62 protein-coding genes (1 of these 62 only partly in view) are annotated in these 54984 nt (G+C 55.7%); 31 read left to right on the top strand and 31 right to left on the bottom strand.

Going from position 1 to position 54984, the window contains the following annotated elements; all coding sequences use genetic code 11:
* The 3 genes in view from KCG39_RS05650 to KCG39_RS05640 are tightly spaced (at most 12 nt apart) and all read left to right on the top strand, a layout consistent with a single transcriptional unit that may run on beyond the window.
* Window positions 1-430, top strand: the 3' portion of a protein-coding gene (locus tag KCG39_RS05650) for an L-2-amino-thiazoline-4-carboxylic acid hydrolase (protein WP_004120060.1). 101 nt of this gene lie to the left of the window's left edge; 430 of the gene's 531 nt are visible here — the last part of the coding sequence; its start codon lies beyond the left edge, outside the window; the stop codon is at window positions 428-430.
* Complete coding sequence (locus KCG39_RS05645) at window positions 427-1182, top strand: VOC family protein (protein WP_004120062.1); 756 nt, start codon at window positions 427-429, stop codon at window positions 1180-1182. Before KCG39_RS05650 ends, KCG39_RS05645 begins: the two co-directional genes overlap by 4 nt.
* Before the next feature lie 12 nt (window positions 1183-1194).
* Complete coding sequence (locus KCG39_RS05640) at window positions 1195-1983, top strand: pyrroline-5-carboxylate reductase family protein (protein ID WP_139530161.1); 789 nt, start codon at window positions 1195-1197, stop codon at window positions 1981-1983.
* Here the strand turns inward: KCG39_RS05640 and KCG39_RS05635 are convergent.
* Complete coding sequence (locus tag KCG39_RS05635; protein WP_004120065.1) at window positions 1980-2936, bottom strand: AraC family transcriptional regulator; 957 nt, start codon at window positions 2934-2936, stop codon at window positions 1980-1982. The two genes, KCG39_RS05640 and KCG39_RS05635, sit on opposite strands and share 4 nt — an antisense overlap.
* A gap of 108 nt (window positions 2937-3044) precedes the next feature.
* Here KCG39_RS05635 and KCG39_RS05630 point away from each other — a divergent pair, with 108 nt between their 5' ends.
* The gene (locus tag KCG39_RS05630) at window positions 3045-4244 is read left to right on the top strand and encodes an MFS transporter (protein ID WP_004120066.1); all 1200 of its coding nucleotides are present in this window, start codon (window positions 3045-3047) and stop codon (window positions 4242-4244) included.
* A 235-nt stretch (window positions 4245-4479) separates the two neighbouring features.
* On the opposite strand, the gene KCG39_RS05625 is transcribed toward KCG39_RS05630, so the two are convergent.
* Genes KCG39_RS05625 through celB form a run of 3 tightly spaced genes read right to left on the bottom strand, consistent with a single transcriptional unit; the run spans window position 4480 to window position 8218 of the window.
* A complete protein-coding gene (locus KCG39_RS05625; protein WP_142468298.1) occupies window positions 4480-5937 on the bottom strand; it encodes a leucyl aminopeptidase family protein in 1458 nt (485 codons plus the stop codon).
* 3 nt (window positions 5938-5940) lie between these two features.
* On the bottom strand, window positions 5941-6894 hold the full coding sequence (locus KCG39_RS05620) for a glycosylasparaginase (protein WP_004120069.1): 954 nt from the start codon (window positions 6892-6894) through the stop codon (window positions 5941-5943).
* 4 nt (window positions 6895-6898) lie between these two features.
* Window positions 6899-8218, bottom strand: a complete 1320-nt coding sequence (gene celB, locus KCG39_RS05615; protein WP_004120071.1) for a PTS cellobiose transporter subunit IIC — start codon at window positions 8216-8218, stop codon at window positions 6899-6901.
* Window positions 8219-8372: 154 nt separating this feature from the next.
* Here celB and KCG39_RS05610 point away from each other — a divergent pair, with 154 nt between their 5' ends.
* On the top strand, window positions 8373-9194 hold the full coding sequence (locus tag KCG39_RS05610) for a hypothetical protein (RefSeq protein WP_004120073.1): 822 nt from the start codon (window positions 8373-8375) through the stop codon (window positions 9192-9194).
* A 110-nt stretch (window positions 9195-9304) separates the two neighbouring features.
* Here the strand turns inward: KCG39_RS05610 and KCG39_RS05605 are convergent, their stop codons facing one another.
* Window positions 9305-9634 (bottom strand): NIPSNAP family protein, encoded by a 330-nt coding sequence (locus KCG39_RS05605; protein WP_004120075.1) that lies wholly within the window; start codon window positions 9632-9634, stop codon window positions 9305-9307.
* Between the two features lie 288 nt (window positions 9635-9922).
* On the opposite strand from KCG39_RS05605, the gene KCG39_RS05600 reads away from it, so the two are divergent.
* The 6 genes from KCG39_RS05600 to ompC all read left to right on the top strand — a co-directional run bounded on the left by KCG39_RS05600 (window position 9923) and on the right by ompC (window position 16242).
* Window positions 9923-10732, top strand: coding sequence for an ABC transporter ATP-binding protein (locus KCG39_RS05600; protein WP_004120077.1), 810 nt, complete (start codon window positions 9923-9925; stop codon window positions 10730-10732).
* 24 nt (window positions 10733-10756) lie between these two features.
* Window positions 10757-11713 carry an ABC transporter substrate-binding protein gene (locus KCG39_RS05595; protein WP_087828142.1) on the top strand — a complete coding sequence of 319 codons (957 nt, stop codon included), beginning with the start codon at window positions 10757-10759 and terminating at the stop codon, window positions 11711-11713.
* A complete protein-coding gene (locus KCG39_RS05590; RefSeq protein WP_004120081.1) occupies window positions 11710-12717 on the top strand; it encodes a FecCD family ABC transporter permease in 1008 nt (335 codons plus the stop codon). The genes KCG39_RS05595 and KCG39_RS05590 overlap by 4 nt, the downstream gene beginning before the upstream one ends.
* 431 nt (window positions 12718-13148) lie before the next feature.
* The gene (locus KCG39_RS05585) at window positions 13149-13655 is read left to right on the top strand and encodes a helix-turn-helix domain-containing protein (protein WP_049115219.1); all 507 of its coding nucleotides are present in this window, start codon (window positions 13149-13151) and stop codon (window positions 13653-13655) included.
* Between the two features lie 326 nt (window positions 13656-13981).
* The gene (locus KCG39_RS05580; RefSeq protein WP_142468297.1) at window positions 13982-14458 is read left to right on the top strand and encodes a WbuC family cupin fold metalloprotein; all 477 of its coding nucleotides are present in this window, start codon (window positions 13982-13984) and stop codon (window positions 14456-14458) included.
* 698 nt (window positions 14459-15156) lie between these two features.
* Window positions 15157-16242 carry a porin OmpC gene (gene ompC / locus KCG39_RS05575; RefSeq protein ID WP_004120086.1) on the top strand — a complete coding sequence of 362 codons (1086 nt, stop codon included), beginning with the start codon at window positions 15157-15159 and terminating at the stop codon, window positions 16240-16242.
* A 123-nt stretch (window positions 16243-16365) separates the two neighbouring features.
* On the opposite strand, the gene KCG39_RS05570 is transcribed toward ompC, so the two are convergent.
* The 13 genes from KCG39_RS05570 to KCG39_RS05510 form a co-directional block, all read right to left on the bottom strand.
* Window positions 16366-17628, bottom strand: coding sequence for a PTS galactitol transporter subunit IIC (locus tag KCG39_RS05570; RefSeq protein ID WP_004113196.1), 1263 nt, complete (start codon window positions 17626-17628; stop codon window positions 16366-16368).
* Between the two features lie 89 nt (window positions 17629-17717).
* Window positions 17718-18713, bottom strand: coding sequence for a 2-hydroxyacid dehydrogenase (locus tag KCG39_RS05565; protein ID WP_004120090.1), 996 nt, complete (start codon window positions 18711-18713; stop codon window positions 17718-17720).
* 16 nt (window positions 18714-18729) lie between these two features.
* Window positions 18730-19491 carry an SDR family NAD(P)-dependent oxidoreductase gene (locus KCG39_RS05560; RefSeq protein ID WP_004120092.1) on the bottom strand — a complete coding sequence of 254 codons (762 nt, stop codon included), beginning with the start codon at window positions 19489-19491 and terminating at the stop codon, window positions 18730-18732.
* Between the two features lie 11 nt (window positions 19492-19502).
* A complete protein-coding gene (locus KCG39_RS05555; protein WP_142468296.1) occupies window positions 19503-21041 on the bottom strand; it encodes an FGGY-family carbohydrate kinase in 1539 nt (512 codons plus the stop codon).
* A 20-nt stretch (window positions 21042-21061) separates the two neighbouring features.
* Window positions 21062-21613, bottom strand: coding sequence for a glycerol-3-phosphate responsive antiterminator (locus KCG39_RS05550; RefSeq protein ID WP_142468295.1), 552 nt, complete (start codon window positions 21611-21613; stop codon window positions 21062-21064).
* 14 nt (window positions 21614-21627) lie between these two features.
* Window positions 21628-22419 (bottom strand): class I fructose-bisphosphate aldolase, encoded by a 792-nt coding sequence (locus KCG39_RS05545; RefSeq protein WP_142468294.1) that lies wholly within the window; start codon window positions 22417-22419, stop codon window positions 21628-21630.
* A gap of 314 nt (window positions 22420-22733) precedes the next feature.
* Window positions 22734-22874, bottom strand: coding sequence for a hypothetical protein (locus KCG39_RS05540; RefSeq protein WP_004120108.1), 141 nt, complete (start codon window positions 22872-22874; stop codon window positions 22734-22736).
* Between the two features lie 242 nt (window positions 22875-23116).
* Window positions 23117-24037 (bottom strand): carbohydrate kinase family protein, encoded by a 921-nt coding sequence (locus KCG39_RS05535; protein ID WP_049115222.1) that lies wholly within the window; start codon window positions 24035-24037, stop codon window positions 23117-23119.
* Window positions 24037-25404, bottom strand: coding sequence for a hypothetical protein (locus tag KCG39_RS05530; RefSeq protein ID WP_049115224.1), 1368 nt, complete (start codon window positions 25402-25404; stop codon window positions 24037-24039). Before KCG39_RS05530 ends, KCG39_RS05535 begins: the two co-directional genes overlap by 1 nt.
* Window positions 25405-25480: 76 nt before the next feature.
* Window positions 25481-26500: an ABC transporter permease subunit gene (locus KCG39_RS05525; RefSeq protein ID WP_142468293.1), complete on the bottom strand. Its 1020-nt coding sequence runs from the start codon at window positions 26498-26500 to the stop codon at window positions 25481-25483.
* Window positions 26487-28019 carry a sugar ABC transporter ATP-binding protein gene (locus tag KCG39_RS05520; protein WP_142468292.1) on the bottom strand — a complete coding sequence of 511 codons (1533 nt, stop codon included), beginning with the start codon at window positions 28017-28019 and terminating at the stop codon, window positions 26487-26489. Before KCG39_RS05520 ends, KCG39_RS05525 begins: the two co-directional genes overlap by 14 nt.
* 66 nt (window positions 28020-28085) lie before the next feature.
* Entirely contained in the window at window positions 28086-29039 is a 954-nt protein-coding gene (locus KCG39_RS05515; RefSeq protein WP_004120119.1) for an ABC transporter substrate-binding protein, read from the bottom strand.
* 281 nt (window positions 29040-29320) lie between these two features.
* Window positions 29321-30340 carry a LacI family DNA-binding transcriptional regulator gene (locus KCG39_RS05510; protein ID WP_211811566.1) on the bottom strand — a complete coding sequence of 340 codons (1020 nt, stop codon included), beginning with the start codon at window positions 30338-30340 and terminating at the stop codon, window positions 29321-29323.
* Window positions 30341-30706: 366 nt separating this feature from the next.
* Between KCG39_RS05510 and KCG39_RS05505 the strand changes: the two genes are divergently transcribed.
* Together KCG39_RS05505 and KCG39_RS05500 are read left to right on the top strand one after the other, a co-directional pair.
* Complete coding sequence (locus tag KCG39_RS05505) at window positions 30707-31333, top strand: DUF1062 domain-containing protein (RefSeq protein ID WP_142468291.1); 627 nt, start codon at window positions 30707-30709, stop codon at window positions 31331-31333.
* 208 nt (window positions 31334-31541) lie between these two features.
* Window positions 31542-32144 (top strand): DJ-1/PfpI family protein, encoded by a 603-nt coding sequence (locus tag KCG39_RS05500; RefSeq protein ID WP_049115228.1) that lies wholly within the window; start codon window positions 31542-31544, stop codon window positions 32142-32144.
* Window positions 32145-32339: 195 nt separating this feature from the next.
* Here the strand turns inward: KCG39_RS05500 and KCG39_RS05495 are convergent, their stop codons facing one another.
* From KCG39_RS05495 to KCG39_RS05485, 3 genes are all read right to left on the bottom strand, one after another.
* The gene (locus KCG39_RS05495) at window positions 32340-32732 is read right to left on the bottom strand and encodes a VOC family protein (protein WP_004120137.1); all 393 of its coding nucleotides are present in this window, start codon (window positions 32730-32732) and stop codon (window positions 32340-32342) included.
* A gap of 134 nt (window positions 32733-32866) precedes the next feature.
* The gene (locus KCG39_RS05490; RefSeq protein ID WP_142468290.1) at window positions 32867-33439 is read right to left on the bottom strand and encodes a DUF1349 domain-containing protein; all 573 of its coding nucleotides are present in this window, start codon (window positions 33437-33439) and stop codon (window positions 32867-32869) included.
* Window positions 33439-34038, bottom strand: a complete 600-nt coding sequence (locus tag KCG39_RS05485; protein WP_142468289.1) for a dienelactone hydrolase family protein — start codon at window positions 34036-34038, stop codon at window positions 33439-33441. The genes KCG39_RS05490 and KCG39_RS05485 overlap by 1 nt, the downstream gene beginning before the upstream one ends.
* Before the next feature lie 207 nt (window positions 34039-34245).
* On the opposite strand from KCG39_RS05485, the gene KCG39_RS05480 reads away from it, so the two are divergent.
* The 5 genes from KCG39_RS05480 to KCG39_RS05460 all read left to right on the top strand — a co-directional run bounded on the left by KCG39_RS05480 (window position 34246) and on the right by KCG39_RS05460 (window position 38248).
* Complete coding sequence (locus KCG39_RS05480; protein ID WP_004120145.1) at window positions 34246-35154, top strand: LysR family transcriptional regulator; 909 nt, start codon at window positions 34246-34248, stop codon at window positions 35152-35154.
* Between the two features lie 98 nt (window positions 35155-35252).
* The gene (locus tag KCG39_RS05475; RefSeq protein ID WP_004120149.1) at window positions 35253-35849 is read left to right on the top strand and encodes an NAD(P)H-dependent oxidoreductase; all 597 of its coding nucleotides are present in this window, start codon (window positions 35253-35255) and stop codon (window positions 35847-35849) included.
* Between the two features lie 21 nt (window positions 35850-35870).
* Window positions 35871-36671, top strand: a complete 801-nt coding sequence (locus tag KCG39_RS05470; protein ID WP_142468288.1) for a carboxymuconolactone decarboxylase family protein — start codon at window positions 35871-35873, stop codon at window positions 36669-36671.
* Between the two features lie 4 nt (window positions 36672-36675).
* Window positions 36676-37110 (top strand): cyclophilin-like fold protein, encoded by a 435-nt coding sequence (locus KCG39_RS05465; RefSeq protein WP_049115236.1) that lies wholly within the window; start codon window positions 36676-36678, stop codon window positions 37108-37110.
* Between the two features lie 301 nt (window positions 37111-37411).
* Window positions 37412-38248 (top strand): alpha/beta fold hydrolase, encoded by an 837-nt coding sequence (locus tag KCG39_RS05460; protein WP_142468287.1) that lies wholly within the window; start codon window positions 37412-37414, stop codon window positions 38246-38248.
* Window positions 38249-38292: 44 nt separating this feature from the next.
* Here KCG39_RS05460 and KCG39_RS05455 read toward each other — a convergent pair whose 3' ends face one another.
* Complete coding sequence (locus tag KCG39_RS05455; protein ID WP_004120160.1) at window positions 38293-38517, bottom strand: HP1242/YdcH family protein; 225 nt, start codon at window positions 38515-38517, stop codon at window positions 38293-38295.
* A gap of 146 nt (window positions 38518-38663) precedes the next feature.
* On the opposite strand from KCG39_RS05455, the gene KCG39_RS05450 reads away from it, so the two are divergent.
* The gene (locus tag KCG39_RS05450; protein ID WP_004120163.1) at window positions 38664-39557 is read left to right on the top strand and encodes an oxidoreductase; all 894 of its coding nucleotides are present in this window, start codon (window positions 38664-38666) and stop codon (window positions 39555-39557) included.
* A gap of 36 nt (window positions 39558-39593) precedes the next feature.
* Here KCG39_RS05450 and KCG39_RS05445 read toward each other — a convergent pair whose 3' ends face one another.
* A complete protein-coding gene (locus KCG39_RS05445) occupies window positions 39594-39842 on the bottom strand; it encodes a hypothetical protein (protein WP_004120166.1) in 249 nt (82 codons plus the stop codon).
* Between the two features lie 360 nt (window positions 39843-40202).
* Between KCG39_RS05445 and KCG39_RS05440 the strand changes: the two genes are divergently transcribed.
* The 7 genes from KCG39_RS05440 to KCG39_RS05410 are packed head-to-tail and all read left to right on the top strand — an operon-like array spanning window position 40203 to window position 45507.
* A complete protein-coding gene (locus KCG39_RS05440; RefSeq protein ID WP_142468286.1) occupies window positions 40203-41174 on the top strand; it encodes a phosphotriesterase family protein in 972 nt (323 codons plus the stop codon).
* Window positions 41175-41183: 9 nt separating this feature from the next.
* Window positions 41184-41924 (top strand): creatininase family protein, encoded by a 741-nt coding sequence (locus KCG39_RS05435; RefSeq protein ID WP_004120173.1) that lies wholly within the window; start codon window positions 41184-41186, stop codon window positions 41922-41924.
* On the top strand, window positions 41917-42360 hold the full coding sequence (locus KCG39_RS05430) for a PTS sugar transporter subunit IIA (protein ID WP_049115240.1): 444 nt from the start codon (window positions 41917-41919) through the stop codon (window positions 42358-42360). The genes KCG39_RS05435 and KCG39_RS05430 overlap by 8 nt, the downstream gene beginning before the upstream one ends.
* Window positions 42361-42385: 25 nt before the next feature.
* Window positions 42386-42673: a PTS sugar transporter subunit IIB gene (locus tag KCG39_RS05425; protein WP_004120180.1), complete on the top strand. Its 288-nt coding sequence runs from the start codon at window positions 42386-42388 to the stop codon at window positions 42671-42673.
* Window positions 42670-43980, top strand: a complete 1311-nt coding sequence (locus tag KCG39_RS05420) for a PTS ascorbate transporter subunit IIC (protein WP_004120183.1) — start codon at window positions 42670-42672, stop codon at window positions 43978-43980. Before KCG39_RS05425 ends, KCG39_RS05420 begins: the two co-directional genes overlap by 4 nt.
* Window positions 43981-43996: 16 nt before the next feature.
* Entirely contained in the window at window positions 43997-44737 is a 741-nt protein-coding gene (locus KCG39_RS05415) for a sugar isomerase domain-containing protein (RefSeq protein WP_049115241.1), read from the top strand.
* Window positions 44738-44751: 14 nt separating this feature from the next.
* Window positions 44752-45507, top strand: coding sequence for a GntR family transcriptional regulator (locus KCG39_RS05410; protein ID WP_004120189.1), 756 nt, complete (start codon window positions 44752-44754; stop codon window positions 45505-45507).
* On the opposite strand, the gene KCG39_RS05405 is transcribed toward KCG39_RS05410, so the two are convergent.
* The 6 genes from KCG39_RS05405 to KCG39_RS05380 form a co-directional block, all read right to left on the bottom strand.
* Window positions 45504-45710 (bottom strand): helix-turn-helix domain-containing protein, encoded by a 207-nt coding sequence (locus KCG39_RS05405; protein WP_142468285.1) that lies wholly within the window; start codon window positions 45708-45710, stop codon window positions 45504-45506. The two genes, KCG39_RS05410 and KCG39_RS05405, sit on opposite strands and share 4 nt — an antisense overlap.
* Before the next feature lie 2 nt (window positions 45711-45712).
* Window positions 45713-46246, bottom strand: a complete 534-nt coding sequence (locus KCG39_RS05400; protein ID WP_004120198.1) for a DUF2975 domain-containing protein — start codon at window positions 46244-46246, stop codon at window positions 45713-45715.
* Between the two features lie 27 nt (window positions 46247-46273).
* Window positions 46274-46618, bottom strand: a complete 345-nt coding sequence (locus KCG39_RS05395; protein WP_004120199.1) for a hypothetical protein — start codon at window positions 46616-46618, stop codon at window positions 46274-46276.
* Window positions 46615-47718: a serine hydrolase domain-containing protein gene (locus tag KCG39_RS05390; RefSeq protein ID WP_004120200.1), complete on the bottom strand. Its 1104-nt coding sequence runs from the start codon at window positions 47716-47718 to the stop codon at window positions 46615-46617. Before KCG39_RS05390 ends, KCG39_RS05395 begins: the two co-directional genes overlap by 4 nt.
* 9 nt (window positions 47719-47727) lie before the next feature.
* Entirely contained in the window at window positions 47728-48534 is an 807-nt protein-coding gene (locus KCG39_RS05385) for a MipA/OmpV family protein (RefSeq protein ID WP_049115244.1), read from the bottom strand.
* Window positions 48535-48732: 198 nt separating this feature from the next.
* Complete coding sequence (locus tag KCG39_RS05380; protein WP_049115246.1) at window positions 48733-49788, bottom strand: SDR family oxidoreductase; 1056 nt, start codon at window positions 49786-49788, stop codon at window positions 48733-48735.
* 96 nt (window positions 49789-49884) lie between these two features.
* On the opposite strand from KCG39_RS05380, the gene KCG39_RS05375 reads away from it, so the two are divergent.
* Complete coding sequence (locus KCG39_RS05375; protein ID WP_004120203.1) at window positions 49885-50772, top strand: LysR family transcriptional regulator; 888 nt, start codon at window positions 49885-49887, stop codon at window positions 50770-50772.
* Window positions 50773-50846: 74 nt separating this feature from the next.
* Window positions 50847-51515, top strand: a complete 669-nt coding sequence (locus KCG39_RS05370) for a class I SAM-dependent methyltransferase (RefSeq protein WP_142468284.1) — start codon at window positions 50847-50849, stop codon at window positions 51513-51515.
* 113 nt (window positions 51516-51628) lie between these two features.
* Here KCG39_RS05370 and KCG39_RS05365 read toward each other — a convergent pair whose 3' ends face one another.
* Window positions 51629-51865, bottom strand: a complete 237-nt coding sequence (locus KCG39_RS05365) for a tautomerase family protein (RefSeq protein ID WP_139530143.1) — start codon at window positions 51863-51865, stop codon at window positions 51629-51631.
* A 61-nt stretch (window positions 51866-51926) separates the two neighbouring features.
* On the opposite strand from KCG39_RS05365, the gene KCG39_RS05360 reads away from it, so the two are divergent.
* From KCG39_RS05360 to map, 3 genes are all read left to right on the top strand, one after another.
* Window positions 51927-52394: a winged helix-turn-helix transcriptional regulator gene (locus KCG39_RS05360; protein WP_004120213.1), complete on the top strand. Its 468-nt coding sequence runs from the start codon at window positions 51927-51929 to the stop codon at window positions 52392-52394.
* Window positions 52395-52507: 113 nt separating this feature from the next.
* Window positions 52508-52726 carry a ParD-like family protein gene (locus KCG39_RS05355; RefSeq protein ID WP_004102160.1) on the top strand — a complete coding sequence of 73 codons (219 nt, stop codon included), beginning with the start codon at window positions 52508-52510 and terminating at the stop codon, window positions 52724-52726.
* The gene (gene map / locus KCG39_RS05350; RefSeq protein WP_049115250.1) at window positions 52707-53486 is read left to right on the top strand and encodes a type I methionyl aminopeptidase; all 780 of its coding nucleotides are present in this window, start codon (window positions 52707-52709) and stop codon (window positions 53484-53486) included. Before KCG39_RS05355 ends, map begins: the two co-directional genes overlap by 20 nt.
* Window positions 53487-53542: 56 nt before the next feature.
* On the opposite strand, the gene KCG39_RS05345 is transcribed toward map, so the two are convergent.
* Window positions 53543-54865, bottom strand: coding sequence for an NAD(P)/FAD-dependent oxidoreductase (locus KCG39_RS05345; protein WP_142468283.1), 1323 nt, complete (start codon window positions 54863-54865; stop codon window positions 53543-53545).
* Window positions 54866-54984: the final 119 nt, after the last annotated feature.

Genomic DNA, 54984 nt, shown 5'->3' with positions numbered 1-54984 from the left:
CGGTTATCTGTTGGACGAAAGCCGACAGCGCCAGATCGCCGATGATTTTGCTCGCGAGGCAATACGCCATTATGGCCGCGATCTCGGGCATAAGATCCGCGCACAAATGGAGAATGAACGGGATTTGCAGGAGTTTGCCGGGCTGTTTACCCGCGGTCTGGAATCTCAGGTTTATGAGATGGAACCCGTCAGCATCGGCCGGGCCGAGTTTATCGTGCTGTTTCACTACTGTCCTTATGTCAACTGCTGGCAGCAGCAGGGGCGAGGCGCCAGCGAAATTGCGATGCTGTGCGATATCTGCATGGAAGGCGATCATGCATTAACCGATGCGTTTTCGGGGCTGCATTTAGAGGTGCAGACCGCGCTGGCCCGCGGTGATGCCGCCTGTCGGCTGCGTTTTTATCAGGCAGAGGAGCGGGAGGGAGAATGACAACCTTAACGTGGGACCACGCGGTCCAGTTCGTTAATCAGCCTGAAGCGGCGATAGAGGCGCTGAGCGGACAAAAGCTCAAAGCGGTGGCCGGTGGGCGCCATCCAGGCTGGGGGACCCGGAATGCGCTGAGCTATTTCGGCCTGACCTATATCGAATTTCTGGCGATTGCCGATGGCGCAGAGCTGCTTTGCGCCGCAGAGACGTTTTTACTCTCCCGGGATGCCTCACGGCTGCTGCCGGAAAATGAAGCGCTGTATCGGGTGGCGCTGCGTAGCGACGATATTGCGCGCACGCATGCGGAGCTACATCAACAGGGACTGCGGGTTTCGCCGATCGTCGATGGCCAGCGCAACGATCCGCAGGGCAACGTTATCAGCTGGCGGATCTTCACCATTGACGGCGACTTTGAGGGCCTGGTCTATCCGTTCGTTCTGCAATGGGGGGAAGAGGATGACGTCCGGTTGAGCCGCCTGCAGGCCCAGGGTCTCGCTGCGCCGCATCCGCTGGGGGAGATAGAGCTGCAGCGCGCGGTTTTTGCGGTTCACAACCCCCGGACGGTACGCGACCGTTGGCAGCGGCTGTTTGGTTTTTCCCCGCATGGCGAACTCGGACTGGAGGTGGGCGGCCGTGAGTTTATCTTCCGCCATGGCGCGGCGAACCAGCTGACTGAACTGGTGTTTCGCGTTGCCGACCCGGCGCTGAAAGGCCGGCGCTTTCGCGTTGGCAACGGCGAATATCTCTTTGAATAAGGAGCAGGAACCATGGCAAAGGTCCATTTTATCGGCGCCGGACAGATGGCGGAGGCAATTATTCGCGCGTCATTAAGCAACGGCGCGCTGCATGCGGACGCGATCTCGCTGGAGGATATCGACAGCGCGCGCGTCGAGCATCTGTATACCCATTATCGGTTGTCGGGCAACGGGGACGCGAGCGAGGCTTCTTTGCTGGTGCTGGGGATCCGCCCGCAGGACGATCTGGCGGCGGTGGCGAGCCGCGTACGCGCGCAGCTTAACGGCTCGACGACGGTGGTCTCTCTGATTGCGGGAGTGACCCTGCAAAAGCTGGCCTCCCTGTTTGGCGAGGCCACGCCGATTGCCAGGGTGATCCCCAATACCCTGACCGATACCGGATTTGGCTATAGCGGCGTGACCTTAAACGCGCACGCCAGCGCGGCGGAAATCGAACCGTTTCTGTGCGGCTTCGGTAAGGTACTGTATCTGCCTGAACGGCTGATCGATATCTTTACCGGTTTTGCCGTCGCGGGCCCCAACTATATCTACTATTTTATCGAGTCCTTTACCGACGCCGGCGTGCTGGCGGGGCTGTCGCGACCCCAGGCAACGGAGGCGGTGCTGGAAAATCTGCTCGGCGCGGTCGAGATGCTGCGCCGAAGCCAGAAGCATCCGCGCCAGCTGTTGGATATCAATAATTCCCCGGCAGGAGTCGGGATCCACGGTCTGTACGAACTGAACAACAGCGATTTTGCCGCCGGGCTTCAGCGTAGCGTACTGGCGGCGGTCAGACGGACCCGTGAACTGGGACAGCGCTAAGCCTCTTGCTCCCGCGCCGGGTCGCGCAGCGCGCCCGGCGCTTTTCCGATAATGCGTTTAAAGGCGCGGCTGAAGGCGGCATGCGAACTGTAGCCCAGCCGGAAGGCCACTTTTTCCAGCGCCTGACCCTCATGGGAAATGTACTGTACCGCGAGGCGCATACGCAGCTCGGCCAGATAGCGGGCGGGCGTGGTGCCGGTGGCGGAGAGGAAGCGTTCAGCAAATACCGAACGCGAGATTCCCGCCTCGCGGGCCAGATCCTCGACTTTCCAGTTAATGCCGGGCTGCTGATGCATCACGTAAATGGCCTTGGCCAGCTTAGGATCGCGCAGCACCTGCACCCAGCCGGTGGCGTTGCCGCAGCCGCACTCCACCCAGCCGCGGACAATTAGCGCGGCGACCACATCCGCCAGCCGCGCCAGAATGCCGGCGTAGCCTGCCTGTCGAGTGAGGCTTTCTCGTTCCATCGCCGCCAGCATCGGCGGGATCTCCGGGCGGCTGGTCAGCAGGCTACTGACCAGCATCACCTCGGGCATCGCTTTGACCAGCGGCTGCATGCCGCCCAGTTCAAAGTCCATACAGGCGCTGAAGATAATGGCGCTGTCGTTTTTCGCGTCGTCGCACGCGTTTTTGACGCAGCTTACCGAGTCGCAGACCGGTTCGCTGGGCAGTCTGGACACGTTCACCACCGCCGCCTGGTCATCGGAGAGCAGCACGTGACCATCGCCGTTGGGAATAAACAACGCATCGCCGCTCTGCAGCATCAGGCGCTGGCCGCTGACCATACGCAGCAGTACCGGCCCCCGGCTGATAAAGTGGAACTGCGCTTTACCGGGCACGAAGCCGAACTCGACGCCGAACGGGCGGGAGGTTTCGATGCGCCGGTAGTTGACGCCGGACAGGCGCATGCCGCGCAGGAGTTCGCTGGTGAGATCGAGGGCGTGCTGAGTCATAACATCATTCCCGGACGAATTATCAATAATCAAGGAGTATGCATCATAGATCGTCCGAACAGAAGCGCTTAACCTTAACGAAATGTTAATTGTTCTGGAGAGATGTTTATGAGTTCCTGCATTGCAGCTGAAGAGAGCCAGGCTAACGCCAGGCCCGCGTGGCGCGCCGTCTATGCGCTGGCGCTGGGGGTGTTTGGCCTGATTGTCGCCGAGTTTCTTCCTGCCAGTTTGTTAACGCCGATGGCGGCAAGCCTGGGCGTTAGCGAAGGTATGGCGGGGCAGGCGGTGACCGCGACGGCGCTGGTGGCGTTAGTGACCGGGCTACTGATCACTACCGCGACGCGAAATATTGACCGCCGCTGGGTGCTGATGTTCTTCTCGGTTTTGCAAATTATCTCCAGCATGATGGTGGCCTTCGCCGGTTCGCTGGAGTTTTTGCTGCTGGGGCGTCTGCTGCTGGGAATCGCCATCGGCGGCTTCTGGTCGATGTCGACCGCGACCACCATGCGCCTGGTCCCGGCGGCGATGGTGCCGAAAGCGCTGGCGATTATTTTTTCCGCCGTTTCAATTGCGACGGTGGTTGCCGCGCCGCTGGGTAGCTATTTCGGCGCGCTGATCGGCTGGCGCAACGTATTTCTTATCTGTGCGCTGCCGAGCGTGGTTGCGCTGCTCTGGCAACTGTGGGTTCTGCCCTCCATGCGCCCGGAGAGCGCCGGCAGCTTCGCTACGCTGTTTAAGGTACTGCGCCGTCCCGGAATGATTGGCGGCATGCTCGCGACCATCCTGATTTTCAGCGGCCACTTCGCCTTCTTTACCTATCTGCGTCCGTTCCTCGAAACCGTGGCTCAGGCCAGCGTCGAAGGGGTTTCCCTGATCCTGCTCGGTTTTGGGGTAGCGAACTTTATCGGAACGTCGATTGCCGGACATCTGTTAGCCCGAAGCCTGCGCCTGACGCTGGCGCTGGTGCCGCTGGCAATGAGCGTGCTGGCGCTGATGATGGTGGCGTTCGGTCACGTGGCGCTGCTGGATGGTCTGCTGGTGGCGATGTGGGGCTTTGCTTTTGGCCTGGTGCCGGTGGGCTGGTCGACCTGGCTTGCCACCACGGTGCCGGATGAAGCTGAAAGCGCCGGCGGTCTGCTGGTGGCGTCTATTCAGCTGGCGATTAGCGCCGGTGCGGCAGGCGGCGGGGCGGTGTTCGATCTCAACGGCGCGAGCGGCGTTTTTGTCGGCAGCGGCGTGCTGCTGGTCAGCGCCATGGTGATTGTGCTGTTTGCGGTAAGAGTCAAACCGGTAGTCAGCGAGGAGTAGGATATTTTCCGGGTTACCGGTAGTCAGCGAGGAGTAGGACATTTTCCGGGTTACGGATCCTGCTGATTTTGTAGCCCGGACAGGTGCGCGAGCACCGCCTCCGGGGAATATGCTGTGACGTGGCATTACTGCGGCCTCTTCCCGGCTTGCGCTGCGCTTAGCCGGGCTACAGGGTTGCAGATTGCTGGTAACCCGTAGCCCGGACAGATGCGCAGCATCGCCTCCGGGGAGGGTGTTAACTCTCTTCAATATCATCGAGCAGATGCTGAATCAGCAGCGGAATCGGCCGGCCGGAAGCGACGCTTTTACCGCTTTCGCGCCACAGCGCCGTGCCGCTGACGTCGAGATGGGCCCAGGGGATTTCCGGCGGGCAGAAATGCTGTAAAAGCCAGGCGGCGGAAGCGCTGATCGCCGCATTATTGCCCGGCGTATTGCACAGGTCGGCGATGGCGCTTTCAGTCTGTTTCTTCAGCCTGCTATCCAGCGGCAGCGACCAGACTTCATCTCCGCTCTTTATCCCTGCCTGAGTCAATGCCGCCCGTAGCGTTTCGTTTTGCGTCATCAAACCGCTTAACTCGTAACCCAGCGCTTTAACCACCGCGCCGGTCAGGGTTGCCATGTCGATAATATAGCGCGCCTGCGGATGCCGCTGGCTGGCCCAGGCAATGGCGTCGGAAAGCACCAGCCGACCTTCGGCGTCGGTATTATTGATCTCTACCGTCAGACCGTTGCAGGCCCGGGCGACGCTGCCCGGCTGCATGGCGTCGGGACCAATCGCGTTTTCCGCCAGCGCGAGAACGCCCATCGCCCGCACCGGTAGCCCCAGTTCGGCAATGCTCAGCATCAGGCCGAGGACGTTGGCTGCGCCGCACATATCGTACTTCATGGTGTACATCCCGGCGCCTTCCTTCAGCCACAGTCCGCCGGTATCAAAGGTGACGCCTTTACCGACGTAGCAGCGAACTGGGTCATCGCCGCCGCCATCATAATGTATCGCCAGCAGGCGCGGCGGACGCGTGGACCCTTTCCCCACCGCGTGCAGCAGGCCAAGACCCTGATCAACAATCGCTTTTTCATCCAGAACTTCGCAGCGCAGAGCAGGAATATCAGCGCACAGACGCCGGGCCTCTTCCACTACGTACTGCGGGGTACACTGTTCTGAAGGCAGATCTGCCAGTCGTCGTGCGGCAATCATGCCGTGCGCGATCGCCTGTTGTTGACGCACGAGGGTTTCCAGCGCCGGCCGCTGTTCGGGCAGGGCGTAGAGGGCGAGCTGGCGAAGGCGTGGCCTGACGGCTTTCACCTGATGCAGGCCTATATCATCAAGCTGCCAGTCGAGGTTAAACAGTTCGCGCAGCGCTTTGGTTAACGCGCCACTGCTCTGTTCCAGCGAACAGTCGAGGATAAGCGCTTCGCTCACCGGCTTTTTGCATAGCGGCCGCAGCGCCTCGCCCAGGCCATCGTTCAGCGTATCCTGCCACAGCGGTCGCGGAATAAGGGTGATACGGGCGAAGGGGGAACAGCCGAAGCGGGTATCCGCCACCTCGCCGCGGGCGGCCAGTTCCACCATTTCCGCGAGCAGGGAGCTTGAATTAAGGGGGGCCAGGGTTAACAGCGTACTGCCGGGCCAGGTCACCAGATGCGCGCCATGGCTGGCGCTATCCAGTCGGTTGATAAAACGGTAATCCAGCATGGCTTACTCCTCGATGGGGGCGCGAATGCGTGCGGCGTAGGCCTGCATCCATTCGTCGTCCACCGGACGGTAGTGGGTTTTCTCCTGTACGCGCTCGGCGCAAAATACGGTGAGCGGCTGGGTCGCGCTGGCGACGACAAAGGAGAAGGTTTTGATATTGGTGGCGGCGCCGAATTCGCCGCGGCGATTCATGCACACCACCGAAAGATCGCCCGCGCGGCCAAAGCGTGACATCAGTTTGTCTTCCAGCTCGCAGACCACTGAGTCCGCCGCCTGCTGTGGCGTCATCCCCTGGGCCATGCGCCGGACGATTTCGTAGCTGGCGCAGCCTTTCATCAGATCTTCACCGACGCCGGTAGCCGTGGCGGCGCCGGTCTCGCTATCGCAGTAGAAGCCTGAGCCGATAATCGGCGAATCGCCCAGCCGCCCGCGCTTTTTCATAAACAGGCCGCTGGTGGAGGTGGCGACGCTCATGGAGCCCTGTTTGTCGAGACCGATAATACCCACTGTATCGTGGCCGTCGTAGGGGCTGAGGCCTTTATCCAGCGTTTCGCGGCAGCGTTTGCGGTAGTGCTGCATGGCCCGCTCGGTCAGCATCGATTTGGTGGCGAAGCCCTGGCTTATGGCCCACTCACGGGCGCCCTGGCCAACCAGCAGGCTGTTATAGCGCTGGCGGCTGAGGGCGTGGGCGACTTTCACCGGGTTGGCGATATCCACCAGGTTGCCGACTGCCCCGAAAGCCAGGGTATCGCCATGCATAAAGGCCGCATCCAGTTCGACCTCGCCGTTTTCCGTTGGCAAACCACCGTAGCCTACCGATTTGTACAGCGGAAAATCTTCTACCGCCGCCACCGCATTGACCACGGCGCTGGCGGTATCAGCGCCAGAGGCCAGCGCCGTCGCGGCTTCGGTTACGCCTTCCAGCGCCATTCGCCAGGTGGCAATCATTCCCCACATTGTTTTACTCCTGTTTAGCAAGCGTGTTGTCCGTTTCGGCTCGGGCGGTGATTTCTGCCGCGCGATACTGCTTATCGACGATACGCATGAAGGGCAGGTACAGCATGGCGCCAATCAGCAAATTGAGGATCTGCATCACGCTACCGCTAAGATGCCCGGTGACGATAAACCCGCTGATCACCGGCGGCAGCGTCCAGGGAATAAAGACCCCGGTGGTGACGGCCACCGCGCCAATTTTCATCGCCGCGTACTGTACCGTCACCAGCACCAGCGGCACGAGATTAAACGGGATCAGCATGATCGGGTTCATGATCACCGGCAGGCCGAAGAGGATCGGTTCGTTGATATTAAAGATAGAAGCGCCAGCGCCGAGGCGGGCGACCTCGCGCATATTTTTGCTGCGGGCGAAAATCAGCATCGCGATCACCAGCGACAGGGTCGCGCCCGCGCCGCCCATCCAGATCATATCGAAGAACTGCTCGGTAATAATGTGCGGCGGAGTGACGCCAGCCTGAATAGCCGCGATGTTATCGGTCTGATTTTCCATCCACAGCGGACGAATAATGCCGTTAATCATCGAACCGGAGTTGATGCCAACCGACCATAGAATGGTAATGCTGAAAACGGTCATCAGCGCGCCGAAGTAGGAGGTACCGTAATGGCGTACCGGCGAGGCGACGACTTCATAAATAAACTGGTGGATGGTGGCGTAGTGGGTGTGCTCAAACCCGATACGAATCGCCAGGATCAGAATCATTACCAGCAGCGCCGGGATTAGCGCGGCGAACGACTCCTGCACCGCGGGCGGCACCCCGTCCGGCATCTTAATCACCAGCTTCTTGCGCTTAAGCCAGCAGAACAGTTCGGTCCACAGTAGCGAACCGATCATGGCGACGAATAATCCTTTAGTGCCGATCCATTCCACGGGGATCACCGTGATGCCGCCGTTTTCAGCGACCTTAATGAACGGCGTGAGGATCAGAAACCCCACCAGCGAAAGGATTCCGCAGGAGATGCGGTCATCGCCGTAGTGCTCCGCAAGACGATAGGCCACCAGGAAGCTGATAAACAGCGACATCGTGGAAAATACCGCGTTGAACGGAATTTCGATAATCGCGCTCCAGCTGGCGCCGAAGGTGCTGGCCATAAACTGCTGATAGCTCTGGTTGGGGAACGACGAGATCACCAGCAGAATGGAACCGACAATAATAAAAGGCATGAATGAAACATAGGCGCCGCGAATAGCGCCGAGGTGACGCTGCTGAGCGGTTTTCGCCGCCAGCGGCATCAGTTTGGCTTCAAGAAATCCCAGAACATTGTTCATTGTGAACTCCGTACAAGATCGACAGGGGCTGTGTGTGCTATCTATGGCGGATTATGCGAGAAAGTGGTGGGCTGAAAGGTGAAGCGGTTCACATTGTATTCTCTGCAATAATATATATCTCATATGATTGGTTATATTTTCTTTAGAGGATCGTATGGAAATTAAGCTGCACGCTAATGCTACCACCACCCCCAGAACGCGAAAATATCTCCAGGAGTCGACCAAAAGCGACCGTGAACTGGCGCAGGAACTGGGGATTTCCATTACTACGGTACGCCGCTGGCGCAACCGCAGCCAGATTTCCGATAACCACACTACGCCGCATTTGATACACAAGGTATTGAGACAAGAGCAGGAGATCCTGATAAACGCCCTGCGCGATGCGCTGCGCGCGCCGCTGGATGAGCTGCTGTTTATGGTGAATGAGGGGCTGGGCATCGCCATCTCCCGGGCCACCCTGAACCGCTATCTACGCCCGGCCCATGAAGGGCGGAAAAACGCTGCGCCGCAGGGAAAGAAAGCGTTAAAGGCAGGGATGCGCGCTGATACCCTGACGCTGCACTACCGCCAACTGGCGCTGTCGATGGATGATGGTGGTGAACATCATCTGCTGTGGGCGCAGGAGCCGATTAGCGGCTGGTGCTTTGGCCGCATCTATAGCGGGATCTCTCCCGCGCTGGTGGATAGCTGGCTCACCGAGGCGCTGAACGCCTGTCCGGCGCAGATACAATGTCTTGAGACTTATGCTCATAAGGGCTTCGAGCCGATACGCGCGGATTTGTCATGCGTAACGGTGATGATGGAGGAGCGCGGGGCGGTACAGCTTAGCGAACGATTAGCCGATATTATCCCGGCGCTGGATGAGCCTGACGCCACGCTGCAGCGGCTGTGTACGCTGTGGAACCAGGGGCGGGCGCAAAAGAAACTGGGTGACAATACGCCGCAGGGTTTTCTTGAGTCGATGAATCAGAACTAATGGTGGCGGCGGGGGCAGGCACGGCAGCCGCATTTTGCCCAGGTCCCAGAATATCTGCGACAGCAAAAGAGACCGCGTTTTTTGTTGGGCCACGCCAGCGACCCTGGAGGTCAGCCGTTTCGCAGTCCATCAATCGCGCTGTCGCTCAGCACCATCACCGTTTTTACGCTGACGCTGATCCTATCAATAATGGCCTGTCGCGGGCCTTCGCGCCAGGCGGGGCTACTATAAAAGCGCGCCTGGGAAGCGTTTAAATGCGCCAGGTCGTCATAGGCCCGTATCAGATAATAAGCGTCGTTATCATCAACTGAATTACCGAAGGAGACGATATCCATGCCGGCGGCACGGTGGCAGGGCGCGCTTTGTTCTTTCATTATCCGGTGAAAATCGTTCCCGGAACCCGGTTTAAGGGTATAAAGCAAAAACTCTACCGTTTTCATCCTGACATTTCCTGTGCAAATCCGTTGAAGGCTGCAGCAATACACCACAGCGCCGCGTTGAACACAACTCCCAATGTTTTGGCACTTCGCTCTGGCCAGCCCCGAAGAGCAGTTGCAAATCACTGCTTATAATTGTTATGTTATAACATAATAAATAAAACATTATAAAATCTGTGACTATTCACCTTTCTTTTTAAATGATAATGATTATCATCTATTTTCTGCGGTGAAAATGAACAAGAGAACGCGTTTCACTAATCCGTACCCAGGAGCGAGGGAGAACGGCTAATGGAGGAGAGTTTGACAAAGGGTGTTACGACCAATGATCCGGTACTTAGCGTCAGTATCGCATCGTTGCCGCGTCCCGGCGGCGGGGAAATTCTCGCCGACATTCATTTTAGTGCCGGTAAAGGAGAGTGTCTGGCGGTCATTGGCCCGAACGGCAGCGGAAAAACTTCTTTATTGCGCGCGATAGATCATGAACTGACGGTGCGGGAGGGCGACGTTCGCTTATATGGCCGATCCGTCGCCGCCTTAACCCGGCAGCAGCGGGCCCGGCAGATAGCCGTACTGGCGCAGAACGACGCCCCCGATATGCGTCTGGCGCTTGAGGATTATGTCGCTCTTGGACGTATTCCCCACGCCCGGGATATGTCACGGCGCGAACATGAAAGCATCGTAACCCGGGCGATTAACGATACGGGATTGCAGAAGCTGCGCACGCGCTCGCTCTCCGCGTTATCCGGGGGCGAGCGACAGCGGGCGGCGCTGGCGCGGGTGCTGGCCCAGTCGCCAAAACTGGTGCTGCTGGATGAACCGACCAACCACCTTGATCCGCATGCCAGGGTTGAACTGCTGGCATTAGTGAAAAGCCAGGGGATCACGGTCGTTGCGGTACTGCACGATCTGTCCCTGATTGAGTCCTTTGCCGACCGGGTTTTGCTTTTATCACAAGGGCGCGCCCTGGCCTGGGACGTGCCGGAGCGCGTGTTGGTTTCAGAACGGCTTTACCCGGTCTTTGGTTTGACCAGCTTTACCGTACCGCATCCCGAAACGGGGAAAGCGCTGCGGATTTTTGAGGTTCCAGGCTATGCGTAATACATTATTGAAGGATAACGAAGCATGAAAAAAGGGTTTGCAGGCATTATGGCGGTTCTTTCCATTTCAGCGGCAAGCGCGGCTGATTTCCCCGTCACTATTGAGAGCTGCGGAACGCCGGTGACATTCACCCAGGCGCCGAAAAGGGCGGTTGTACACGACCTTAATATGTCTGAAATGGCTTTTGCTCTCGGGTTGCAGGACCGCATCGTGGGCTTAACCGGCATTACCGGGTGGTACAAAATGACCCCGGAATTTAAACACCAGATGGGAGCAATTCCCGAGCTGGCGCCAAAATATCCCTCGCTGGAAACGCTGCTGGCGGTGAATCCTGATTTCTTTTTCGCAGGCTGGAATTACGGCATGAAGGTCGGCGGCGAGATCACGCCTTCCGTACTCGATAAATACGGCATCAAAACCTTTGTGCTGAGTGAGAGCTGCGTCTTTACCGCGGAGCATAAACGTAAAGCGAGTATGGACCTGCTGTACAACGATGAGCTGACGTTGGGCAAGATCTTTGGCAAGCGGCATGAGGCCCAGACGCTGGTTGACGGCTGGAAGAAAGCGCTGAACGCGTTGCCTAAACCGCCGCGGGGCGTACAGCCTTTGAAAGTGTTTGTCTATGACTCTGGCGAAGATAAGCCCTTTACCAGCGGGCGGTATGCCATGCCGACCGCGATTATTGAAGCGGCCGGAGGGAAAAACGTGATGGAAAGCCTGGAGATGAGCTGGGGAACCACCTCCTGGGAGAGCGTGGCGACGGCGGAGCCCGACTTTATTATTCTTCTCGATTATCAGACCGGCAGCGGCGCTGATTCGCTGCGCCGTTTCCTCGAAAATCATCCGTTAATGAAGCAGACACCGGCGGTGAAGCAGCAGCGCTACCTGAAGCTGCAATATGCTGAATTGACGCCCGGTCCGGCAAATATCAATGCGGCGGAAAAGCTGGCTCATGCGCTGTATCCAGCGGCTAACCAATGAAGGGCACTCCATATCGTTACTGCTGGGCAATGTGGGGCGCGCTGCCGCTGTTAGCCGGTTTGATGTTGCTCAGTGTTGCCAAAGGGAGCGTACCGCTATCGCTGGCCCAGGTTCTTGGAGCCTTGCGGCTGCTGGATGTGCCGGTATCGGAGATGATTGGGCGTATTGTCATTGATTTACGCGTGCCAAGAACGCTGCTCTCAGTGCTGGCGGGCGCCGTGCTGGCCATCGTGGGCGGCCTTTTACAGACCACCACCCGCAACGATCTGGCCGATCCTTTTTTATTTGGTCTCTCCTCCGGCGCATCGGCGGGCGCGGTGCTGGTGATCACCCGATTTGGCGAACGGCTTGGCGCGCTGACGCTGCCGGTGTCGGCATTTGTTGGCGGCCTCTGCTCGGCGGTGGCGGTGATGCTGCTGTTTCATTTTAAAAAGCAGCGCGGCGCCGAGCACTTAGTGATTTGCGGGTTGGCGATCTCCTTTTTATTCGGCGCGCTGACCAGCTATCTGATTTTCTCCGGCGATCAGCGGGCCGCCAGTTCAGTACTGTTCTGGTCGCTGGGAGGGCTCGGTCTGGCGCGCTGGGATAATTTACCGTATGCCGTATTCAGTCTGCTGTTTCTCGGCGGGTTCGTACTGTTACGCTGGCGCTCGCTGGATGGTTTACTGGCCGGCGAGCAGACCGCGCGGTCGCTGGGCATCAACGTCAGCCGCCTGCGAATGGAGGTTTTTTTCTGCTGCGCCCTGGCGACATCGCTGCTGGTGGCCTTGACCGGAGTGATCGGTTTTATCGGCCTAATGGTGCCGCATATGTGCCGCTATTTTTCTGGCGTAAAACATCTGCTGCTGCTTCCTTTATGCGGCCTGTGGGGCGCAGTGCTACTGTGCGGCGGCGATATTGTCAGCAGGACGCTGCTGGCTCCGCAGGAGCTGCCTATAGGGATCATTACGGCCGGCATCGGCGGACTGTTTATTATTATTTTGCTGGCCAGAAACCGGTCATAAACTGAGTCGCGCCGGGTCGCTTCCTGGCGCAGATTTAAACGAAGGGCAAACCAATGCCCGGAAGTCAGTGCGCGCATGCGCTTCGGTTCATGCGCAATCTCCTCCGTTGATAGTTTTATATTTTGATAAATTAAATATTTCAACGTTACTTGTTAAGTATCGTCTTTATCACAGAGTGATATGCTGCTACTTTCTCTTTAACCGACGCTTGGTAAGAAAAATCCTAAAGTAAGCGTGGGTATAAGAGCTGTCTCCGGGCCTGTGAAAATCCCATGGTTTACATTTCGCAGGGATTTTTCTGAAATTCACTCGTCTGGACAATAAATATTAAACAAACTTATAATTCACCCACTTCACTCATGGGTATATCCCCATGGCGCCTATTATACGCATTTCTATAAAGGATGATTGCACTTTCATGAGGGAAAGGAATGTTAACTATTTTCAGCCATAATCATTTTTTTAAAAGAGCCATGCGTCTGAAAATAAACGACATAAAATCGGTCAGAAAAGCGAATCTGGTCGATTTGTGCTTAACAAAGTACGCATCCAGCAGCTGCGCGCAGTTTCATTTTTTGATAAACAGCTTTGAAATGAAAAAGAGTTTTGTTTGTTTCCGGGTTGAAGGTAATATCATTTGTTTGATAAACAAAAGACGCACCGCACATATCGCCAGTATTATCGCCAGAGTGACTGATGGCATCCCCGTGGGAGAGGACATCACGTTAACAGAGAGAGAATTTCAGTATATTTTTATTATGAAATTTACCGTACTGGCAAAAGATTACCCAGAGCTGCTCGGCATTTCGCCCAAGGCCTACAGCAGCTATAAAAGAAGATTAATTGAGAAGTTTGGTTTTAACTCATTTCATGCGCTACTGGCGCTGTCTAATTATTTACACGCTTTTTCGCTGCTCGATAAATTCACGCCGGATTAATTGCTTCATCTGCATGCGCGACCATACCCTTATCTTCGCACTTTCATCTTATTTTTCCGCCTGCCGCGATTGTTAAGGAGCGTACTCACAAAGTCACTCTTTTTCATGTCATCTATTCTAAGCCTTATATCGAGGGCAGGGGGAAAACGGATCCCCACGACAATCTGTTCTGCCATCTCTGGCGCTTTGGGACCGCGGCATCAGCGTCTATAATCCGCACAGCGATGTGTTCCGCGAGCGGCGAGGCTAATCGTCTGTTGAAAATGGCATCAAGTCTTACGACGAGCTGATTGTCGTAAGCTGCCCAAATACAAAAAAAGGCTTATATGAAACAAATGACGTTGTGTGACCTCCAGCAACAAAGCGAACAGGCTGCAGCTTCGCCTCGTTTACGTGCCCATCGTAATTTCCACCCTGATTTAAGCGATCCGGTGCAACGCCTGGCCGTCGCTATGGAGCCGGGTACCTATGTTCGGCCTCACCGTCACCCGCACACTTTTGAACTGCTGACATCCCTTAGCGGACGCTTTGTGGTGTTGACCTTTGATGATGCTGGCAACGTAATCGAGCGCGTGGTGTTAGGCGAAGAGTGTAAGGTGCTGGAGATGGCGGCGGGTACCTGGCATGCCGTGTTGTCGATGGATAAGGGCGGCGTAATTTTTGAGGTTAAATACGGTGGTTACCAGCCTGTTACTGAGCAAGACGCGGCCCCGTGGGCGCCAGCTGAAAACGCGCCGGGAACTGCCGAGCTAATGAAGTGGTACGCCCGGGCGCAAGTGGGTGACGGCGGTTTTACCCTGTAATCGAGGCATTGCGCGGGGGCAGCTCCGCGCCAGCTTTTTTTATCCCTGATATAGATTAAGACGTTCCCGGCGCGTCAGCGGCTTATCAAACGGGTGACAATCTCCATGCGCTATTTATTGATAGTATTTATTCATAGTTAAACTTATCCCCTGAAATAGGGCCTCTGATATCCCTTTCACAGAAGTGTTAAACATATCTTAAACCACTATGTTATAATTTTTACGGTTTTTGTAAAGAATTTTCAATAACGCAATATGGTAATCTCAGTACTATAATTTATCTGCTGGGAAGGATCGGAATATACTCATTAAGAGCTGTTCAGGTGAATCAATGCATTTATGAATAAACATTAATGCGTGATTGGTTAAATTTTAACTTGCTGATTTTTATAGGTTTTAACAAATTGCAATCTTTAATTTATCTAATCATTAGAATTTCCTTATGATAATTTATATATTTTGGTTAAACCTTCTGTATCTCTGGGTTACGTAAGACGTTATTCAGAATATTTGCCAATGGAAGCGGGGAGTAATTGATGCACATCAATTAACAACCACCGTTTTCGTCACAATTATGGTATTTGGTATAAAAATTCGGAACTTTTAATTTCAAGTCTCTTTGCGAATTATCGCATAATGGTCTCGCTCAGAAGGTATCTGAGATTTGATATTCTATTAATAGTTAGGGACGAAATAATATGAAATTAAAATTACTAACAGTGGCCGTCTCTACACTTCTTGCTGCAGGAACCGTGCAGGCAGCTGAGGTGTATAACAAGGACGGAAACAAACTCGACCTCTATGGGAAAGTGACCGGCCTGCATTATTTCTCCAGCGATAAGTCAGAAGATGGCGATCAGACCTATGCTCGTCTGGGCTTCAAAGGTGAAACGCAGATCAACGACCAGCTGATCGGCTACGGCCAGTGGGAATATAACTTCAGCGCCAATAACGTTGAAGGCGACAACTCCGGCGACAAAACGCGTCTGGCGTTTGCCGGCCTGAAGTTTGGCGAATTTGGTTCTCTGGACTACGGTCGTAACTATGGCGTTGCCTATGATATCGGTGCCTGGACCGATATGCTGCCGGAGTTCGGCGGTGATACCTGGACCCAGACCGACGTCTTCGCCACCGCGCGTACCACCGGCGTTGCTACCTACCGTAACAACGGTTTCTTCGGGCTGGTTGATGGTCTGAATATCGCCGTACAGTATCAGGGTAAAGAAGAGGGCAACGGTCGCGATTTGGCTAAGCAGCATGGCGATGGCTGGGGTCTGGCCTCTACCTATGAGTACGAAGGTTTTGCCGCAGGCGCAGCCTACGCGGCATCAGATCGTACCGATGCGCAGGTTAAAGCGGGTCGCGACAATCCGAACGCATACGCCCGCGGCGAGAAAGCAGAAGTATGGGCGGCCGGTCTGAAGTATGACGCCAACAACCTCTACCTGGCGACCACCTATGCTGAAACCCGCAATATGACGAAGTTCGGTAGCGGCTATATTGCTAATACCGCGCAGAACTTTGAAGTGGTTGCTCAGTATCAGTTTGATTTCGGTCTGCGTCCGTCCATTGCCTACCTGAAATCAAAAGGCAAAGATCTGGGCCGCTATGGCGACCAGGATCTGGTTGAATACGTTGATGTAGGCGCGACTTACTACTTCAACAAGAACATGTCTACCTACGTGGACTATAAAATCAACCTGCTGGATGACACGAAATTCACCAACGATGCCAAAATCAGTACCGACAACATCGTTGCCGTGGGTATGACCTACCAGTTCTAAGCACAGACGTCTATTGTGCCATGCCTGCCAGCTTACCCTCCTGGCAGGCATTTTTAATGGCGGGCGCGGCGAAAAAAGCCCGACGCCGTTTCCCGCGCCGGGCAGAGTGAGAAGAGAGAGAATTTACGGCGCGGTAGTGAAAAACTCGCCGAACTTCACCGCCAGCCAGCCCACCGGCGTGGTGGCTCCGCCAACGATATTGGTAATTTCTGCCATCCCCTCCGGCACAGGAATATTAGAGTTGACCGCCGCCTGGGTGTATTCCCGCGAAATATCCGTTCCGACGTACAAAATACAGGTGACCACCAGCGTGCCGGTGATAAACATGCGGAACATATTACGTTTACAAAAAGGCGTTACCATCGCCAGCAGGAACATCAGGGAGGCCAGATCGACAAACGGCAGCACGCGGTTGCCTGGCAGAATAATCGCCAGCACCACCGCCATAGGGATCAGCAGCAGCCCGGTTGCCAGCACCGAAGGTTCGCCAATAAGCAGTGCGGTATCCATGCCGATATAGAAATCGCGGTTGGGAAATTTCGCTTTCAGCTTCGCTTCCGCGGCATCGCGCACGATCAGCAGGCCCTGCACTAAAATTTCGATCATTTTCGGTAGCAGCAGCATGGCGGCGGAAACTTTAATCGCCAGCGATACCGCAGCCGAGACATCGTACCCGGCCAGGAAGGCCAGCAGCAGCCCCAGCACGAAGCCCAGAGTGAGTGGCTCCCCGAAGACGCCGAATTTTTTATTAATACTTTCCGGGTCGAAATTAATTTTATTGATCAGTGGGATCTTATCAATAATATAGTTACAGGCAATACCAAACGGTACGTAGGTTATACAGGTAAGATGGGGGAATGATATCCCTTGCAGATTATAGTTTTTTTGCAAATACGGTGCGGTTAAATCCGCCGCCAGCAGGGTTAAGATAAATATGCCGAAGGTAATGCCTACGGAGAGCCAGTAGTTACCGGTGCCGGCATACACAACCGACCCCATAATCAGGAAAATCCAGTAGTTGAATATATCGATATTTACCGTCTTGGTTAATTTAAGCAGCAGCATGGCAATATTAATAACAATAAATCCCACGACTACCGGCAGCATTAGCGGCGAGCCCCAGCCGATAGTGGAGGCGGTCGGCCAGCCGGTATCGACCACCGTCAGGTGCAGGCCGATGCGTTCAACCATGGCCTGCGACGCCGGCCCGAGGTTGGTTAAGAGCAGGCCGATCACCAGTCCCACCCCTTCAAAGCCGATACCGACCAGCATCCCGGCTTTAAATGCGGTGCCGATTTTAACCCCAAAGCACAGTGCGATAATAAAGAATATTACTGGCATCATCACTGATGCCCCCAGACTAATAATGCTGTTGATAATATCCATAATATTTCCTTAAAAGGCGACCGAATTGGGCGCGAGCGAACCCGTGCCCAATGGGCCGTAGAAAAAACCTTAAGCGGCTCTTTTAATATTTAACCGAGTTGCTTCAGCAATATCTCAGAAAAAATCTTCGGCGAATTACTGAAGGCATCAATAGTACTGCCGGCAATATGCGGCGTTATCGTGACGTTATTCAGCGAATAAAACGCGCTATTGTCCGGCAGCGGTTCATCATCAAACGTGTCGAGGGCGGCGCCCATGATTTTACCGTCCCGCAGCGCGGCGATCAGATCGCTTTCATTAATTAATCCGGAACGCGCTGTGTTGACGATAATGGCGCTCTCCTTCATTAATTCAAAATGATGGGCGTTGATCAGGTTTTCCGTTTCCGGAGTCATGCGGGCATGCAGCGAAATCACGTCCGCACGGCGAACCAGCTCGTCGAGAGTATCCACCTTTTCATAGCTGTCATGGCCGGGGACGTACTTATCGTAAAAGATAATCTCGCTGCCGAAACCGCGCAGGAAGCCGGCCACCAGCTGCGCGATATGCCCTAGCCCGACCAGACCTACCACTTTGCCGCCCAGTTCAGGAATGGCCCGGTGGTTAGGGCTCTCTTTACGCCAGAACTTATCGCGCAGCGCATCGTGCGAGCGGGCGATATTGCGCATTTCCGCCAGAATCATGCCGACGGTAAACTCCGCCACGCTGCGGGCGTTACGCCCCGGCGTGTTCATCACCTCAATTCCGCGCGCTTTTGCCTCCGCCTGATTAACGTTTTCAATGCCGCCGCGCAGCACGCCAACGTATTTAAGTTTTGGCAGCTTGTCGAATACCGCCACGTTAACCGGGGCGAACTGGACTATCAGGATCTCCGTCTCCTCAGCACCCTGAAGCAGAGCGGCAGGCAGCGCCAGCGCCTCAGAACCTTGCTGTTCAACCAGTAAATTATCCTCTTGCAGTTTTTCAATCGACTCATGCGACCATTCGCGCACTTCCACTGTAATACCTTTATCTTTCAGCGCTTTCAGACCCGTGTCCATCATCGCTGCATTGATAAACAGATCGGCAATTGCCAGACATTTCATAATCATTCTCCATAAATTAACGCATCAACATACCGCCGGTGACATCCAGAGTCGCTCCCGTCATATAGCTGGTTTTCGGTGAGACCATGAAGACGCCGATGTCGGCAATTTCGTGCGGTTGGGCCACCCGGCCCACCGGTATACGGCTGACGTAATAGTCAGGATTCTGCTCAATGTTTTTACGGATCATCGCGGTATCCATAATGCCGACGGCGATGTTGTTGACATTGATTTTCTGTTTCGCCACCTCGCGTGCCAACGAGATAGAAAATGCCACCAGGCCCGCTTTACTGGCCGCGTAATGTGCATGACCGGTGGTCGAACCGTGGAAGGCCGCCTGAGACGTGATATTCAGAATGCTGCCGGCCTGATCTTTCGCCAGGCAGTGGTTGACAAACAGCTGGCTCAGGTGGAACACCGCCTTCAGGTTGATGTTCATCACGCTGTCCCACTCCTGCTGGGTAATTTCAGTGACGTAGCCGCTTAGCCAGATCCCGGCGTTGTTGACCAGAATATCGGCGTTCCCCAGCCGCTCAATGCAGGTCGCGAACAGATTCTCCCGGCTTTGCTCATCGGAAAGATCGGTTTTCACCGCAATAATTTCGACGCTGGCGCTACTTTTTACCGTAGCAATCAGCTGTTCCGGGCGCTCCTCATCACGCATATAGGTGAAGCAGATGTTGACCCCTTCTCGGGCGAGTGAAAGGACAAACTCTTTGCCGAGGCCCGTAGCGCCTCCGGTAACGATAGCCGTGCGGTGGTGTAAATTCAGATCCATACTTTCCTCGCTTAATGCGTGATGTAGTTACTGCAGCTTTTCCACGGAGACTGCATTTCCGATAGTAGATTTTTGTAGAGCTGATACTTATCCTGATAGACCTTGTTATTGTCCGGGTTCGGCGTGACCGTTCGCGAAACGTGAACCATCTCATTTGAGGCGGCAAAGACGTCATCAAACCAGCCAACCATCACCGCGGCGGTCATCGCGGTGCCCAGGGTGCCGTGCTCTTTCACGTCGACAATCTCCAGAGTGGACTGGAAAATGTCGGCGAATATCTGCAGCCAGACCGCAGAGTTAGTGACGCCGCCCGCAATCCGAATGGTGCGACTGAGATCAGGGTTGATGTTGCGTAACCGTTCGGTGTGATACAGATGGCTGAAAGCGACCCCTTCATAAATTGCGCGCAGAAAATGCGCTTTTTTATGGAAACTATTCAGGCCGATAAACCCCGCAGAGGCGTCCGGGATGGTGTTGGAACCGAAGACAAACGGGAAGAACAGCAGGTGGCTCTCGGCGGGCGTTGTCGTGGAGACCAGATCATTGCATAGATCGTAGACTGACGATCCCCGTACGGCGGCGGCGGTGCGATCGCCTTCCATAAAGTTATTGATAAACCACTCCAGATTACTGGCGGAAGTGGGGCTGGCCTCGGTAATTAACCATTTGCCCTCAATCGGATAAATCGAGGTCATAAAGAGATCCTGGTCGATAACCGGATGGTCGGTCACGTATTCATTGATGCTCCATGTTCCGGTAATAATCGCCAGCTTATCCAGGGTATTGATGCCGGAAGCGACGGATGACGCCGAGATATCAAACACCCCGCCCGAGACCGGCGTTCCGGCACACAAACCGGTGAGCTGCGCGACGTCGTCGGTAATGTAGCCGCAGCAATCGGTGGAGAGCCTGATGGGCGGAAGTTTATCGCGCAGATCGCCGAGTCCCCACCAGGCCAGCAGCGAGGCGTCATAGTCGCGGTCGCGAACGTTGATCAGGTTAGTCCCTGAGATATCGGTAAGTTCGAGAAAGGCTTCGCCAGTCAGATAAAAACGAATCAGATCTTTGACCATGAAAATGTAGCGCGCTTTACACAGCGTTTCCGGCTCGTTCTCTTTCAGCCAGGCGAGGAGGGCGACGGGCTGACCTGCCCAGATAGACTGCATAGTTTTGGGCAAAATATCGCTAACAAACGTCGGGTCGCGGTACCACTTTTCTACCCAGGCCTTAGCCCGGCTATCGGTGGAGATAATTCCGTTGCGCACCGGGGCACCGGTTTCATCCACCATATACAGCCCGTTGCCGTGACCGGTTACCGCTACGCCTTTGATTTGGCCGGCGTCGATACCCGACTGCGCGATGGCTTTTTTAATGACTTCGACGTTAGCCGCCCAGAGTTCGTTGATATCTCGCTCGGTGTGAAATTCCTTCGGGGTCAGCATCTGCGTTGACTTCGACGCGCTGGCCACCACGTTGCCGGCGCGATCGTAAATCGCCGCTTTTGTAACGGTGCCGCCGTTATCAATGCCCATGACATAGTGTTGTTTCATTCGCGTGGACTCCTTATGCGTTACCATAAACCGGGTTCGCTGGTGGTAATGCCTTTAAATCCGGCATGGAAAATTTTATCTACAAGGTATTTCCGCTTAACAAAGCCTCCGGCGATGAATATCACATCAAAGCCTTTTAAATTCCGGCTAATCAATTCCAGACACTGGCAGGCATATTCAGCAGGTAAGATTTCAATAGCATCTGGCGGGTTATGCTTAACAATATCGATGGAGTAATCCAGCGAACGTGAGTCGATGAGCAATACCCGAAAGATAGTTAACAATCCCTCTTTTTTGGCATAGCGTAGGGCCGAGAGATTGGACGAAATAACACCATTAACCTTGTAGTAATTTTTGAGCAAACTAATTCCCGCCTGGTCAGGTTTAAAACCACCCAAGAGCTCGAGGTGAATAAGCACTTTCTTGCCACTCTGATGACATTTACCGATCAACGATTGCAGGTTGCCGATATTCGCTTCGGATAGCAGTACGTATTCTGATGCGCAGGCCAGCGCCTGTTCAAAATGTTTATATTTTCTGATTGAAGGAATGATGGTGTTATTTAAGAGCATATTAATATCCGATGTTATTTAGCCATGTAGAGGCTGTAGGCATCTTCCGCTGTCGCATTTTCATGGATGATGGCATTCAGACCTGCTACTACTTTTGCCGGCTGTGGGTCCTGAGTGATATTGCGACCCACCGCTACGCCTTTTGCACCCACCTGCATGCAGTGCTGCACAAATTTAAAATAACCGTCGATGCCGGTTTTCGGGCCGCCCAGCACCAGCACCGGCACGCCGGCCGCTTCGACGATAAGGCGGTCGTCCTCGGTGCCGGTGAAGCGGGTTTTGATCACGTCAGCACCCAGCTCAACGGCGATGCGGGCCGAGGCGGCGATAACGGCCGGGTTGTTGGAGTCGTCGCTGGTCACGGGATAGCCGTACGGCAGGGATTCCACGATCAGCGGCACGTTCCAGCGATCGGCGGCCTGCGCCAGCTGCATCGCCATGATGTGCGTTTTCTCTTCATTGAATGCGCCGGGGAAGGTCATGCACACCACGCCTTCCGCAGCCACTTTCAGCGCATCCTCAATGGAAAAGACGGGTGTGGTATCGGGAACGGTATTATCAAAAATATTCACTGTGCTATCGACGCGTAATACAACAGGAACACAATTGAAAACTTCGCGGAAATTTTTCAACATGCCATAAGTGACCAGCGCGCAGTCCAGGCCGCTTTCAACAAGGGCCGGAAGCTGATTTATCGTATTATCAATACCATTTGTTTTGCTTGAAAAATAGTAGCCATCCAGCGCCAGCGTGACGGATTTACCATCTTTTGCGAAAATACGAGAGAGACGACGTTCTTTAGACATTTTTTGACTCCTGAGATAGAAAAAAAACAAAAAGGCCCTCAGAGACTTTCGTCTCTGAGGGCCTTCGATTCACTTACCCTTTTGATAATCGTTCAGTAATCCAAACCATTATCAATTAATTTTTCAGCCTTATGGGTAGGGTTTAAATGGCATTTAATTTAAATCCGTTCCCTTGCTTGAATTAATTACTAGCATGCCAGAGTTCTTTCTGTCTAGCCGTTGTTGATAAACTGAGATGTTTATCACGAATTAAATTTGAGTTTTATCTTATCGATGCTGGCGAGTTTTGATATTAACGCCCATTTTGATTGTGCTTATACTGAGAGCAAAGACTCTACCGCCAGCTGCGCCAGCAGTAGCAGAAAGGCGAGCAGCGTCAGCCATTTCGCCGGATGCAGCTTGCGCTGCGGAATGGGAGTATTACGCAAACGTACAAACCATTGATTCATTTTCATGATTGACCTCCTGTCCCTGATGTCCATTAGCGAGAAGGGCAAAAATTGAGTGCCGATCTAATTGCCTGATACTAATGGATTAGTCGGCAATAACCTATGAATAAATGAAGCTGGTTTAGCTTTCATTCAATAATTGGGATAGAAATCATATCCATAAATACTAATGATAAGGGTCCGTTGATACGCGCGGTTACAGACCCTCATCCGGCTTTCCGTTGTTTACAGTCCTGGTCTCTGCCGCTTCAGAGTTCATGGTCCCAGGGCGGGTTAGCTCCTGGCCTCGAAACCGTCACCGCGGCGGCGCGCATACCGAGATCGACCGCGCGGCGCACCTGATCACGTGACAGTGTCACTAGTTTCTCCTTCTCCAGGAGCCCGGCCTGCGAGAGGCTGGCGAGAATACCGGCATTCACCGTATCACCCGCGCCGACGGTATCGGCCACCGCTACGCGTATAGCGGGCACATGCAGATGAAAATCAGCGGTCCAGGCATCAGCGCCGTCAGCCCCGCGGGTGACCACGATAAGCTTCGGCCCCAGCGCCAGCCAACGGCGTATTACCTCGTGTTCTTCGCCGGGTTCGGCAAACCACGCGAGATCCTCATCGGAAAGCTTGACGATATCCGCCAGCGCGATCATCCGCATCATGCGCGCCAGGTGTTTCTGCCGGTCCGGGATGAAAATTTCACGAATATTAGGGTCGAGGAACATCACCCGACGCGGTGCTTCCCTTACCATCAGCGCTTCATAAATGCTGCCGCACGGTTCGGCGATCAGGCTGATGCAGCCGAACAGAACGGCGGAGACGTCATCCCCGAGCGTCGGCAGGTCGTTTTCGGTCAGCATTCGACCGGCGCTATTCTCATCGTAAAAGGTATAGCGGGCCTGACCGCCTACCAGCCTGACGAAGGCGAGAGTGGTAGGCAGCGGCGCGCGGGTTGAGGGCGAATAATCCACGCCGGAGGCGTCAAGCGTGTGGCGTAGCATGTCACCCATAAAATCGTCCGATAAACCGGAAAACAGACTGACCGCCACCCCCTGGCGCCCGAGGGCAATGGCGGTATTGAACGCCGCGCCGCCGACGCAGGGCGTAAAGGCGGGAGCATTTTCACGGCTCCGGCAGGGCAGCATGTCGATGAGGGCTTCTCCGCAGCAGAGGATCATCAGTTATCTCCTTTACGAACCGTGACTACCGGCGGGGTTTCCAGCCGATCGGCTATCTGCATCCAGTTGTCGGCGAAGATCCCGCAGGCGGTCTTGATCTCGACGCCGACGGGGAGCTCCGGACACTCATTTTCGCCGTTGCTGCCCCAGTTAACCCATCCGGACTGACGGCGCTGGACTATCTGAAACGCGCCGGAGGGGCGGGAGGTCCACCAGATCATCGCCCGGCCGCTCGCCGAATCGTACTCGACGGTTTTACTGGCCGGCCCGGGGAAGATGGTTTCATCCGCGACAGCGGAAACGTTAACGGGCGAGTTGGTCAGCAGCCATTCCCGCTCGGTCAGATCGGCCCGAAGATGCGCGCGGGCGCGCACCTGACTCAGCCGCTGGCGAATCTCCGCTTCATCCAGCACGTGCTCCCAGCGGCAGAACATCCGCCAGTAGAGATCCCAGTGGGCAGAAGCCATATCGGCGAGCTGTTCGCGGAATTCGGCAAATTTCGGGCTTTGATTTTCCGACGTGGCGACGGTATTGGCCACCATGGCGACCAGCTCTTCGGCGTAGGGGTCGCCCGCACGATAGCGGGTGCCCCCGTACGCCGCGAAGCGATCGAACAGCAGTTTTCCCGGGCCGCTCTCAAATTCGTCGCCGACGGTGATCTTGTTGGTCACCGAACGGCCGTTGATGATCGTCGAAAAATCATCTACACAGTAGCGCCGCTGAAACCAGGGCGTGTTCCAGCTAAATTTCCAGTCGATGGCGAAGCGCTTACCGCGCAGCTCCGGTAATAATCCGTCGGGGATCGCGCCGCGCATGCGGTAGTGATGATAGACAGGACCCTGTTCAACGATCTCAATATCAACGACGGTATGCTCCGGCGGGTTAATCAGCCCGTTCTCCGGGGTAAAGAACGGACCGTAAAAACCGCCGATGGCATTATTCCCCGAAGGAAGCAGTTCGACGCCGTCCTGCAGAGCGCGGAAATGGCGCAGCCCCCATTTTGATGAACCGACGCCCTGAGCGGTTCCCCGACACATTTCCAGATCGAAACAGCCGGTATTGAGGCGCACAAAACAGTCGCTCTCCCGGCCGGGCAGCGTTTGGATACCGGATATTTCATCGACTTCAGCTGCCGTGAGCGGCCGCTCAAGCCGCATCTTAAAGGTACCGCTGAAGCTGACCGTCGCGATAAAAGCGGTACTGCTTGTCGACGATTCATGTTCGAGACGCTGGCAAAGGATCCGCTCGTCTTCACCGGTAATGGCCCACCACAGGGGTTCCGCTAGCCTCTCAGGGAGGGTAAACGTAATCGGTTCGCGATCCCGGGGGCCATTCATCGGATCCGTCAGGGTAATGTGGTATGTCATGGGGTGTACTCCATCAGATTTTAAGCAAACGAAAACCCGCCGCCGATGCGGCGGATAGACAAAGCGTCAGGGAAAGCTAGCGGGGACGGGCGATCTCTTTTTTCCGCCAGAAGGTAAACAGTTCCGGATGCTGCTTCAGTCCGTCAATCGCCACGGCGAGTATGATGACGATGCCTTTGATTAAGAGTTGGGTGAAAAAGGGCACGCTGAGCAGAATCAGACCGGTACTGAGTACGCCAAGTATTATCGAGCCAATCAGAGTGCCGATAATTCGCCCGCGCCCACCGGCGAGGCTGGTACCTCCCAGGACAACGGCCGCAATGGCGTCCAGCTCATATCCCGTTCCGGCAGTAGGCTGGGCGGAAATCACCCTGGCGGCGAAGATAATGCCCGCCAGGCCCGCGCAGACGCCAGCAATCATATACACCGCCGCCAGCACGCGCTTGACCCGTACGCCGGCCAGGCGGGCGGCCTGGGCGTTGCCGCCGACGGCGTAAATGTGACGGCCAAAGCGGGTGCGTTCGAGAATGAACCACGCCAGCAGGTAAACCACCAGCATGATAATGACCGGGATGGGAATCCCGATAAGATAGCCGTTGCCCAGCTCGCGGAAGCTAAGGCTACTCGACACAATAGGCTGCCCTTCAGTAATGGTGTAGGCCATACCGCGCAGGAAGGTCATTGTCCCGAGGGTGACGATAAACGGCGCGAGGGCGAGATAGGCGGTGAGCACGCCGTTAAGCAGACCGCAGAGCGCGCCAACGCCAACCCCGGCCAGAATCGCCAGCGGCGCGGGGATCCCGGCCATCGTCGCCACCACCGAGACCACGCCGGAAACGGCGACGATCGACCCGACGGATAAATCGATACCGCTGGTTAAAATGACGAAGGTCATGCCCGCCGCCAGAATGGCGTTGACGGAAATCGAGCGGGCGATATTCAGCAGATTATCGACGCGGTTGAAGTTTGGCGCGAAGGTCGACATGAGGATCAGCAAAACCAGCAGGACGATTAAGATCCCCACCCGGTCCCACCATTTGGCAAAATCAAACGACGCTTTGACCGGCAGTTCCGTCACAGGTTTATTGTTGTCCATGGCATTCTCCGGATTGACTGGTAAAGGTTCCTGTTGCGTGCAGCATTACTTCTTCTTCCGTGGCTGTACATGAGGGGATCTGGTGGACGATTCGCCCGCCGCGCATGACCAGCACGCGGTCGCTGATGCCGATGGCCTCCGGCAAATCGGAAGAGATCACCAGGATGGCTTTGCCGGCGCGAGCGAGTCTGTCTATCAGCTCGTAAATTTCCCTTTTGGCGCCAATGTCCACGCCGCGGGTTGGTTCATCGAGGATAAGCAACCTCGAGTCGCGCAGCAGCCAGCGCGCCAGCGCCGCTTTCTGCTGATTTCCGCCGGACAGGGCGCTGACGGGCAGTTCAACGGCGTTTTCCCGCAGCCGCAGCCTGCGCATCTGCTCCAGGACGGCAGCGCGGATGGTTTTACGTTTAACCACGCCGCCGGCGACAAAGTGATCCAGCGAGTTGATATCAATGTTGTGCTCAACCGAATGACCGAGAAACAGTCCCTGGGTTTTACGGTCTTCGGTCACCATTCCAATACCGTCGGCAATAGCGGCGGTGGGGTCTGACGGCTGGCTCTCCCTGCCGGCAAGGCGCACGCTTCCCTGGCTGCGCGGATCGGCGCCGAAGAGCAGGCGGGCAACTTCGGTTCGCCCGGAGCCCACCAGACCGGACATGCTCACTACTTCGCCCGCGCTGACCTCAAAGGAGACCGGGCCGGTCGCACTGCCTGCCAGATCCCTGACTTCCAGCAGGACGTCGCCGGGCGTACGCGGCTCGTGCTGATAGAGATCGACGATTTGCCGGCCGACCATCATGCGCACTATATCGGTGGTTGAGACGTTGCCGAGGTTTTCCGTGCCGATCCACGTTCCGTCCCTGAAGACCGTGACCCGGTTTGCCAGCTGCCATACCTCTTCCATGCGGTGCGAGATGTAGACCATGCCGACGCCGTCCTGGCGCATCTGCGCGATCAATCGATAGAGCTGGAGCGTCTCCGCCCGCGACAGGGCGGCGGTCGGCTCATCAAGCACCAGCACTTTGGCGTTTTCACTGACGGCGCGGGCGATCTCCACCATTTGCTGACGCCCGATGCTCAATGATCCGAGCGGCGCCTGCGGGTCGATATCCGCGTTAATCCGATTCAGCTTCTCTCTGGCCTCCCGGTGCATCCGTTTGCGATCGAGAATCCCGGCGAAAGAGGTTGGCTCCTGGCCGAGAAACAGGTTTTCCGCCACCGTCATATCCGGCACCGTGTTCAGCTCCTGGTGGATAATGGCGATACCATATTTGCGCGCGTCCCGGGGCGTGCGAATATCAATCTCTTGTCCATCGATAAAAATAACGCCGCTATCGCGCTGCTCGTTTCCGGAGAGGATTTTCATCAGCGTGGATTTACCCGCGCCGTTTTCCCCCATCAGGGCATGGACCTCTCCGGCAAATAAATCAAAGCGTACGTTGTTCAGCGCGAGCGTCGCGCCGTAGCGTTTTGAAATCCCTTCCAGCCTGAGTAAGGGAGGTGATGATATGTCGGCCATTGTCTTTGCCCTCAGGGATGAACCTGAGGGTCATCCCGTTTGTTGCTTCTTAGAGTGACGATGTGATTACCAACCCGGATAGCTACCTACGTTATCGCGGGTGACCAGTACGCTTGGGATTAAAACGGTACGGGAAGCGATCGGTTTGCCGTCGACCATATCCTGAGCCAGCGTGATGGCCTGGCGCACCATTTCTCCCGGGTTTTGCGTCGCGGTGCCGATGAACGGCGAGCCGCTGCGCTTGAGTTCTTCAACCGCTTCCGGGCTACCGTCGACGCCGGTAACTTTGATCGCGCCGGCTTTGCCCGCCTGTTCAACGGCCAGCACCGCGCCGAGCGCGGAAGGATCGTTCATGCCGAAAATACCGGCGACGTCAGGATTGGCCGTGAGCATGTCGGTTGTCACCATCAGGCCGGAAGCGCGGTCGTTGCGCGATGCCTGCTGGCCGACAATTTTGATATCCGGGTATTTTTGTGCGACGTTTTTACAGCCTTTGATGCGGTCGATAATGGTCTGAATCGGCGTGCCATCCACCAGCAGCACTTTGCCTTTGCCGCCCATCTGGCTGAACAGGTATTCGCAGGAGGTTTCCCCGGCCTGGATGGCGTTGGTCATGATCGCCGCGTCTGCGCCTTTAGCGGGCGTATCGACCGCAATAACGATAATTCCGGCGGCTTTTGCGCGCTGAATGGCCGGCTCGATCCCGGACTCATCGACGGCGGAAATAATGATGAGATCCACTTTCTGCTGAATAAACGCGTCAATCTGCGTGTTCTGGTTTGCCAGATCCACCTGCGCATCCTGGACGTTAAGGGTGGCGCCGATTTTCGCCGCGGCCTGCTTAGCGTTCCTTTCCATCGCGGAGAAGAAGGGGTTGGACATGTCCTGCACCATTAAGCCGATGCGGGAGATTTTTTTGCCATCCTGCGGCGCGGCGCTGGCTGCGGGAATAAACCCTGTCATGGTGGTGATTACCGCGGTAACCGCGACAGCCAGCCATGCTTTGCGAAGTTTGGTCATATTCTGCTCCTTTCATTTTCTTGTGGTATGACGTACGGCCAGGTGTGGGGATGCCTCAGAAATAATCCCCTGATGTTGTTTTTTTAATTGCGACTGATGACTTCAGCCGTTATTTACATCGCTAAAATGATGAGAGAGTGGCGGCAAAATTGTTTCGCACCGGGTAGCCCGCTTTTTGGCCGGGAGGGACAGAACCGCAAGAGCAACGTCTGTCGGCCCGTACAATGCCGTTGGGGCTACCGGTTGTCAGCCATCTCAATCATCTCTTTTTTAATGGTTATTCATTTTCTACAGCCGCAGGACTGGCGAATAACCAGCTCGGCGGGAACTTTACGCTGGGTATTAATTTCTCCTTTTGCTTCCGGATTAATTAACTGGATAAGCATTTCAGCCGACTGTCTGCCAATCTCTTCGCTGTTTTCATTGAGCACCGTGAGCGGAGGATTCAATAGCGGCGCCCAGTCGAATTCGTCATAGGCAATAAGGGCCATATCGCCGGGAATGGCTATCTGGCGCTGCTGAAGCTGTTTAAGTGAACCCAGCAGAATAGGGTTGTTACCGGCAATTAGCGCGTCCGGCAGCGATGTCTGCCGGTCCAGGTACCGGCTCAGGGTGTCCGCAGCCGACTGCGCATCGTTCTCCGTTTCGACAACCTCAAGCATGGCGCCGCACTGCTCAGCGGCCTCGCGGATCCCGCGCTCACGTTCAAAACGCGTGGTCCAGCGGTCCGGGTAGATCAGCAACAGCCAGTTTTTATAGCCGTGCTGCGCCAGATGGTTCCCCACCAGCAGGCTGGCATGGTAATTGTCGGTTGTGACGCTGGGAAAGTTGTGCTCGCCGCGAGGAGGAGAGTCAACGAAGACCACCGGAATATCCCATTTCGCCAGCAGGCTCAGGCTCTCCGGCTGGAGCGTCACCGTCGAAATGATCCCGGCCATCCGCGATTCGATCAGGCGGTTAATCATGCGATCTTCCTGCGCCCGGTCGTAGATCCCGTTTACCGCGATATCGCCAAGCACCACGGTCCACTGCGAAGGCTGCAGCATCTGCTGAATCCCGGACATCAGGTTGAGGTAGTAAGAGTTCGACGCATGGGCGGTAATCACCGCTACCGAATCTCTGCTCGAACGGCGTAGCGCCTGTGCCGCACGGTTAGGGACATAGCCGAGCTCGCGCGCCACTTTTAAAATCAGCTCCCGGCTATCATCAGCGACACCATCGCCACCGTTTAGCGCGCGTGAGACGGTGAACATTGAAAACCCCGTCGCCTCACTCACATCCCGCATCGTCGCTTTTCGCATTTTTCGCTCTCTGCAATTATGAAAATTACCCGTGATATAAACGGTTATTTCCTTAACCTAAACGTTTATGAGACAAAACATAAACGTTTAGGTTTGTTTGATCAGTGAGCCGCTTCTCGTTTTGTGAACAGAAGATAAACAATGCTGTTTATGAATGAATTCCAAGTGTTTATTGATTTAATGCATACTTTTACCCTGAGCCGCTTTGTTACGCTTAGGCCCATCCATTGGCGGTAAGACAGGGTAGTCGTGTTGGAAATCTTTTTTTAACCCACTGAAAAGTATTAATTAAATATTTTTCACATCGCAAAAATCACGGTCCGTTATCGGCGGATCCGCTTTTGTATGGGTTAAAAAAGGTTCACCATGAAAGTCACATGGAACGTCAGCCCTGTGGGCTACCAGCTGATTAGCAAGCGCTGTCCCGCCTGTCATGGGCAGCAGGATTTCACCCCATCCGGCGCCTTCCGGGTCAATTCACAAAAAAAAATGCTCGATGTCTGGAGTATCTATCAGTGCGTCCGCTGCGCGTATACCTGGAACATCAGCCTGTTCTCTCGTTTACCGGTCAGCAAAATCAATCCGCAGCTCTACGAGCGATTTAGCGCTAACGATAAATCTGCCGTTGAGGCCTATTCTCACGATCTGCTGGTGCTGCGGCGTAATCGCGCGTCACCATCGGGATCGCCTGAATTCGTGGTCAAGGAGCGCTGGCGAATCAACCTTGTTCGCGCTTCTCAGGTGAGAGTGGAGGTCATCGTTGCGCGGGCCTTTCAGACCAGCCTGCTGTCGGTGCTACGAAGTCAGCTGCGCCTTAGCGGTAGCGCGGTCCGTAAACGCCTTGCGTCGGGAGATATCAGCGGCATCACGCTGAAGGCGTTGCGATCGCCCAGACTGAGGCCGGAAGGATATACGCTGTACATCACGAGGGAGGTTCTTCTCGCTCACAGGCGTATTCCGTTGTCTGCAGACCCGGAGCGCAGAAGACGATAGCCAATGCCCCCGGGTAGTGTTTCTATCCGGGGAGCAGGCTCGCAAAAATCACTGCGAATTGCCATAAGGGGAAAATTAACCTTGCCTTCATTACTGTGCATTTATACAGTTTATAGCGGCGGCACGGCGAGAGTAACGATCGCGACAGCGAAGAGCTGGCCGGATGCTGCGACGGCTGATTCTGTTGACCAGGGTGAGAATGAGATTTATGGATACGCGTAAAGAAGTGCTGTTTGTGCTCATCGAGGAGTATGCCGACTGGGAGTTTGCCCTGCTGGCGCCAGGGCTGCGACGGGGATTTGGCATATGGGAGCCGCAGTATGATGTCAGGACCGTTGCCGCGGATGCGGGGCCGGTGATGTCTATTGGCGGGGTCCGTTGCCTGCCGGATTATACCTTCGAGACGATACCCGATGATTACGCCGCGCTGGTGCTGGTGGGCGGTATGAACTGGTGGGGGGAGGAGGCCCGGCGGGTGGTGCCGCTGGTAGAGCAAGCGCTGGCCCGGCAGATCGTGGTTGGCGCGATATGCGACGCTTCGGCATTCCTCGGCGCGCACGGCTTTCTCAATGATGTCGACCACACCTCGAACGGGCTGGCCTACCTGCAGAACAGAGCAGGCTCCGCCTACAGCGGCGCTGCGCGCTACCGAAACGTGCCTTCAGTTCGTGATGGCAACCTGGTGACCGCCAATGGGGTTGGTTTTGTGGATTTTACCTGCAATATGCTGGCGGCATTAAACGCGACGCAGGCGGGCGAGATCGAAGCGATGCGGGCGGCGTTTACGTCGGGAATGTTTACTGAAGGCTGAGTCAGAGACGACCCCAGCTGTACGGCAACGGGCTGAAAAATGCTTTTCTCGTGGGTGCGCCGTGAATGACTGATGAGCGCCGAAGGCGAAACAGGCGGAACCTGGCGGCTCGGGCCCGGCGCGATATTCAGCAACGCGCAGGGTTTCGCCATGCGCTCATGCGCTAACCCTGCCTTTACTTGCCGGTCTGCGGGCTTAGCCTGCGTTTGCGTAATACACAAACGCCAGCTTATTGCCGTCCGGATCTCTGACATAGGCGCTGTGGAAACCTTCACCGTACTGCGGGCGGTGGCCAGGGGCGCCTTCATCTGTTCCCCCGAGATTCAGCGCCAGCTGATGCAACTGCTGAATATGCTCAACCGAACGAGCGTTCAGGGCCACCATCACGCCGTTACCCGTCGTCGCTCGCTGTTGGTTGAACGGTTTGCCAACGCACAGCCCGATGGTGCGGTTTCCGCTGAATGTCCCCCACGATGCGCCTTCATCGCTCCGACCGCTCTGCGGATGCCCCAGCATCTCCATCAACGGATCGTAAAAACGAATCGCGCGTGGCAGATCGTTAGTGCCGAGCATGATGTAAGAAAACATGGCTCCTCCTCATTGTTGGTTTGAAGGTCGATGCCAATCTAGCAGCAAGGAGAAGGTCATGCAGGCCCGAGAGCTAAAAATCATACCTTCATCGCGATTATTCCGCGATTTTGCCTTGCGCGTGGGGCGGCGACTCAGCTCAGGTCGTGCAGATCTTTCTCGTTTGGCGGCAGCAGCGCTATATCGTGGAAATTAACCCGTAGTCCGCTACGCTGCGGCGTGCAGCACATGACGCCGATCTTTACCGTTCCGCGGGGAAAGGGACACAGCCGCAGCAGCGGCCACTGACGGCCATCAGTAGAGTACTGCAGGCGCAGCGCTTCCCCCCGACGGGTCAGGCGCAGCCAGAACTCTCCGGGGTCGCCTGGAAAAACACCGGTCGCCCAGTCTGATTTTCCCTGTGTCAGTACGCTGCCGATAGCGGGCGCGCCGTCGTTGTACTCTATACCGGCCTTGAGCCAGCTTTGTGCGTCCTGCATAAGTATGAGCCCCGCCTGGTCATACAGGGTGCTGAAATCGGCGCGGACCCGCACCTGAAAGGTGAAATCCGCTACGGCCTCCGTTGCGTAGACATGGCCGGAGAAGCGTTCAAATCCGTACCAGGTTTCGCGCCAGAAGTCGGTTTGCGCATCGGTGACTACGCTGAGTACGCCTTCGTCTTGCGACCATGTCGCGGGTTCGTTAATCCAGTGAAATACCTGATGCATTAGGCCTCCTGTGTTTGCTGAATAAGCGTTAAAAACCGCAGCGTGACCTCGTCTGCCTGCTGAGCGAGGCGCGCGTCCCATGCCGGGCTGTCGGCATCGCAAAAACCGTGCTGCGCATTGAACATCCGGCAGGTCACGGAGGGAATTTTCTCCAGCTCGTTTTGCATAACGCAGGGATCGAACGCCGGTTCATTACGGGCGATGATGACAAGCGTCGGGCAGGGGGGCGCAACGTCGCTGTAAAGGCGGATCCGCGATCCATAATGGCATACCGCGGCGTCGCAGAGTCCGCTCCTCGCGGCCAGCCAGGCTAAGGTGGCGCCCACGCTGTAGCCGATAAGGATTAGCGTGCCGTATTTCGCTCTAAGCTCGGCCAGCAGTGACACAATGGCGGCGGTATCAAATCCGACGTTATCAGAAAAGTGGCGCCAGGCCTGCTCCTGCTGCTCATAGGCGAACGGCGTAGAGTGAGAAAAAAGCGCTGGCGTGTACGTATCGAAGCCGCGGCTGCGCCAGGTCGCGGCGGTTCGCTGAATATGCGCATTGATGCCGTAGATTTCATGCAGCAGGACGATGGCTTTATCGCAATCAGGTAACATAAATGCGCCTCTGGCGGATAAATTGGGTTTATCTCCGGTCGGATGGACAGTTTATCAGGGCTGAAGCCTGTAGTATAAACCTACCTGCCCGGCAGGTTACTCGTGCATCCTGGTCTGTGATTTTCCTTCGCGGACGATCGCCGCGATGCGGCATCACATTAAGGTACCGTTTTTTTAGCTTATCTTTTACCACGTTAGCGAGGCCGTATGAATTTGAACCGTGCCGATATGGCCGACCTTATCTATTTTTGCGCCATCGCACGCCATCAGAATTTTAGTAAAGCTGCCGTTGAACTTGGGGTGAGCGCATCGACGCTGAGCCACGCTATCAAGGGATTTGAGGCGCGGCTGGGCGTGCGTCTGCTGAACCGCACGACCAAAAGCGTTTCTCTGACGGCGGCCGGTGAAAGCCTGGTCAACGCGGTAAGCGAGCCGCTCGCTTCAATCGATGTCGCGATTGAACAGCTCAACCCCTTCCGCGATTCGCCGGCGGGTCATATTCGTCTCAACGTCGCCGTTGAGGCGGCCACGCTGCTGCTGGCCCCGATCCTGCCTGTTTTTGCTGAACGTTACCCCGATATTGAGCTGGATATCGTGGCCAGCAACCGCATTGTTGACGTGACGGAAGCGCGGTTTGACGCAGGGATCCGCTATGGCGGAACCGTGCCGGAAGATATGGTGGCGCAGCGTCTGTCCGCCGATGTACGCTGGGTGGTCGCGGCATCCCCGGAATATCTTGCCCGCTTTGGCGAGCCCCTGCATCCCAACGATCTTCACCAGCACCGCTGCGTCAGCAATCGTCTGGGAAATAACCGGATTTATAAATGGGAGTTTGAGCGTGGCGAAGAGCAGCTCACCGTCAAAGTGCCGCCGCTGTTAACGGTCGATCTGGCGGAGACGGGCGTGGTGGCCATTCTGCAGGGGTTCGGCCTGATGTACTTGCCAGAACCGCTGATAGCAGAGCACGTCAGCGCAGGGCGCCTGCGTCTGGTGCTGACTGACTGGGCCTCATACGGACCGGGATTCTATATCTATTACTCAAGCCGTCATCAGGTGCCCACCGGGCTGCGCCTGTTAATCTCCCTTGTGCGGGAAATGAAACCGCTGGGTCTGTAGCCCGATTGATGAAAATAACTCACAGCCCCATTCGATAGCGAGGGCTGGCTCCTTCTTATTCCGCGCCTTACCCTGTGGCAAAAGAGAAGGAGAGTTTGATGAACTATTCTTACCGCTGTATTCCCGGTCTGTTCTGGCTTTTGGCCGTCACCGCGTTTCTGTTTAGCTTTACCCCTGCCAGCCGTGCCGCAGAGGCTCACACGCTGGTTATTGTCTCTCATCCTTATCCTGGCCAATCGGTCATGACCAACGGTCTGGAGGACGCTGCGCGAAGCGTGCCCGGCGTGACCGTACGCAATCTCGAAGCGCTTTACGGCTTTGACAGCCGAAACATCAATGCCGATGAAGAGCGACGGCTTATGCGGGAACACGCGCGCGTCGTTTTTATTTTCCCGACCCACTGGTTCAACATCACGCCGATGATGAAGGCCTGGCTGAACGATACCTGGGGCAGCGTAGGGCCGGGAATATGGCAGGGCAAAGAGATGATGATCGTCACGACGGCCGCGGGAGGCGAATCCACCTACGGCGAGTCCGGGCGGATCGGCGTTAGCCTGGCCGACGTCTTTACGCCGATGAAGGCCAGCGCGTTGCACGCGGGCATGACCTGGCTTCCCCCGCTGGCTTTTGAGAATGCCAGCCGCAGCCGGCTTCCTGAGTACCAGCGCCAGCTGGTGGAAAGGCTGACGAATTAATATGCCGATGAGGAATTTATCGTGAAAGCTTTTATTGCCGCTGCCGCCATGTCGTTGATGCTGGGCGCTCCCGTCCTGGCTGAAGAAAAAAGAGGTAAAAAAATGGCGCCATTTAGCCCAACCCTGTTGTCCGTTGAAGATGTTCAATCCGTCGCGCCGGCGCTTGCCCGTTTCGGTAACGAGGTGTTGACAGAGGATCTTTGGGCGCGAAACGAACTCTCGCGCCGCGATCGCAGCATCGTGACCGTCGCGATCCTTATCGCCCGTCACCAGCCTGCGGAGCTAAAACATTACGTTGATCTTGCCCTGAATAACGGGGTCACAGCGGCTGAAATCTCTGAGATCGTCACTCATCTGGCTTTTTATTCCGGCTGGCCCAGCGCGATGTCCGCCGTTGCGGTGATGAAAGATATTTTTCTTGCGCGCGGTATTGGACGCGAGCAGTTGGCTGCTGCCTCCCCGGAGCTACTCCCTCTTAATCAGGCGGTGGAAAACCAGCGTTCAACAACCGTAGAACAGAACTTCGGCGCGATTTCCCCTGGACTGGTGAAGTTTACGACGCAACCGCTGTTTCTTGACCTGTGGCAGCGACCGGGGCTGAAGCCGCGCGACCGCAGCCTGGTGACGGTCAGCGCGCTGATTGCCGCCGGGCAAAGCGCGCAAATTGGCTACCACCTTAACCGGGCGATGGATAACGGCCTCACCGCGGAAGAGGCGGGAGAGGTCGTTGCGCATGCCGCTTTCTACGCCGGCTGGCCAAACGCCTTTTCAGCAGTAGCGGTGGTCAGTGAAGTCCTGCGCGCTCGCGGCCTGGTAGGGTGAGCGGATGCTGAAAACGCTCGGTGCGGTGCTATCCATTTTGATCATGATGACGGGCGCGGCATCCGCCGCCGGCAGGGAGAACGCGGTGAAGATTGAGTTTGTATTTAAAGGTGTCACGGTCGTCGGCTTGCTGGATGAGAGCGCTGCGGCTAATGCGTTCCTGGCGCAGCTGCCGATGACGGTGAAGCTTGAGGATTATGGTTCAACGGAAAAGATCGCCTGGCTGCCGACGAAACTGCGCCGTGCGGATTCTGGTGCTTCAATGACCCCACGGCGCGGCGACATCGCCTATTACGCGCCGTGGGGCAATCTGGCCATTTTTCGCGAGGATTTTCGCCACTCGCCGGGGCTGGTAAAGCTTGGCCGGGTGGTCGAGGGGCTTAAATCGCTTGACCAGCCGGGCGCTGCGATGGTGACTATCCGCCGGTCTGCTGAGTAGGCGCAGCGCGTAAATTAAACCGATCGTTTTTTCACTTCAGTATGATGAATGAAGCTGTCCAGGATATGGACAGCTTCATTGCGTCGCGATATCCCATTCTGCCGCAGCTATTGCTGTCCGCTGAGGATTATCTGTCAACCGGCCACCCGTATCGGCGAAAATCATCTACACTTTTCCAGCCAGGTCATTTTCAAACCTAACGAGACACTATCGTCACCGAACAGAACATCCAGCCTTTACCCCCGACCAACTGCAGGCGTCAGGCCCGCAGCCTTGTTTTCTCTATAGAGGAGTTTGTAACATGGCATTTGTGACAACCAAAGACGGCGTCAATATCTTCTTTAAAGACTGGGGCCCGAAGGAGGCGCAGCCAATCGTATTTCATCATGGCTGGCCCTTAAGCGCCGATGATTGGGATAACCAGATGCTGTTTTTCCTGGCAGAAGGCTTCCGGGTGATTGCGATTGACCGACGCGGTCACGGTCGTTCCGATCAGGTCAGTGAAGGTCATGATATGGACCATTATGCCGCCGATGCGTCAGCGGTGGTGGAGCATCTGGATCTGCATAATGCCGTGCATATCGGGCATTCCACCGGCGGCGGGCAGGTCGCGCGCTACGTTGCGCAGTATGGTCAGCCGCATGGACGAGTGGCTAAAGCAGTGCTTATCAGCGCGGTTCCGCCGCTGATGGTAAAAACGGAGAGCAATCCTGGCGGTACGCCAATCGAGGTATTTGATGGTTTTCGCAAAGCGCTCGCCGCCAACCGCTCGCAGTTTTATCTCGACGTGGCGTCCGGTCCGTTCTATGGCTTTAACCGCGATGGCGCGGAGGTGTCCCAGGGCACCATTCAGAACTGGTGGCGGCAGGGCATGACCGGCAGCGCGAAGGCGCATTATGATGGAATTAAGGCGTTTTCTGAAACCGACCAGACCGAGGATTTAAAAGCCATTACGCTGCCGGTACTGGTGCTGCAGGGCGATGACGATCAGGTTGTGCCTTATCAAAACGCCGCCATACTGCAGGATAAGCTGCTGCCGAACAGCCAGCTAAAAATTTACCCCGGCTTTCCGCACGGTATGCATACCTCGCACGCCGATGTCATTAACGCCGATCTGCTGGCGTTTATCCGCGCGTAGCTGCGGGATAAAAAAGGCCGCCACCCGGCGGCCTTGCACACATATCAGACCTGATTCAGGCTTTCATGCTGGAGGATTTTCAGCATTTCATCCTTCAACAGAAGTTTTTCTTTCTTCATATGTACGAGCTCGAGACTGTATCCTTTACCGTCGACGCCTTCTATGCGGGAAATGTCGTGATCGAGTGCATTATGTTTTTCGAATAGCGACTGAAAGCGCGGGTGCGTGGTTTTCAATCGAGAAATTAGCTCTCTGTATTCTGGAAACATGTACCTTCCTTGTTGATGGTGATAAGTGTGTACGCTGACACACACATTCAGATTACCCATATGAAAAAAATGGTAATGCGAACGAAGTCGCGTTTATGTTACGTACCCATGAAATCTTAGGGGCCGGAAGCGGCCTGGAGGCATAGATGACAGTTGAAGAACCTACCATTGCGCTGATAGGCCCGGGCGCAATTGGTACCACCATCGCCGCTGCGCTGCACGAGGTAGGCCGTACGCCTCTGGTATGCGGCCGCCGTGCGCACCCGCAGCTGTCGCTGCGTTTCGATGGCGGGAAGATTGTGGTGCCGGGCCCCGTCGTGACGGAACCAGCATCGGTCGCCGCGCCGGTAGACCTGGTCTTTGTGGCGGTAAAAGCAACGCAAATTGCGGCGATTGCGCCGTGGCTGAAAGCGCTCTGCCACGATCGCACGGTTGTATGCGTGCTCCAGAACGGCGTTGAACAAAAGACGCAGTTCGCGCCTTACGTCGCGGAAGCGACCGTGCTGCCATCGGTCGTCTGGTTCCCGGCACAGCGTGAACCGGAAGCGTCAGTCTGGCTGCGGGCGAAACCGCGGCTGACGCTGCCCGATGTTCAGGGGGCTGAACGGGTGAAGCATGCGCTACGGGACACCCGCTGTGAAGTGGACGTCAGCGCTGATTTCCTCTCCGTTGCGTGGCGCAAACTGCTGCAGAATGCGGTCGCTGGTCTGATGGTGCTGACGGGGAGGCGGGCAGGGATGTTTGCCCGCGATGATATCACGGCGCTGGCTTTAGCCTATCTGCAGGAAGGACTGACGGTGGCGCGCGCCGCAGGCGCCAGCCTGGACGATGGCGTAGTGCAGGAAATTCTCGCCGGTTTCCATCGCGCGCCTCCGGACTTAAGTACCTCAATCCTCACCGACCGCGAGGCCGGGCTGCCGCTAGAGTGGGATATTCGCAACGGAGTCGTGCAGCGGTATGGTCGTATTTACCATATTCCCACGCCGCTCAGCGATGTGATTGTGCCGCTGCTGGCCGCCGCCAGCGACGGGCCGGGCTAAAGGCGCGGAACACAGGCGTGATAACGATTCCCGGGATCAGATTGATTCCGCCAGCCGGTCGACAACCACTTTGCCGCTATTATCAAACTGGGTGATGCGGTAATTCACGCAATAGGAACGACGGGTGGTAAATTGATTGAATAACGCCACCCGGCCTTTTTTATCACCGTTTTTATTTACAATAATCCACTCGGTGACATCGGTTGAATTCGCTTTACCGCTACTAGCGTCCTGCTGTTCCACCAGACGATCCTCTTTTTCTACCTTCAAAAAATCTCGTAACATTTATTTATCTCCGCTCATCATTGTTTTTAACAATACTCTTTTTGTCGATTCATTCAATTAAACATTTTAATCAAAGCCATGGATTATTAGTCAGGAATGCATTGGCTTTGTGAGTGTGTATCCCATTGAATTTAAGTAACATAAATTTAATTACCTCAACCGGAATACGTATGTTTTTCCATGAGTAACGGTTTTTTTAGCCCGAATCTATTTATGTGACAACGTCACATAAATGTTAATGTCGACCTAGCTCACAGATAAGAATTTAATATGATTGATGCGAACTTGATCACTTGACTGGTCAAGTGGGGTGGACCTATGTTGAAAGCACCTTCTTATCCGTTCCTGGGAGCAAGTAACATGGGCATCATTCGAACGTTAAACGGGGATATTTCCGCTCATCAGCTGGGCGTCACCTACAGCCACGACCATATCTACTGTATTCCGCCCTATTGGGCCGAGCGTCAGGATGACGATCTGTTACTCGACGATCCGCAGGCATCAGAGCGTGAATTAAGCGACTTTCGTGAGGCGGGAGGCAGCGCCATCTATGACGCCACCGCGCCGGACTATGGTCGTCAGGCTGCAGCCGTCGCCGCCATGGCGCAGCGCCAGCAGCTGCATATCATCGCCACCGCTGGTTTCAACAAAGGTTTTCTCTGGAGCAGCAAGCGGCCGGGCTCAGCGCAGACTTTTGCCGAATGGATTGAACATTCAGAGGTTGATGAACTGGTTGAACACGTCTGTCGCGAGGTCACTGAGGGGATAGAGGGCACCGAACATCGGGCCGGCGTGGTGAAATGCGGCACCGGCTATAACGCCATTTCCCCGCTGGAAGAAAAAACCATGGAGGTTATCGTTCGCGCCCAGCAGCGCACCGGCGCGCCGATGCACAGCCATACGGAAATGGGGACGATGGGACTCGAGCAGGCGCGGATCTTCAAAAAATGGGGGCTGGATTTATCCCGCTTATGTTTTGCCCATATGGATCGCAACCCCGATCCATGGCTGCACCGTCAGATCGCCAACACCGGGGCGTTTCTCTCTTTCGACGGTATCAGCCGCATCAAATATCACCCTGAGCATATCCGCACCCAGGCCATCCTGGCCCTGTGCCAGCGGGGTTATCAAAAACAGATCTTAATCGGCGGTGATTTTGCCCGTAAATCAATGAGCGCCCACTACAGCAAGGGGGGACTGGGGCTGAAGTTTATCCTTAGCGACTGGCGACCAAGATTCCTTGAAGAGGCGCGGGAAGCTGGATTTGACGGCGAAGCGCTGCTGCACGATTTCTTCGTCGACAACCCGGCTCGTTACCTCGCTTTTGCCTGAGGAGGCGTGATGAAGCTGCATCATTTAAACGAACGCGAGGCCCGGCGGGCGCTACAAAAGGCGCGGATAGCCTTATTGCCGCTCGGCGCCGTCGAACCGCACGGCGACCACCTGCCGCTGGACACCGATAACCTGCTCGCCGAGCGGTTCTGCGCGCTGATTGATGAACAGTTGGGCGAGTGCGCCCTGAGCCTGCCGGTTGTTTCCTACAGCCAGGTCTGGTCCCTGCGCGGCCACGCGGGCGCGATTGATATCGGTAATGGACGGCTGACCTCGCTGCTGGTGTCGCTGGCGGAAAACATGGCCAGCTACGGTATCACCACCACGGCGGTGATTAACGCGCATTACGGTAATTTCGACGCCATTAAAGCCGCTTCCCGCCAGCTTAAGGAGCAGGGCATCACGCTGCTTGGCTACAGCTGGGCGGGGATGGATGAGGAGGTAAAAAAGCGGCAAACCTCGGCGGTGGCTTATCCCGGTTATATGCATGCCGACGAAATCGAGACTTCATTGATGCTGGCGCTGGCGCCGGAATTCGTCAACATGACAGAAGCTCGCCAACACTATCCTGATTTTCCGCAGAATTTTCGCTATCAGCCGATACCCTGGACCGCGTTCTCTGATTATGCGGTGCTGGGCGATCCGACTGCCGCCAGTGAAGATAAAGGGCGCGCGTTTGTCCAGCGTGCGCTGGAAACCACGCTGGTTTCCATCCGCCAGCATTTAGCGCAAGGAGCCTCTTATGATTGATCGTCAGGCAATAAACGTCGACTGTGCGGCCAACTGCCCGGAAGAGGCCATCCGCGAGGCGGGGGAGGCGCTGTGTCGCGCGGGAGCCTGCAGCCCGCAGTACGTCCAGGCAATGGTCGATAGCTACCGCGAGCTGGGCCCCTATTTTGTCATTGCCCCCGGACTGGCGTTGCCGCATGCCCGCCCGGAGCAGGGGGCGAGGAAAGCGCAGATCAGCGCGATCAGGCTGCACGAACCGCTGGCGTTTGGTCATGCGGAAAACGATCCGGTACAGGTGGTGCTGGGGTTGTCGGCAACCAGCAGCGATGCGCATATCCACCTTATCCAGCATATCGTGACCGTACTCAGCGATGAAAATAACCTGCATACCCTGATGCATTCTCGCGACCCAGAACAACTTTATCAGTTGCTAGCCAGCGGCTCGCAGCGTTTGTAGCGTGATTAACACGGAGTGAATAGCGATGAAAATTCTGACAGTCTGTGGTTTAGGTATGGGCTCCAGCCTGATTTTAAAAATGAACGTTGAGGCGGTGTTAAAACAGCACGGGATTCAGGCCTCCGTGGAACATATGGATGTCTCTTCCGCCGCGTCGGCCAACGCCGATGTAGTGATAACCAACGCGGAACTGATAGATAACCTTAAGCATCTGTCCTGTCCGGTGGTGGTGGTGAACAACTATATCGATAACGCCGAAATTACTGCGGCGCTGACCCAGGCGAACATTCTGCCCGCGGGAGAGCCGTCATGAGCGAGTTTCTTGGCGTGCTACGCTGGATCACCATCAATATATTTGGTGAAGCGTCGATCTTAATTGGCCTGATTGTGCTGCTGGGCCTGGTGCTGCAAAAGAAATCGCTGGCGGACATTGTGTCCGGCACCCTGAAGGGCATTCTGGGCTTTCTGATCATCGGCGCGGGGGCCGGGATTATCGTTTCCGCGCTGCTGATATTTCAACCGATCTGGACCGAAGTCTTCGGGCTAAGCTCGATGAACCTGACCAATATTATTGGCCAGGCGCGCTTCAGCGAACGCTACGGCAGCAGCGTGACCATCGCCATTGCCGGCGGATTCGCCATTAATTTGCTGCTGGCCCGGCTGACGCGCTTTAAATACATCTACCTGACAGGACATATGATGTTCTGGACGACGATGATCTTTGCCGGGGTGATGGTGAACACCGAGCCCGCTATTTCAGCGGTGCAGCTGACGCTGATGCTAACGGTGATTATGGGGCTCTACTGGACCCTACAGCCCGCGCTGGTTCAGCCCTGGGTGCGGAAAATCACCGGTAACGACAACGTGGCGCTGGGGCATACTTCCGCCTCGGTCGCGCTGCTGGGGGCGATTTTCGGCCAGATATTTGCCCGCAACAAAATCAGCTCCGAGGATATTAAAGTTCCTAAAAAACTTGGTTTTCTGCGCGATTCCAACGTGGTGACCGCGTTAACCATGGCGCTGTTGTTCTTTATTGGCACCTTTATTCTGCAGATAAAAGGCACGCCGAAAGCGGCGGAGATCCTGGCGCAATCGGGCGACCTGAGTTTCTACATTTATGCCCTCAAACAATCGCTGATGTTTACCGGCGGCATCGCCGTGGTGCTGCTTGGCGTACGGATGTTTATTGGCGAAATGGTGCCGGCGTTTAACGGCATCGGCTCGCGGCTGGTCCCCGGCGCAAAACCGGCGCTGGATTGCCCGATACTGTTTAACTTTGCGCCAAACGCGGTGGTGCTGGGGTTTGTCGGCGCTTTTGTCGGCTCGCTGCTGTGGCTGACCCTGATCGGCCGCTATACCGGCTACGTCTTTATTCCCAGCATGATCGTGATTTTCTTTCACGCCGGGACGGCGGGGGTCTTCGGCAATATTACCGGAGGCTATAAAGGCGCGCTGCTGGCGGGGTTTATCACCTCCACCGTGGTCGCCTGGGGGCAGTATTTCTGCGTCACCGGCTTTATCGACCATACGATCCCGGATACCGCGCTATGGGCAGGCGACAGCGATATGTTTGTCCTCGCGCCGGTCATTCATCTTTTAACCCGCCTGCTGGCGTTCTGATATCGGGAGGAAGTCTATGAGTCAGGCACTGAAACAGTACTACAGTCAGATCCGCCAGAAGCTGGCTTTTCTTGAGCAGCGCCCCGATGAACTCACCCGGGCGGCGGAAATCATGTCCCACAGCATTATGGGGCAGCGCAACATCTTCGTCTTTGGCGCCAGCCACGCCGGGATTCTGGCGGAGGAGATGAGCTATCGCGCGGGCGGTCTGGCCATCATCAATCCGCTTTTTACCCCTGCGCTAATGCTTAACGTCAGGCCGTTAACCCTCACCAGCGCGGTGGAAAATGTGGAAAACCTCGGCCGGGTACTGGTGGAGCAGTCGCCGCTAAGGGCTGAAGATACGCTGCTGATCCACTCGGTTTCCGGGCGGAATGCCATTACCATTGACGTCGCGCTGGCGGCGAAAGCCTGCGGCGCAAAGGTTATCGCGATTACCAGCCTGGCGACGGCGGCGCGCGTGACCTCTCGCCACTCCAGCGGCAAACTGCTGGTGGATGTGGCCGATATCACCATTGATAACCACTGCGAGTATGGCGATGCGGCGGTGAGCCTGCCGGGGATGGCGCAAAAAGCCGCACCGCTCTCTACCATCATGGGCGCTGCCATCGCCAACAGCCTGGTATTACGGATATGCGAAATCATGCTGGAAAATGAGCATATACCGCCCATTCTCGCCAGCGCAAACATAGACGGTAATCAGGCGATAAATCAGGATATACTTAGCGCTTACAGGAGCCAGATACACTACCTCTGAGTTGGAGCACAAGTATGTTTGAGTCGGATGGACTCCCTCTCTATTTAAGGATAAAAGACGTTATCCTGCAGCGGATCCTCTCTTTTACCTATGACGATAAGCTCCCGGGCGAACTGCTGCTCGCCGGGGAGTTTAAGGTGGCGCGCGGCACCATTAAACAGGCGATAGATTCGCTGGCCAGTATTGGCATGGTGTACCGCGAGCAGGGTAAAGGGACGTTTATCAACCGCGATGCGCTGCAGAAATACTACACCGACCTCCCGGATGTACTGACGACCTTTGCCCCGCCGGGCGAGATAGCCGTGGAAGTTCTGTCGCTGATTTCGACCATGGCCGACCGCCAGGTGGCGGAGCAAATGGGGCTGGATTTAGGCTGCCAGCTGATGCGCCTGGAACGGTTGTTAGTGCAGGGAGATCGGCCGGTTGGCCATGTGCTGACGTGGCTCAATGGCCGTATCTATAACGATCTTAGCCACGTGGACGGCAGCCGATCGCTGTATAAGCAGCTGCGGGAAACGTTCGGTTACTCACCGGCCAACGCCACGGAGCGCTATACGCCGGTGTGCTGCGATAGCCGCACGGCAGGATTGTTAAATATTAAACCGGGTGTGCCGCTGTTTCGAATTGAACGGGTGGCCCGCGATCTGGATGATGTGGTGCTTGAATACAGCGTCACGCATACCCTTGACGCCAGCCTGTCGCTGCAAATCGCCACCAGCCAGAGCAGTATGAGCCCGCAGTGGACCTGCACGATCGAAAAAGGACGTTAATCCGCCTCCCAGGCGAGAATATCGCCTGGCTGGCACTCCAGCGCCTGGCAGATTTTTGCCAGCGTATCGAAGCGGATGCCTTTCACCTTTCCGGATTTAAGCAAAGACAGGTTCTGCTCGGTAATTCCTACGTAGACCGCCAGCGCTCTGGACGTCATTTTTCTCTCCACCAGCAATTTGTCCAGGTTAACCACTACCGCCATAGTCAGATGAACTCCTTATTCTCATTTTCCGCTCTGATCCCTTCGAGCATGGAGTGAAACGTCACAAATAACAAGCCGCCCGTCAGCAGCAGAACAAAATCGCTCAGCAAAAGAACGATCTGGGTGTAGGGGTGCGGCCAGTAAAAAACCAGCGGCACCAGGAAGCGAAACAGCGGCAGCAGGATCCCCATCCCCAGCATCGCCAGCGCTATTTTGCGTACCCTCAGCGCCAGGTCGAGGCTCAGAATGGTGCGCTTTCTGACGTATTGAGTGACGCGGATCCCCTGCCAGATTGCCCACGCGAACAACCCTGCGGGTAAATAGAGAAGCACCAGCAGCGCCAGCAGTTTAAAAGTTGGTGCCGTCAGACCGCTTTCATTACCGAGCGGAACCTCGGCAAATTGCAGCATATTCGCGAGGAAATACGATTCGCCGGTAAAATAGATCCACGCAGGCGTAATAAGGGCCAGAATAAAAAATAGCCGTAATATTCCAGCCAGTAAGAACAGACTAAGTTTGTTGCGAGTGTTTTTCACCTTTAACCTTCCTGAACAATGGCGCGATTACAGAAACAGCACGCCTAAGCATGACATAAGTATCAGAGATAAGACAACGTGCAGACCGGCCGCCCGGCGGGTCGGGACGTGAAACCACGGACGCTGCCAGACATCGAACAGACTGATGGCGATAAACGACGCCTGTATTGTCCAGGTCAACATCCGCATCAGATAGCCTGGCTTGCTGAGGTTATCGATCGTTTGTAATGACTCGGCAATATAAATAACGATGAACGTAAAGAGAACATAATTAATAAAGCGTATTTTGCGCTGCGCGAACCCGCTTCCGGAAATAAAGACCACCACTGACAGTAGCGTCAATATCGCCCACAGCATATTAATCCAGTTCATTGGTTTTCCTTAACGGCGGATGGCGTGGAGAGCAGGAGTTTGATGGCTGGCGCAATTACAGACCAGGCGGTATCCGAGAGGATTACGACGGCGATTTTACGCTCGGGGTCGAAGACCATGACGGCGGCATAGCCCGCTGACTGACCGTCGTGCCAGATGATATCCCGCCCCTTGATTTGGGTGGTGAACCATGAATAGCCTACCCGTGAGTCGGGATCGTCGGTCGCAAACCGCGGCGTCATGCCCTGGCTTCCGGCCAGTTTTCCCGCCAAAAGCGCCTGGGCGTATTTCGTCATATCGGCAATGGTGGAACGTACCCCGGCCGCGGGCGAGAAAGCGTTTGAAATCCACGGTGCTTCGCGTAAACCGGAAGCTGACCAGCCCGGAGCAAACGCTGCATCCGGCGGCGTCGTCTCTTGCGCCACGAGTGAATGACTCATCGCGATCGGCGCAAAGAGGCGCTGTTCCAGCAATTGTGCGAAGGGCCGGTGCGAGGCGCGTTCCAGCGCCAACCCCAGCAGTGCAAACCCCGAATTGGAATAATCGAAAATTTTAACCGTCGGTATCCGCGCCAGATTAATCATTTTCGGCAGGTCCTCGCGGTCGTAGCGCCACGGATTTTCTCGCCTAACGATGGCGGTCAGCATGGCGATTTTTTGCGTAAGCGAAGCGGCGAACGGCGGCAAACCGGATCGATGCGATACCAGCTCCTCGAGGGTGATGTCCCTCGCCGGACCGACAAGTTCCGGCACCAGCTCGCCGACCCGCGTCGTTGGCGTGACTTCTCCGCGCTGGATGGCATCGATCAGCAGGCTGGCGGTCATGGTTTTGGTCAGGCTGCCAATCTCATATTGCCTGGCGTAATCAGCGCCCCAGAGGCCATAGCGAACGCCATCTGGGGTGATGAGCGCGGCGGCGACGTGACCGTGCGCGCCTTTAAGCAGCGGCGTTAAAAAGGCAACCAGCGCTTTGTCCCCGGAAACCTCCGCGGTCAATGGGCGGAAACCGGGTTGCAAGTAAATGCCTGTCGCAATCATGGCGATAAAGGCCAGGGCTGAACACAGAATTTGCCGGTCTCTGCGATAACGATACCCGATCATATTTTCTCCTTAAAATGAATATAACAGCAGTGAAGACAGGGTGTACTGGACCCGACTGCGCACCAGCGGGCTTTTACCCGGCTCGCTAAATAAGTACTCGACGCGGCCGTTAAAACCGGCAGAGAGAAGGTCGGTCAGATGCCAGGTGAGTTCGCTATAAACGCCGCCGTTTTGCCATCCGGCAGAGGGTGAATAGGGAGGAAACCCGGTTTGTGCTGCCTGACGCGCGCTGATGCCATAGTGCCCCTGTAGATACCCGCGACTGGCCCAGGTGATATCACCACCGACCGCGAGCGCGCCGTCACGCCAGCGCAACAGGGTCATTTCAGCCCCACTTGAAGCGGTTACCGGGTTGCCGAGCGCTTCACCGCCGTAATGCCGTTTTTGCGTTGCGGTTAGAGCGTTGGCCCACGCGGACCAGCCGTCCTGCCGGTAGCGCAGTCGCACTCCGGCCATTACGGTGGCAGGAAGATCGCCCATTCCACGTAGGTCATGATTTTTCCTGGCGGAAAAAGGGGAGTTAATGGTCTCTTTGCGCCCGCCGTCGCTGGTCACCTGCAGGCTCATGGAAAAGGGGGAATTCGGCGCCGGATCCCAGTTGAAGTCATTGCTGGTGAGCGCAAACGTACCAAAGTCCTGACTCCGCCATGTCACTCCAGCCGTCAGCAGCGGTCCGGGGGCGTAGCGGCTGGATCCCGAATAGAGTGGCGCAACCGACGCTCCCAGCCCGGCAAATCCGGAGATCTCGGCTGACATCGCCCGTGTGCACAACAGCACCCCTGCGAGTAAACCCCCGCGCAGCATTCTTCTGTCCATGACTTACCTCTCCTGGCAATTGTGTCGGTGAAAGTGCGCGCAGATTATCCTGGTGTTTATTGTTTTACAATAAACTTTTATCGTTTTATGATTAATCGTAAGCGGGGGGTAAGTCAGCGGTCGAAGCGCGAGGAAGGGACGAAAAACTGAATCGTAGATTGCTCGCGCGACGACGGCTGACGGTTAAAGCATGTTGTTTCAGGGGATAACGCGTGCGGCTCTCAGCTGAGCGAACAGGCGGAAAAACATGTCGTCGGTGGCCTGCATTTCCGTGAAGCCCGCCCGGCGTAGTTTGCTGCCATCGCCAAACATGTCGTAGTTCCAGCTAAAGACGAAATCGGCAAACGTACCGTCGTTGAGCCGTAAAATATCCGCCTCTACCAGATCCTGCCCGGCCAGTTCGCGCCACTGCGCGCGGTAATCAACAAACAGCTGATGAAAGGAGAGCCTGACCGGCGGCGCGGAGGGCAGTTCAAACCAGTCGGCGATGCGCGGCCACAGCTCGCACCAGCGCCAGAGATCGCCGTTATTGACGTTGAACGCCTGATTTTCCGCCTGCGGCGAGGTGGCGGCCCACAGCGTGGCATCCGCCAGCAATCCGCCATCAGTATGATCGACGATACTGTGCCAGGTTTGTTCCGAACCGGGGAAGCGCAGCGGTAAATTCTGCGCCCGACACAGCGAGGCGTAGAGCGCGATGCTCAGCGCGAGATTCATGGCATTGCCGGGCATCGTACTGCCGACCACGCCAGGCCTGAGCGCATTCCAGCGCCACGTTTTTCCGCGCTGGAACTGGCTGAGCCATGTGAGCTGAGCGGCATTAAATTCGGCCCCGGGTACGCCGGGATCGCTTTCTCGCGCCGGGGTTTTGAACGGACCAAGATGCGCGCCATAGACTTTGTATCCCTGCATCAGGCTTACCGTCCGCAGCGGTGAGGTTTTCTCAATGTTACTGACCAGATGGCGCAGCATGGCGACGTTCGGCTCAACCATTTCCGTCCAGTTCGCGGCGTTCACCCATGCGCTGTAAAAAATGTGGGTGATCCCGTTGAGCGATTGCAGTTTCTGCGCGCTGTGCCGCGCATCGAGTAAATCGACGTTGATGACGGGAATGTTATCCGGGTGGGGCGATGCATGGCGGCTGAGGCCAATAACCTCCCACCGATGGCGCAACAGCGTTTTGACCAGCTGTCTGCCTACAATGCCGCTGGCGCCGGCGACCAGCGCGATCCTGGGTTGCGGTTTCTTATTCACGTTGCTTCTCCAGATGGGGGACGGAGGCAGTGTGATATATTATTTATTTCACGAATACCCCATGAAATCGATGGTACTTATAAGAAGAATCATTAAATGAATAATAAGCTCAACGCCATTGCCACCTTCCTGCGCGTCGTCGAAGCGGGTTCTTTTTCGGCGGCGGCCCGCCAGTGCGGGATGAAACAATCCGCAGTCAGCCAGCAGATCGCGGCGCTGGAGGAGGAGCTCGGGGTGGTCTTGCTGCATCGAACGACACGGGCGATGGCGTTGACCGAGCAGGGGGAAAGCTACCGGCGCGATATGCAGCTTTTGCTGGAAGCGATGCGCGACGCTGAAAGGCGCTTAAACCCCAGCGATAGTCAGCGGCAAGGCAGGGTACATGTGCAGCTACCGAGCGGTCTGGGACAGATCTTTTTGCCGCATCTGCTGGCGCTGCAGAAAATGACCCCCGGGCTGCATCTGACGCTTTCGCTTGATGACCGTATTGCCGATCTGGTTACGGAAGGGGTGGATGTCGCGCTGCGGTTAAGCAGTGAACCGCCTCAAGGGCATGCGGCGCGCGTGCTGGCGCGTATTGAAACCGCGCTATTTGCCGCCCCGGGTTTTAAAGAACTGCATTGCGTGAGCGAACTGGCTGCCCATCCGCACGTACGTTTCAGCGGCATCGCGCAGGACGCGCCGCTGCGGCTGGTCTCGGGTGATAAAACGGTCGATGTGAAAGTCAATACCGTGTTTCGGGCTAACACCAGCGAAGCGCTGTTGCAGGCGCTGGAGTCCGGTATTGGCATTGGTGGCATGCAGTTGCCCCTCGCAGCCAACGCTTTGCAATCCGCGAGGCTGGTGCCGGTGTTACCCGCCTGGCGATTACCCGATCGCTTCCTCTATGCGGTTTACCCTGACGCCCGCTTTATTCCGCAGCGGGTCAGAAGCATCATCAGCGTGATTGAGCAATTACTGCCCAAGGTAACGGGGAGTCGCTAAAAACGGGGGGATCTCTTCTTGCGCGATAGAGAGTAGAGTGGCGTGCGTTGTGGCTAAAAAAAGGAGTCTTTACGATGAGTCCCTATGAAAAAAAGTATCGGCAGCTGCTGGAAAATGGCGCCATCGCCTGGGCTGGCGAGGGTTACTTAAGGGCCAAGACACAACAGGAGCGGGTGTTTAGCTGGCTTGATTTACACCAGTACTTTCCCCAGGCAGGAACGCCAGTCCTTGAACTGGGGTGCGGGAATGGCGCTATGGCAGCGCAGTATTTTGCTGAACGAGGCTATTCCGTGTGGGGGATAGATTTGTCTGCAACCGCGATCCGCTGGGCAGAAAATCGTTTTCAGCAAGCGGGGCTCGCGGCTCAATTTTTTGTCGGGGATGTCTGCCATATTCATCAGTGCCAGGATGCGACCTTTGAGCTCATTATCGATGGCAGCTGTACGCATTGCCTGATTGACGAAGCCCGGCATCTTTGCTTTGCGGAAGTCAGAAGATTGCTCAGGCCGGGAGGGCGGTTTGTCATCGGTTCCATGTGCGGAACTCCGCGTCACCCCGAAGACATGGCTGCTTATGATCCCGTTCGCCATCATTTGCTCAAAGAGGGTCAACCCTGGCGTACGCTGCGGCCGCTCCAGGCTCTGCTGGACGAGATCCGCAATGAACATTTTGATGTGCTTGAGGTGAACGTCAATGAGAACCCATGGTGGGATCATGCGACCGTGGTGTGTTCCGTAAAATAAGCCCCGGAGCGTCGGTCTATGGCCGTTTTTGAGCGTGCGTCGGGCGGCGTAAAAGCGGATATAAAAGTTGTCCGCAATTTCCCGCAGGGATGACGCGTTAAAACGCCATCAGGTTATGACGCTTTAGGCGATGAAAATTTTGCCGCGATCGCTTCAGCCGTGGGCTGCATGCCGCCCAGACTCCACTGTTCCGGCTCATGCTCATCAATGCGAACCCAGACTGAACGACGGAACTCGGGATCGCCTTTCCCTTCAATTTCGACAATCAGATCGGTCATGCGGCGTAAGAGCTCTTTTTTTTGCGCCGGATTCATCATTCCTTTAATGGTTTGTACATTGACGAAGGGCATTGTATTCTCCTTAGTAATCTAGGTCTAAAATTCATACTCAGATTAGAGGGCGAAAACGAACATGTCAAAAAATAATTCAGTTCCGTACCTGTTACCGGAGCTTTGCGGACTTTCTGCGGCAGCGGAAATCCTGGGAGATCAATGGGTTTTGTTGATTTTAAGAGAGGCTTTATACGGCGTGACCCGCTTTGAAACGATCCGCTCGCATACAAAAATGCCTAAACAGACGCTGGCAAACCGGTTAAAGAAAATGACGGAACTGGGTTTACTGAGCAAAACGCCCTATCAGGAAGAAGGGGCGCGCGAACGTTATGAGTACATCCTTACGCCAAAAAGCCGCAGCCTGGCGCCGATCCTGTTTTCCCTGATGGCGTGGGGGCATAAAAATATCCTGCATGATGAACCTCATATTGCGCTGATAGATAAAGAGAGCGGAGATTTCGTCCACAATGCATTTGTGACGACGAAGGGCACCGTTGTTGAACCTCGGAACATCCAGATAGTGGCTGTGAACGTTAACCAGCCTTAGCGCAGGTGATAAAAACCGCAACCCCGTTTTCTGCTTTCTGACGGCAAACGTTGTCAGCTTGATCGCGGTGGCGTAATATACGAAACATATATAAAACGTTACGGTACGTATAAATGGGCATTGTAAAAATTTCCGACCTGCTGCACGACGATATTCGTGACGCCAGTAAGGCGATGTCGCGTTCGGTCAACGCCCAGGCGGAGTACTGGATCCGTCTGGGTATGATGAGCGAACTCTATCCCGAACTTAACCATCAGCAAATCAAGCTGATGATGCTCAAGTCCGGCTCTGACCGGTTGCTGGAGGTGATCAATGCTATCAATTCCCATTAAGACCGCGGACGAACTGGCCAGACAGCGCCGAGCAGGTGAGCTGTTGGCTTCGGTTTTCGACATGCTGGATACCTTTATTCAGCCCGGGATCTCCACCATGGCCATCAACAACCGGGTGGAGGATTTTATCGTCAACGATCTGCATTCACGCCCCGCCAGCAAAGGGCAGTATGATTTCCCCTACGTGCTGAATACGTCGATTAATGAAGTGGTTTGTCACGGTATGCCAAAGGAGAGCGAACATCTGAAATCCGGCATGATTGTGAACGTGGATATTACGCTGGAAAAAGAGGGGCTGATTGCCGATTCCAGCAAAATGTACCTGATTGGCGACGTTTCGCCGCTGGCCCGTCGGCTGGTGCAGAAAACCTACGAAGCGATGTGGAAAGGGATCAAGGTTGTCAGGCCGGGCGCGACGCTGGGCGATATCGGCCATGCGATCCAGACTTATGTCGAAAGTAACGGTTATAGCGTGGTCAGAGAGTATTGCGGCCACGGCGTCGGGAGAGAGATGCATGAAGATCCCCAGGTTCTGCACTATGGCGCGCCGGGGACCGGGGCCGTGCTTAAAGAGGGGATGGTATTTACCATTGAACCGATGGTGAATCAGGGCGACAGCCGAATTAAAACCAAAAAAGATGGCTGGACGGTGGTCACCCGCGATAAAAAGCTGTCCGCGCAGTGGGAGCATACCGTTGCGGTTACAGCCGATGGATTTGAAGTCCTGACCCTGCGTAAAGGGGAAACCATCCCTGACTAACCGACCAACAGGTTTCAGCTATGCTGCTGAAACCTGTGTGTCCCCCTCCCGGGAGACTACATGGCCGTTTCTTTACGGCCCATATAGCGCTCTTTCAATAACGCCCCGGCTACGCCGACATCCAGGAATGGGGATGGCGGCATAAAGTTTGCCTGGCCGAGCGACTGCATGGCGGCGATCAGCGGGTTGTCCTGCCCCATCGCCAGATCGGCAAGAAGCGTCCCGGCGATGGTTTGTTTGGATACCCCGGCGCCGTTACAGCCTCCGGCTGTCCATACCTTCGGCGCAAGCTCTCCCCAGACCGGCGCGCCGTTGCGGGTCACGCTGATAGTCCCGGACCAGGTCCGCTCCAGCGGCACATCCTGCAGCTGCGGGTACGCATTGCGAAATAGCGCCTGATGCTGCCGCGCCGCCCTGGCGGTTTGTCCGGCGGTAATCATGCCGCGCAGCGCAGGATCGACATGCTGGCGGATCAGAAAACGATGATCGTGGGTATAGCGCAGCGTAGCGCCAGCGATCGCGTTCACCGGCGTTAGTCCCCAGCTTTGCATCGCCGGCAGACGCTGACGCTGCTCGGGGCTAAGCGGAGCGGTGATGCTGGCATAGGTCGCCATCGACGCCTGGCGAGTCATTGTTGGAGAGAGTTCGCGGGAGAGCGCATTGGTGGCCAGCATGACCTGACCTGCGCGGATCGTGCCCTGCAGGGTGGTGACACGGATGCCACCATTTTCGCTATTTATCGCCAGCGCCGGGGTCTGGTGGTAAACCGTCACATTATCCGGCAAATGGCGCGCGAGTCCGGCAATTAACTTTGCCGGGTTCACCAGAATACAGCCGGGAGTATAGATACCTTTACTGTAAATCCGTGTACCTAACTTCTGAAACAGCTCTTCGCTGTTTAGCATGCTGTAAGGTTCTTGCATGAGCTGCAGATTATCCACGTACTCCTGCATGATGGTTTCGCTGGTGGGATCTATCTGACAGTGATATTTCCCGACGTTTTCCCACTCACACTCAATCTGGTGCTCGGTCACCGTTTCATCGAGCAGGCGGATCCCCTCCTGGAGCAGGGCGCGGTAGTCCTGCGCTTTTTTCAGCTCAGCGGTAGAGCTGCCGATATTATGCGGCAGACCAATGATAAAGCCCGAATTGCGGGCCGAGGAGCTGGTCGCGGCGCATTCGGCGTCGATGAGCACGATGTTCAGCTGCGGATTGAGGTTGGCTAGCCTGCGGGCAAAGCTTACGCCGGCATAGCCGGAACCGATAACCACCCAGTCGGCTTTAATGTCGCCGCTCAGCTGCGGTTGTATTTGACGGTCAATCTCATTCAGGGGCCAACCCACCTGATTCTGATTAAAAGGGACTGATGCAAATCTCACGGTCATTCTCCCTGTGAAAAAACACCTGCATGGCAGGCGTAAATAAGCTTGCCGTTCTCCGTTTTTACTAACTGGATAATGAATCGGCAACAACAGTGTCGCGATCAGGCCAGCCTCTG

The organism is Klebsiella pasteurii (assembly GCF_018139045.1).
In the GTDB taxonomy this organism is placed as follows: Bacteria; Pseudomonadota; Gammaproteobacteria; order Enterobacterales; family Enterobacteriaceae; genus Klebsiella; species Klebsiella grimontii.
Note: the sequence above shows the minus strand (reverse complement) of the source record. Positions and strands in the feature narration are given on the sequence as shown.

Bases quoted from the DNA above. Each gene is read 5' to 3' on its own strand.
- KCG39_RS05645 (WP_004120062.1), top strand. From the start codon at position 427: ATGACAACCTTAACGTGGGACCACGCGGTCCAGTTCGTTAATCAGCCT.
- KCG39_RS05640 (WP_139530161.1), top strand. From the start codon at position 1,195: ATGGCAAAGGTCCATTTTATCGGCGCCGGACAGATGGCGGAGGCAATT.
- KCG39_RS05635 (WP_004120065.1), bottom strand. From the start codon at position 2,936: ATGACTCAGCACGCCCTCGATCTCACCAGCGAACTCCTGCGCGGCATG.
- KCG39_RS05630 (WP_004120066.1), top strand. From the start codon at position 3,045: ATGAGTTCCTGCATTGCAGCTGAAGAGAGCCAGGCTAACGCCAGGCCC.
- KCG39_RS05625 (WP_142468298.1), bottom strand. From the start codon at position 5,937: ATGCTGGATTACCGTTTTATCAACCGACTGGATAGCGCCAGCCATGGC.
- KCG39_RS05620 (WP_004120069.1), bottom strand. From the start codon at position 6,894: ATGTGGGGAATGATTGCCACCTGGCGAATGGCGCTGGAAGGCGTAACC.
- celB (WP_004120071.1), bottom strand. From the start codon at position 8,218: ATGAACAATGTTCTGGGATTTCTTGAAGCCAAACTGATGCCGCTGGCG.
- KCG39_RS05610 (WP_004120073.1), top strand. From the start codon at position 8,373: ATGGAAATTAAGCTGCACGCTAATGCTACCACCACCCCCAGAACGCGA.
- KCG39_RS05605 (WP_004120075.1), bottom strand. From the start codon at position 9,634: ATGAAAACGGTAGAGTTTTTGCTTTATACCCTTAAACCGGGTTCCGGG.
- KCG39_RS05600 (WP_004120077.1), top strand. From the start codon at position 9,923: ATGGAGGAGAGTTTGACAAAGGGTGTTACGACCAATGATCCGGTACTT.
- KCG39_RS05595 (WP_087828142.1), top strand. From the start codon at position 10,757: ATGAAAAAAGGGTTTGCAGGCATTATGGCGGTTCTTTCCATTTCAGCG.
- KCG39_RS05590 (WP_004120081.1), top strand. From the start codon at position 11,710: ATGAAGGGCACTCCATATCGTTACTGCTGGGCAATGTGGGGCGCGCTG.
- KCG39_RS05585 (WP_049115219.1), top strand. From the start codon at position 13,149: ATGTTAACTATTTTCAGCCATAATCATTTTTTTAAAAGAGCCATGCGT.
- KCG39_RS05580 (WP_142468297.1), top strand. From the start codon at position 13,982: ATGAAACAAATGACGTTGTGTGACCTCCAGCAACAAAGCGAACAGGCT.
- ompC (WP_004120086.1), top strand. From the start codon at position 15,157: ATGAAATTAAAATTACTAACAGTGGCCGTCTCTACACTTCTTGCTGCA.
- KCG39_RS05570 (WP_004113196.1), bottom strand. From the start codon at position 17,628: ATGGATATTATCAACAGCATTATTAGTCTGGGGGCATCAGTGATGATG.
- KCG39_RS05565 (WP_004120090.1), bottom strand. From the start codon at position 18,713: ATGAAATGTCTGGCAATTGCCGATCTGTTTATCAATGCAGCGATGATG.
- KCG39_RS05560 (WP_004120092.1), bottom strand. From the start codon at position 19,491: ATGGATCTGAATTTACACCACCGCACGGCTATCGTTACCGGAGGCGCT.
- KCG39_RS05555 (WP_142468296.1), bottom strand. From the start codon at position 21,041: ATGAAACAACACTATGTCATGGGCATTGATAACGGCGGCACCGTTACA.
- KCG39_RS05550 (WP_142468295.1), bottom strand. From the start codon at position 21,613: ATGCTCTTAAATAACACCATCATTCCTTCAATCAGAAAATATAAACAT.
- KCG39_RS05545 (WP_142468294.1), bottom strand. From the start codon at position 22,419: ATGTCTAAAGAACGTCGTCTCTCTCGTATTTTCGCAAAAGATGGTAAA.
- KCG39_RS05540 (WP_004120108.1), bottom strand. From the start codon at position 22,874: ATGAAAATGAATCAATGGTTTGTACGTTTGCGTAATACTCCCATTCCG.
- KCG39_RS05535 (WP_049115222.1), bottom strand. From the start codon at position 24,037: ATGATCCTCTGCTGCGGAGAAGCCCTCATCGACATGCTGCCCTGCCGG.
- KCG39_RS05530 (WP_049115224.1), bottom strand. From the start codon at position 25,404: ATGACATACCACATTACCCTGACGGATCCGATGAATGGCCCCCGGGAT.
- KCG39_RS05525 (WP_142468293.1), bottom strand. From the start codon at position 26,500: ATGGACAACAATAAACCTGTGACGGAACTGCCGGTCAAAGCGTCGTTT.
- KCG39_RS05520 (WP_142468292.1), bottom strand. From the start codon at position 28,019: ATGGCCGACATATCATCACCTCCCTTACTCAGGCTGGAAGGGATTTCA.
- KCG39_RS05515 (WP_004120119.1), bottom strand. From the start codon at position 29,039: ATGACCAAACTTCGCAAAGCATGGCTGGCTGTCGCGGTTACCGCGGTA.
- KCG39_RS05510 (WP_211811566.1), bottom strand. From the start codon at position 30,340: ATGCGAAAAGCGACGATGCGGGATGTGAGTGAGGCGACGGGGTTTTCA.
- KCG39_RS05505 (WP_142468291.1), top strand. From the start codon at position 30,707: ATGAAAGTCACATGGAACGTCAGCCCTGTGGGCTACCAGCTGATTAGC.
- KCG39_RS05500 (WP_049115228.1), top strand. From the start codon at position 31,542: ATGGATACGCGTAAAGAAGTGCTGTTTGTGCTCATCGAGGAGTATGCC.
- KCG39_RS05495 (WP_004120137.1), bottom strand. From the start codon at position 32,732: ATGTTTTCTTACATCATGCTCGGCACTAACGATCTGCCACGCGCGATT.
- KCG39_RS05490 (WP_142468290.1), bottom strand. From the start codon at position 33,439: ATGCATCAGGTATTTCACTGGATTAACGAACCCGCGACATGGTCGCAA.
- KCG39_RS05485 (WP_142468289.1), bottom strand. From the start codon at position 34,038: ATGTTACCTGATTGCGATAAAGCCATCGTCCTGCTGCATGAAATCTAC.
- KCG39_RS05480 (WP_004120145.1), top strand. From the start codon at position 34,246: ATGAATTTGAACCGTGCCGATATGGCCGACCTTATCTATTTTTGCGCC.
- KCG39_RS05475 (WP_004120149.1), top strand. From the start codon at position 35,253: ATGAACTATTCTTACCGCTGTATTCCCGGTCTGTTCTGGCTTTTGGCC.
- KCG39_RS05465 (WP_049115236.1), top strand. From the start codon at position 36,676: ATGCTGAAAACGCTCGGTGCGGTGCTATCCATTTTGATCATGATGACG.
- KCG39_RS05460 (WP_142468287.1), top strand. From the start codon at position 37,412: ATGGCATTTGTGACAACCAAAGACGGCGTCAATATCTTCTTTAAAGAC.
- KCG39_RS05455 (WP_004120160.1), bottom strand. From the start codon at position 38,517: ATGTTTCCAGAATACAGAGAGCTAATTTCTCGATTGAAAACCACGCAC.
- KCG39_RS05450 (WP_004120163.1), top strand. From the start codon at position 38,664: ATGACAGTTGAAGAACCTACCATTGCGCTGATAGGCCCGGGCGCAATT.
- KCG39_RS05445 (WP_004120166.1), bottom strand. From the start codon at position 39,842: ATGTTACGAGATTTTTTGAAGGTAGAAAAAGAGGATCGTCTGGTGGAA.
- KCG39_RS05440 (WP_142468286.1), top strand. From the start codon at position 40,203: ATGGGCATCATTCGAACGTTAAACGGGGATATTTCCGCTCATCAGCTG.
- KCG39_RS05435 (WP_004120173.1), top strand. From the start codon at position 41,184: ATGAAGCTGCATCATTTAAACGAACGCGAGGCCCGGCGGGCGCTACAA.
- KCG39_RS05430 (WP_049115240.1), top strand. From the start codon at position 41,917: ATGATTGATCGTCAGGCAATAAACGTCGACTGTGCGGCCAACTGCCCG.
- KCG39_RS05425 (WP_004120180.1), top strand. From the start codon at position 42,386: ATGAAAATTCTGACAGTCTGTGGTTTAGGTATGGGCTCCAGCCTGATT.
- KCG39_RS05420 (WP_004120183.1), top strand. From the start codon at position 42,670: ATGAGCGAGTTTCTTGGCGTGCTACGCTGGATCACCATCAATATATTT.
- KCG39_RS05415 (WP_049115241.1), top strand. From the start codon at position 43,997: ATGAGTCAGGCACTGAAACAGTACTACAGTCAGATCCGCCAGAAGCTG.
- KCG39_RS05410 (WP_004120189.1), top strand. From the start codon at position 44,752: ATGTTTGAGTCGGATGGACTCCCTCTCTATTTAAGGATAAAAGACGTT.
- KCG39_RS05405 (WP_142468285.1), bottom strand. From the start codon at position 45,710: ATGGCGGTAGTGGTTAACCTGGACAAATTGCTGGTGGAGAGAAAAATG.
- KCG39_RS05395 (WP_004120199.1), bottom strand. From the start codon at position 46,618: ATGAACTGGATTAATATGCTGTGGGCGATATTGACGCTACTGTCAGTG.
- KCG39_RS05390 (WP_004120200.1), bottom strand. From the start codon at position 47,718: ATGATCGGGTATCGTTATCGCAGAGACCGGCAAATTCTGTGTTCAGCC.
- KCG39_RS05385 (WP_049115244.1), bottom strand. From the start codon at position 48,534: ATGGACAGAAGAATGCTGCGCGGGGGTTTACTCGCAGGGGTGCTGTTG.
- KCG39_RS05375 (WP_004120203.1), top strand. From the start codon at position 49,885: ATGAATAATAAGCTCAACGCCATTGCCACCTTCCTGCGCGTCGTCGAA.
- KCG39_RS05370 (WP_142468284.1), top strand. From the start codon at position 50,847: ATGAGTCCCTATGAAAAAAAGTATCGGCAGCTGCTGGAAAATGGCGCC.
- KCG39_RS05365 (WP_139530143.1), bottom strand. From the start codon at position 51,865: ATGCCCTTCGTCAATGTACAAACCATTAAAGGAATGATGAATCCGGCG.
- KCG39_RS05360 (WP_004120213.1), top strand. From the start codon at position 51,927: ATGTCAAAAAATAATTCAGTTCCGTACCTGTTACCGGAGCTTTGCGGA.
- KCG39_RS05355 (WP_004102160.1), top strand. From the start codon at position 52,508: ATGGGCATTGTAAAAATTTCCGACCTGCTGCACGACGATATTCGTGAC.
- map (WP_049115250.1), top strand. From the start codon at position 52,707: ATGCTATCAATTCCCATTAAGACCGCGGACGAACTGGCCAGACAGCGC.